This is a genomic window from Belliella calami, from assembly GCF_022549695.1.
Classification (GTDB): Bacteria; Bacteroidota; Bacteroidia; order Cytophagales; family Cyclobacteriaceae; genus Belliella; species Belliella calami.
In genome coordinates this window covers 1-57,671 of sequence record NZ_JAKZGS010000008.1, presented here as the reverse complement: position 1 = coordinate 57,671, position 57,671 = coordinate 1, and the positions used below count along the sequence as shown (strand labels likewise).

The following is a 57,671-nucleotide window of genomic DNA, read 5'->3' as shown; positions in this document are numbered from 1 at the left end:
TTTCGGTAGAAAAACACAATAAATCAACTTTTAAAATCACAGAAGCTACTTCCAGTAATGGTAAAGATTTTCAAATCACAGGTGATTTGGTCATCAAAGGAATCAGTAGCCCAGTTACATTTCCAGCGCAAGTAACAGAAGCAGGAAACAAAGTGACTGCTACAGGTAAGATAACTTTTGACAGAACAAAGTATGACATCAAATACAGATCCGGCAATTACTTTGAAAACCTTGCAGATAAAATGATCTATGACGAAGTGACTTTAGTTGTAAAGTTAGTAGGGATGAAGTAGGGGAATTGATATTGGAAAATAAAGCTCCTTTAATATTTAATGACCTTTTGACAGAGATTCAAATTATAAAAAAGCTGTCTGGAAAAGACGGCTTTTTTTGAATAAAAAACATTTTGTTTCAAAATCAAGTCCTAAAATTCTCAATCTTTTCAAACTAGTTTAAACCTTGAAAAAATCATTTAATATTTTTAAAAATCAAATATGTATTCAGATATAGGCAAAATAAATAATTGGATATCCCCATCTACTGATTTTACAAACTTTAAATTGCCCCGATTGTCAAAATCCACATAATCAATATCTTTAAATTGTTTCAGCGACAAAGAGTTGTCTGTTACTGTTAACAGATAATATGGATCTGCTAAACCCTCATACCTTTTTTTTAAATTCATATTAAGTATTAAAAATTTGGTTTCCTTTTCAAAGTAAAGAGATTTTATAAAACCGGAATCCCTAAGTCCATTTTGAAATCCCTTTGGAAATAATTCATTAAACAGTGTTTGATTAATACCTAAGGTATCTATTCTTTGAAAAAGATCTTTTTCTTCTAGTAAACCCGCCTCAATATCATATGTTGCTAAAAAATCTGCTTTAGAATCGCCTAGAAGCAATTTATTGTCAAATTGACTAAACACTAATTTATTGATAGGCACTGGAAAATTCACTTCAAATGAAGTTATAAAATCTCCGGAGGAGAATTCAAGCACATTAAAATTCCAATTCTGTTTACCATCACTTCTTTTGATTATCAGAATTTCATTTTTCGATATTTGGAAAAGGAAATAAAAATTCAAAAAATTACTTTCAAATAATTCGTTTAATTCATAATGTTTTTTTTCTTCGAAATTTTCATCAAACAATTTTAGCTGGTTCTTACCCAATAATAGAAATCCATATTGATCGTTTTGAACCCAGAAATCACTTAACATCCCTTGAGGATAATTAGCAGGTTTTTTTTGAATATCTAAATTAACCCTTGAAATTACCTCTCTAGTCATAATATTACCTAATGAATCAAACTGAAGAAATTCATTTTTATTAGTGATCAAATAGATATTTTTCCCATCAAATTCCCATTTCAAAATATTTGTGTTGGGTTGGTACAGAGTAGATTGTTTATCAATGGTCAACTTCAACCAAGTTTTCTTTTTTTCCAGGATAGGAATTAATATTTCACCGTCTTTATTTGAACAAGAAAAATTTGATATAATAAATATTACTAATACAACTTTTCTTATCATTTTAATCTTAAGGAATCGATTTTACCGGACTTATGAATATGATAAATTACAGGTAAACCTGCTTCAAGATTTAATTTTTTTGAAAAATGAAGCGAATCATGAAATGTGTTTTTCGTTTTTAAATTTAAAAATCCATTTGCCTTTTTCTTAAATTTCGAAACCACAATTACAGCTCCTCCACTTTCTTGGAAATTTTTCGCCTGTTCTTTATAATAAGAACTACAAGAACTACAATCATCCATACTTATTATCAAAAGGTTATCGTTTTGAATTTTAAATAAACTTTTGTATTCCATAAGTCTTCCTTTGAGACTATTGTCCTTTTTCGAACACTGAAAAAAGAGTAGAGAGATTACGATAAAATAATATATATATTTCATAAACTTAAGTCAAAAATATCAATTCTTAACGAGTCTTCATTGAGAGTTTGATCAAACTGATTATTTTTCATAAGTAAAAGTCCTTTCCTATTAACTGAAATATTAAAATGATTATAAACTTTTCCGGGAAAAAACACTTCTTTCAATAAATTAAAATCTTGGTCTAAAACTAATATAGAAAACTCTTGCTCATAACTGTTGGGAAAATATTGTTTCCCATCAACATCACTTAAGGGTAGGACTGCTATCCTATAATAAAGACTCTTCCAGGGATCATATATGATCGTTCTGTATCTTAGTCCTGATAAAGTGGTATTATCTGGTTGATCTGCTCTAGGAGTCCCCGGGTAAGGTTTTGAAATTTCTTTATCCAAAATACTCTTTGCGGATTTTTTAGACATTTTACCATTTTGTAAATCATATATGAGCAAATAATCTAATAATGGCCATGAGATTACAGTTTGCTTCTTTTCGTTAAAAGTTCTAGAATATGTAAGATCAAAGATAGACCAAATTTCATTTTGATAGAAAGTAGGATAAGTTATCAAAGAATCAAATTCAAGTTCCTTTTTTGTTAAATCATAGCTCAGAGATAGTGGATATTGGTCGTTTATATTTGAAGGATTATAAGTATCAAAAAGAGGATATCGCATAAAATAAAGTTTGTCATTTATTTTTATTGTCGGGTTACTTCCAGTTGAAGTATGATTAATTAGAGTTCTTGCCTCTGAATCAACATCCCTATGGCGTAATCTATCAATAAACTTCCCTTCATCATTGATTATAATTCCACCGTTAACTTTTCCTTTTATATACAAAAAAATTGAATCTGAATTGTGATAAGTAAATCCTTGTAAAATCCCATTAATTCCTTCAGGACCATCTATGGGCACACTTATTCTTTTCACTAATTCACATGACTCCAAAGAGTACTTATCTACAGAATTAGTTATTGGATTTAGGGATAAAAAGAAATTTTTACTAGAATCAGAGTACGTATAGATGAAAAAAAAATCTAAGGATGTAGAATCATCTAAACTTAAAGAAACTTGATTAGTTAAAAAATCATTAAAAATCAAATAATCATTTGGTTTATCAGTTTGACATGAAATTATAGAAAAAAGAAGAAAGAGTAATGGTAATAAATTTTTCATAAATATTTTTTAAAAAAGCTCTATCCAGATATTTATGGATAGAGCCGAAATTTATTTTAATTAATATGGAACTACACAGTCACCGCAACCTGAACAAGAAGTTTCATCAACACGTTTTGATAACGCATAAAGATTTCCATCTTCATCTTCATAAACTTCTTCTTCTTGTGTTATTGGATCTGTACATGCAGCATAAACAACAGGGGAAAACGATCCCAAAGTCATTAAGCAAACTGCAAAACAACTCATGAAAATTTTTAAAGATTTCATAATTTTTTGTTTTAATTAAAGTATAATTTTACATCACTCTAAAAATACGTGCACTATTAAAGCTGTTTACAAGAAAGAAAGAAAGAAAGAAACAAATTTTTAGTTCAAAAATTATTAAATTTTTTCTAGCTAGACTTATGCAATTAGGTCAATTATCATTTGGATAATATGGCCAAACACAATACAACTAAGCATCAACAGCAGCTCTAAATATAATACTTAAATTATTTTAAGTGCATCCTAATAAGAACATGGTCTTCAAAATAATCAGTTGTTGTTCTTGGCTAAAGCCTGAATTTGATCTTTATCCTCAAGCTAAAGCAGGAGGCAATCCACAAAAAAACCACAAACTTCTCAGCTTGTGGTTTTTTATATCTGTAAATCTAAAATCTTAGATCTTAATTCTAAAATTACTTCCCTCCCAGTGCATTTGCTCCAGCTACAATCTCAAGGATTTCGTTGGTAATAGCAGCTTGACGGGTTCTGTTATACATCAATCTCAATTCCTTCAACAACTCACCAGCATTTTCTGTTGCTTTGTCCATAGCTGTCATTCGAGCACCATGTTCAGATGCATTGCTTTCCAATACCGCTTTAAAGAATTGGATCTTCAATGAAGTAGGTACAAGCTCCTCTATAATATACTCTCTTGAAGGCTCAAGGATATAGTCTGTATCAGGACCCTTTGTGTCCAAACCTTCACTCTCGGAGATCATTGGCAAGAAATTTTCTGTAATTACTTCCTGTGTTGCCACATTCTTGAAGTGGTTGTATACCAGTACAACTTTGTCGTAATTTCCTTCTGCAAATTCAGCCATTGCAAATTCAGCCGCCAGCTTCACATTCTCAAAAGACACATCTGAAAACACCTGATAGTAGGTATCAATTACATTGTATCCTCTTTTCTTGAAAAATTCAAATGCTTTTTTTCCTAAAGGAAGGATTGTGATATTTTTATCAGCAAACTGATTATTGACTGCAAAGCTTGAAGCTTTTAAAACATTCGTATTGAAAGCGCCACAAAGTCCCTTGTCTGAAGTGATAGGAATTACAAGCACATTATTGATTTCGCGTTTTTCAGCAAAAACAATATCAGCTTGTCCGTCACTTGCAGCAGAAACATTATTCAGGATAACAGTCAGTTTTTGAGAATATGGACGCATCTGCGTGATTTTGTCCTGAGCTCTTCTCAATTTTGCCGCAGCCACCATTTTCATGGCTTTTGTAATCTGCTGCGTAGAGACTACCGAATTGATTCTTTCCTTTACTTCCTTTAAATTAGCCATATATTATTGTGATATGGAGAGGTATTTTTATAAAAACATACTTGAAAATCCCTTTCCAAGTATGTTTTGATCGATTAATTACTTAGCGTATTTTGGAGACAACTCTTTAGCAGCTGCTTCCAACAACTTACCTGCTGTATCGATGTCACCTTTTTTGATCGCAACCAAAGCTTCAGGATAACTAGCAGCCAATAGTAAATAGAATTCCTTTTCGAATTGTCTTGCTTTTTCTACAGGAACATTGTCCATCAAACCTTTTGTAGAAGCGTAGATAATCGCTACCTGATTCTCAACTGCTACTGGGGCATACTGAGCTTGCTTCAATATTTCTTGGTTTCTTCTACCTCTTTCGATAGTTCTTTTTGTAGATGCATCAAGGTCAGAACCGAATTTAGAGAAAGCTTCCAATTCACGGAATTGCGCTTGATCCAATTTCAAAGTACCTGCCACTTTCTTCATTGATTTGATCTGAGCAGATCCACCTACCCTAGATACAGAAATACCTACGTTGATCGCAGGTCTGATACCTGAGTTGAAAAGGTTCGTCTCCAAGAAAATCTGACCATCTGTAATAGAGATCACGTTTGTTGGAATATATGCAGAAACATCAGATGCTTGTGTCTCGATAATCGGAAGTGCAGTCAAAGATCCGCCACCTTTTACCAAATGCTTGATAGAATCAGGCAAATCGTTCATCTCCTTTGCGATTTTGTCAGAAGCGTTGATTTTCGCAGCTCTTTCCAACAATCTTGAATGAAGGTAGAATACATCACCAGGATATGCTTCACGTCCCGGAGGTCTTCTCAATAGTAAGGAAACTTCACGGTATGCTACTGCTTGCTTAGACAAATCATCATAAACAACCAATGCTGGTCTTCCTGTATCACGGAAGAATTCACCGATTGCAGCACCAGTAAATGGAGCAAAGAACTGCATAGGCGCTGGATCAGCAGCAGAAGCAGATACTACTACAGTGTATGGAAGTGCTCCACCTTTTTCCAAAGCAGCAACAACACCAGCAACAGTAGAAGCCTTCTGACCGATAGCTACATAAATACAGAAAACAGGTTCGCCTCTATCGTAAAATTCTTTTTGGTTCAATATCGTATCGATAACAACTGCCGTTTTACCTGTCTGACGGTCACCAATTACCAATTCACGCTGACCTCTTCCGATTGGAATCATCGCATCAATTGATTTGATACCTGTCTGAAGCGGCTCTGTAACTGGCTGTCTGTAGATTACACCTGGAGCTTTTCTTTCCAAAGGCATATCATAAAGTTCACCTGCCAAAGGTCCTTTACCATCGATTGGGTTACCCAAAGTATCCACAACACGGCCAAGCATACCCTCGCCAACATTGATAGAAGCAATTTTCTTGGTTCTCTTTACAGTATCACCTTCTTTTACCTCTTTCGAGTCACCGAATAATACGGCACCGACGTTATCTTCTTCCAGGTTAAGCACCATTGCTTTGAGTCCGTTTTCAAACTCTAACAATTCACCAGCCTGAGCTTTAGAAAGTCCATAGATACGGGCTACACCATCACCTACTTGAAGGACGGTACCCACTTCTTCCAATTCAGCCTCAGTTCTGACACCAGAGAGTTGTTCTCTCAATATTGCCGAAACTTCGTCAGGTCTTACTTCTGCCATTATCGAATATGATTAAATGTTATTGCTATGATTTATATTTTACTCTCGTAATGATTGTGAGAAAATTCCAAGCGAAGTGCTTTCAACTTGCTACTTAGCGACTCATCCAATTGTCTGTCATTTACTTTCAATACAAACCCTCCGATGATATTAGTATCAATTTTCTCTACCAATTCAATTTTGTCAAGTCCGGATATTTCTTTCACAATACCGACAAACTTACTTCTAAGGTCTTCGGTGATTGGGAAAGTAGTAGTCAAATCTGCTACTTGTATTCCTTTATGACTATTATATTGTTTTTGAAATTCTCTAGCGATGTCCACCAAAAGATCCGCTCTGTTTTTTCTAGCTACAATACCATAGAATGCCATTGTCATTTTATTTGCAGTACTTGCAAACAATGCATTCAATACTTTCAATTTCTTGTCAAAATTGACGATTGGGCTTTTTAGACTCAAAGCAAAATCACGGTTTGCAGCTGCTACCGCTGTCAATTGCTTCATGTCAGCTAGTACTTCTTCAAGCGCACCCTTTTCAATGGCTAGCTCTAGAAGTGATTTTGCGTATCTGGTGGAAACTCTAAATTCAGACATCTTAGTTCAAGTTAATATCTTTTACCATTCCTTCTACCAACTCCTGTTGAGCTGCTTGGGATGAAAGATTTTTTCTTAATAATTTACCTGTAACTTCCAATGTAAGCTGAGCAACATGATTTTTCACTTCAGTCAATGCCGCTTTTTTCTCATTTTCTATTACAGCCTTCGCATTCTCAATCATTTTAGCTCCTTCAGAGATGGCCGCCTGCTTTGCATCTTCAATCATTTTGACAGAAGCTTCGTTGGCAGTTTTCAAAATGTTATCTCTTTCGATTCTTGCTTCTTGGAGCAATTTTTCGTTTTCAGATTTCAAGTTAGCCATTTCAGCTTTCGCTTGTTCAGCTGCTTTCAATGCATTGTCAATGCTTGATTCTCTTTCTTCCAAAGTTTCAAGGATAGGCTTCCAAGCAAACTTCATCAAAATAAATAACAAGGCTAGGAAACCGATTAGTTGCCAAATGATAAGCCCCGAACTAGGTAGTATAAGATCCATGTAATATGAGAGTTATAATTTCAATTTTGTTCAAATCAAGAGAAGGGATTGGCCTAACGCCAATCCCTTTTTTCTGTTGTTCTTAGAAAGTAAGACCACCTGCGTTCAAAGCAATAAGTAGACAAACTACTACTGCAAACAGGGATACTACCTCAATAAGAGCTGCAATGATCAACATGGCAGTCTGAACTTTACCAGCAGCCTCAGGCTGACGAGCAATAGATTCCATAGCCTGACCACCAATTCTACCGATACCTAGACCTGCGCCTATCGCTACAATTCCAGCACCGATACCTGCACCCATAAGTGCTAATCCAGCAGACAATAATAATGAAGTTAACATACGTGTGTATTATTTATAAATTGAACAAAGAAATTCCAAATTAATGATGCTCATGCTCTGCTACTGCTCCACCGATATACATCGCTGTGAAGAGTGTAAATACATAAGCCTGAATCGTTGCTACCAACAATTCGATAACATTCAAGAAAGTCACCATCAAGGTACTTACTACCCCAATAGCATAAGACTCAAATATGAAAACCAAAGCAATAAAGGCCAAAATCACAATGTGACCTGCTGTGATCGCTACAAAGAGACGGACCATCAAGGCAAAAGGCTTGGTGAACAAACCAATAATCTCTACCGGCACAATAACCAACAACAATGGAATCGGAACTCCAGGAGTCATAAATACGTGCTTCCAATATTCTTTATTCCCGTTGACATTTACCAAAATAAAAGTCAAAACAGCTAGAGTTGCAGTCACAGCAATATTTCCCGTGAGGTTGGCTGCTCCTGGCATCAAACCCATCAAGTTGCCTATCCAAATAAAGAAGAATAGCGTAAGGAGATAAGGAACAAATTTTTTGTATTTAGGACCAATTGCTTTGTGGGCAATTTCATCTCTCACAAAAATCACAATCGGTTCGATAAATGAAGCGATTCCTTTGGGAGACTTTACGCCATGCTTTTTGTAATGACTTGCAGCAGATAAGACAAGGTATCCCATCACCAAGATCACCAAAAACAGCATTGCTACATTTTTTGTTATCGAAAGATCTGTGAAGCTTGCTCCATCAGCTCTCTGCAAATGATCATGCTCATCGATATAGAAACCTTCTGTACCGTAAGCCTCTCCAAACTTGTGCGTATCATGGTCCTGAAAGTCAGAAGACATGAAAACATCTAAGCCGCGGTCAGCAGAATAAATAATTACTGGCAATGGAAGCGTCACATGAGTATGCCCAAAGGTAGCAAAATGCCATTCATGGGAATCTTTAATGTGATGCATAATAAATCCAGTCTTATCTTCATCACCACCACTAGCAAAAGTGGGTGTTGAAAACGTCAGCAAAGCAGCTGTAAATAAAACACTTAGGCAAACAAACTTACGGAACATCAAATCGAATTTTTATGACCTATTTTGAATTCGGGCGCAAATTAGCTATTAACCCGTATATATCAAATATTAAATAGAACAAATAAATGACAAAGAAATTAGCGACGAACAGAATTATATTCTCAACGTCCAATAGTAGATAGATTACAATGAAGCCCAAACTCGCCAAAAATCTCAAAGCAGTAGCCCCAAGAAGTATATTTGAAGAATTTTCTTTGCTCAACCTTGTCAGGTAATGTACAAAGGTTCCTGTAAGCCAAGTCAGTAAAGCAAAAAAAGAAAGGATCTTCCAGATAGAATCATGAATCCAATTTGGTTGGAGGTGATTTTGAAAGACATAGATGATACCTGCCAAAATGAGGGTCAGTGCCAAAATCCTTAATGTAAATATTTTTATGCTTGACATGATATCTTTACGAGGGCGCAAAATTAAGAATTTTTATTCTTTTCTTCTATCTTCTCGTCATTTTTAAGTGATTGAAAAAGTTGGTAAAAAGCAAGAATGATTGAAAGAAAACAAAAAACCAAAAGCCAAACAGGAAATTTCATCTCACTTTTTTGCTGAATTACCCACCCCAACCACGTCCCAAGGCCAATTATGGCAAAAAGCTGGAAGGATAATCCAATATACTTTACATACACTGGAAAATTATCCTGTGACGAATTCTTTTTTTGATTCTTCAAGTTTTGTTTCCCCATTTAGTTCATTGGGAGTGAAATCTCCCATTTGACATTTGCCATTAAACTTAGCCCCAGATTCAACAACTAACTTCTGTGTATATATATTACCAGTGATAATTGCTGATTTTTTCAAAAACAATACTCCTGCACAACGTACTTCTCCTTCAACTTTCCCGGAAATCTCCGCTTCCTCTGCATTCAGCTGTCCAATCACCAAAGCAGACTCTCCTATCACTATTTTATTTTTTGAATCCAATGTCCCTTCTACTCTTCCTTCTACCCTGATATTTCCCTGAGCTTTGATGTCTCCTTTAATAGACGTCTCTTTGGAAATCACGTTGCTGGAGTTTACCATTTCAGCAACGGATTTTTTTTCGTTTTGCTTGTTGAACATACTAGTTGAATGTAATGAATTCTTGAGGATCAAGCGGGCTACCTCTGTACCATAGCTCGAAATGTAAATGCTGCCCTGTAGTGAGTTCCCCTGTATTTCCGATGATCGAGATGATCTCACCTCCTCTGATGATATCTCCTACAGATTTCAATAATACTGAATTATGTTTGTAAAATGAAATTAATTCATTCGAATGCTGAATACCAATGACATAACCTGTCTCCAATGTCCAGGCAGAAATAATCACAGTACCAGCGGCAATCGCTTTGACTGGTTCATTTTCACTTGCCACTATATCTACACCAAAATGATCTATTTGAGGATCAAAGCTCGCAACAACCACACCTTTTATGGGTGGGAAAAAGTAAGTTTCTGTAAATGTATTTGGCACGTATCTTTGTGGGGAAGAAAAATCAAGCGGTACACCTTTAAACTCCATTTCGATAGCTTTGGTAGATTCACTTTTGCTGAATAAATCAATATTATTCTCCGATGCTGCAAACTTATCCACATTTATAGAATCTTGTACGATAGCAGACCCATCGCCTCCTCCAGAGATTATGTTTTGGATATTTCTTACGTACAAGTCCTTTTGCTTCAAATCCACCATAAGTGAATCTACCATGTCAGAGAGTTCTACAATCTTGGCCATATTTTCATTTTCAAGGTATTCGGGATCAAACCAAGCTTTCAAAAATGTCCTTGAAGCAAAAAGCGACAATCCAAAAGTGATAAATAAAAATAAAAAAATAATTAATGCTATTTTTACCTTTGTAATACTTAAAGAAGAAATGACTGAAAAGTCTTCCTCCTTTCTAATTACAAATAGAAACTTAGTATCTATCCAACCTCTTATTTTATCTTTTAGTCTCAATCTATTTTTGATTTAAGTATTTACAAGTCTCAAAAATATAATATTAATAGATACCGTTAAATAAATTAAAGCAAAACCGTTATTTTGGTCAATTGTATATCTCATGTCAGTAATGAAAACGAAACACTCTTGTTTTATAATATTTTTGATCTTGCTTTTTTCGGCTTGTTCATCTGAGAAAAACACTTTTACAAATAGAATGTACCACAACACTACTTCAAGGTACAATGCCTATTACCTGTCCAATGAGAAAATCACTGAACTGGAAAACACCATCAAAAAGAACCATAAAGAAGATTTCAGCCAAGTGTTGCCTGTTTTTTACCCGATAGATAGTGCTACCATAGATCAAAGCGAAGAACTTTTGAAAGATGCCAGAGAGCTCTCCTCAAAAGCGATAGACTGGCATAGGATTTCAAAATGGGTAGACGATAATTATTTTTTGATCGGTTTGATAGACTTTTATCAAGCCAATACAGACGATGCTATCAATACTTTCAAATATATCAATGTTAACAGTAAAGATAAAGATCTTAGGCATAGAGCTTTGATTCAGTTAATGCGGATTTTTATAGATCAAAAAAATTATGATGATGTCATTTTTGTTATTGATTACCTTTCTAAAGAATCAAAGATCAATAAAGAAAATAGATTTCACCTTTTCAAAACTCTGGCTTATTATTATCATACAAAAGATGATATAGAAGGAAAAATAGGTGCTTTGGATAAGTCACTGCCCTACACAAAAGACAAAAAAGAAAAATCAAGAATCAACTTCATCCTAGCCCAACTATATCAAAGAGAAGGTCTTGATGCATTAGCATACAGTTATTACCAAGAAGCTCTCAAAGGAAATCCACCTTATGAAAGAAGTTTTTTTGCACAACTCTATGCACAAAAGGTGGCAGAACTTGACAAATCCAAGGATTTAAAAAAAATAAGAAATTATTATGATGACTTGTATTCAGATAGCAAGAATAAGGATTTGAGAGATGTGGTTTTGTATGAGAGAGCTTTGTTTGAACTAAAGCAAGATGAAAGGGAAGATGCTGTAAACCTACTTATTAGAGCTGCAAAAGAAGAAGGCAGCAATCCTATTCAAAAAGGATACATCTATCAAAAACTGGCCGAAATCAGTTTGGAAAATGACAAAGATTATCGATCTGCAAAATATTACTATGATAGTGCCTTGACCCATTTCAGGCCAATTGACCCCTCATATGCAGAAATTGAATCCAAGAAAGGGATTTTGGACGAGTACGTAATTCATTTTGAAACTATCACAAAAAATGATAGCTTGATCCAACTTTCAAAATTGAGTCCTGAGCAGCAAGAATTAATTGCTGAAAAATATATCAAAAATGAAGAAGACAGGCTTTTGAAAGAAGCTGCTGCAAAAGAAAAACCTAAAAATTCGGGGGTTTTCGACAACTTATTGGCATTTGGGGGAAGAAGCACAGGTGAAAGCTTCTATTTTGACAATTCTGTAGCAATGCAACAAGGCTCCATTGATTTTTTCAGAAACTGGGGCAATAGACCTCTTCAAGACAATTGGCGGAGAAGTTCCCAAGGTTTTTCATCATCAGGGTCTAGCGAGATAGAGGAAACTAATGTTCCTCAAGCTGAAGAAGCCGAAGAGAGTCTTTTCGAACAAATACCATCCAAAGAAAGTATGCTTTCCCAAATACCAAAATCAGAAGAAGACATTTCCAAACTGAATATGGAGTTGGAAATGTCATATTTTGAACTAGGGAAATTGTTGTTTTTTGACTTCAAAGAGCCAGAATTCAGTATCGAAAACTTGGAAAATCTGATCACTTCCTATCCAAATACCATAAAAAAGCCAGAAGCTTATTATATTTTGTATTTGGCTCAAAAAGAAAGAGATGGTAACTCTCAACTTTATAGTGAAAGACTAAGAAGAGAATTCCCGGAATCACCGTTTACATTTTCAGTAAACAATCCTGAAAGAGCCTCTGGCAATCTTGCTTATCTCCAAGCTTCCAATGGATACAAAGAGGCTTATGAGCTATATCAGAAAAGAGATTACAGCAAAGCAAGGAGAATTTTGAGAAGTACTTTGGAAGAAAACCCATTGACAAGAAATACAGACAAGCTTTTGCTTTTGGATGTAATGATCTCAGGTAAGCTTGATGACCGGGAGCGGTACAAAATCAGACTTGAAAATTATATACAAAGTACAGAAAATGAAGAGTTGCTAAAAATGGCAAGAAATATGCTAATAGCTCTCACGGGGGAAAACCCTGAAAAAGATAAGATTGCGGCAGCAAAAAATGAAGACGAGCAAGTATCATCAGAAGATGAAGTTGAAGAAGATATTATAGAAGAAGAGTCTCCTTATAAAGAGAATCCTAACCAAACCCATATATTTGTAATAGTTTTGGAGCCAGAAAAGGCAAAAGAAGCAAAAAATCTCTTGGCAGAAATTGAAGCTTTCCATAAGATAAATTTTGCTTCTTCACGCTTGAGAACAGGCAATATGAACCTCAACAAAGAAAATGCTATCTACATTGTCAGCCCATTTAACAATGCAGAGAAAGCCAAAGAGTACAGCGCAAAATTCCTGAAGGAATTTGAATCCAACTCCCTGACGGAGAAAGAAAAAGAGCAAAGTTTATTGATCTCCATTGGGAATTTCCAAGAGCTTAACAAAAGAAAAAACATAGAAGAGTACAGGCTCTTCTACAAAGAAAAATATAAGTAATCCTCCAATTTCATTCTTATAATGACCAAAAAAATAATTAAATACCTCTGGTTGATTTTCATAGCCGGTCTTTTCAGCTTTGTGATTTTTGTATGGGCAGTTAGTGCTAATTTCCTCGGTTTATTTGGGGAAATGCCTGATTTCAAAGCATTGGAAAATCCTCAAAGTGAATTGGCTTCAGAATTATACTCTGCGGATAATGTCCTTTTGGGTACTTATTTTAGAGAGAATAGAAGTCCTGTTACTTACAATGATTTATCACCGAATCTGGTAAAAGCTTTGATTGCTACAGAAGACATTCGATTCGAAGAACATTCTGGTATTGATTTTCAAAGTATGGGAAGAGTGTTTTTCAAATCAATCATTCTCAGGCAAGGTGCCGGAGGTGGTAGTACATTGTCCCAACAAACTGCCAAAAACCTCTTCAAAACCAGAACAAAGGAATCACAAGGTCTATTAAGCAGAATCCCTGGTCTGAGAATGCTAATCATCAAAACAAAAGAATGGATAGTAGCGACTAGGTTAGAAAAATCTTACACAAAAGAAGAAATTCTCACCCTCTACCTCAACACTTCTGAATTTGGGAGTAATGCTTATGGAATAAAAACTGCCGCAAAAACATTTTTTGACAAAACCCCAAATGATTTGAGTCTTCAAGAAGCGGCTGTTTTGGTAGGTCTTTTCAAAGCACCTACTTATTATAGTCCTGTCTTCAATCCAGAAAATTCTTTAAGAAGAAGAAATACAGTATTAAGTCAAATGGAGAGGTATGACTACCTAAGTAAAGCTGAATATGACTCACTGAAAATTTTGCCAATTGAGTTGAATTACAATGTCCAAAATCACAACCAGGGACAAGCACAGTACTTCAGAGAAGTATTGAAATCAGATTTGATAAAATGGACTAAAGAAAATCTAAAGTCTGACGGAACTAATTATGACCTTTATGGCGATGGCTTGAAAATCTATGTAACAATAGACAGCAGAATGCAAAGATATGCTGAAGAGGCTGTTTATGAGCACATGAAAGGCCTTCAGGAGTTATTTGAAAAAGAAATGGGAAATAGAGATCCATGGATTGATCAAAATGGAAGAGTCATTTCAAATTTTCTTGAAACGCAAGTAAAGAGAACTGAGGCTTATAGAAACCTGGTAAAAAGGTACAATACGAACACGGACTCCATTCAAATTAAACTAAATGAAAAGAAGAGAATGAAGGTTTTCTCTTGGGAAAAAGGCGAGGTCGATACCTTAATGAGCACAATGGATTCTCTAAGGCATTATAAGAAACACCTTCAAACTGGATTTATCTCAATGGATCCTGAAAATGGCCACATCAAAGCTTGGGTAGGTGGTATCAATCAAAAATATTTCAAATATGACCATGTTAAGCAAGGCAGAAGGCAACCTGGATCTACATTCAAGCCATTTGTCTACGCTGCAGCAATAGAAAATGGGTACAGCCCATGCTATTCGGTCATTGATCAACCTGTAGAGATCAACATTCCCGGACAACCCACTTGGATTCCAAAGAATGCAGATAATAAATTTTCTTATGAAAAATTAACCATAAGAAGGGCGATGGCACAATCCATAAATTCAATCACCGCCTATATGATGAAGAAACTCAGTCCAAAAGTAGTTGTAGAAACTGCAAAAAGATTGGGTATAACGAGTGATTTGGAAGCAGTACCTGCGCTTGCCTTGGGAACCAATGATGTTTCTATATTTGAAATGGTTGGTGCATTTGGCACTTTTGTAAATAAGGGTGAACATATCACTCCATTTTACATTGATAGGATAGAGGATAAGAATGGAAACCTCCTTCAGCAATTTACTCCAAGAAAAAGGTCGGCAATGAGCGAAGAACATGCATATTTAATGGTCTATATGCTTCGAGGAGGATTTGAAGAGACTAGAGGTACTTCACAGGGAGTTCCATATGCACTTAGAGAAGGAAATGAACTTGGAGGTAAGACAGGTACAACTCAGAATGCCTCTGACGGATGGTATATGGGAATGAGCAAAGATTTGGTATCAGGTGTCTGGGTAGGTGGTGATGACCGCGCTATCCACTTTAGAAGCTGGATCAATGGTCAAGGAGGAAGGACTGCAAGACCAATTTGGGTGAAATTTATGGAGAAAGTATATGCCGACGAAACCCTTGGTATTACCAAAGGCCCATTCCCAAGGCCAGAAAGACCATTAAGTATTGAAATCAATTGTGATGAATATGAAATGCAAAGTAATCGATTTAGTGATTTTGATTACGATCCTCGAAAAAATGACTTCTAAACTTAATTAAATATTAATAGTTCTAAAACAGCCTCCGACAAAGGCTGTTTTTTTATATTTGTAGATATATGGAAGCTTCTTTTTATACACCTGACGAATACAATACACTTCCCGATCAACCCGGAGTATACAAATACTATAACGAAAACCAAGAATTGATTTATGTAGGAAAAGCCAAAAGCCTCAAGAAAAGAGTATCAAGCTATTTCGTTAAAAACACGGGTGTCAACCACAAAACACGAAGGATGGTTAGGGAAATCAGGAAGATAGAAATCACCTTGGTCAATTCTGAGTTTGATGCACTATTGCTTGAAAACAACCTTATCAAAAAAACCCAACCGAAATACAATATCCTGCTCAGGGACGACAAAACTTATCCATATCTACTCGTCACAAAAGAAAACTTTCCCCAAATATACCCCACTAGAAAGATGATCTCTGGCAAAGGTACTTATTATGGCCCTTTTGCCAGTGTCAAGGCGATGAACAACGTACTTGAATTGATAAGAAGTCTGTTCACTATCAGAACCTGTAAACTTGATCTCAACCCCTACAAAATTGCTGAACAGAAATATAAAGTTTGTTTGGAATATCACATTGGCAATTGCCTAGGTCCTTGCGAGGGACTTCAGGGCGAGCCCGCATATATGAAGGATATCGAGCAAGCCAAAAATATCCTGAAAGGAAATCTTGGAGTAGCAAAAGCTTATTTCAAACAATATATGCAAGAAGCAGCAGAGAAATATGCTTTCGAAAGAGCCCAATATTATAAAGACAAACTAGATCTACTGGAAAAATATCAAGCAAAATCTATGGTAGTAAATCCTGCCATCAAAGATTTGGATGTATTCACAATCGTTACTGATGAAAAAATCGCATATGTCAATTTCCTGAAAATCAAAAATGGAAGTATTAATATCACCAAAACAGTAGAACTGAAGAAAAAACTTGATGAAACGGAGCCCGAATTACTTCTGACTGCAATAGTAAGGCTAAGAGATCAATTCAACAGTGAGTCTCCAGAGATCATCGTCAACATAGAATTTGATGAAGAGTACGAAGGACTCAACATTCATGTCCCAAAAATCGGAGACAAAAAGCATTTGCTAGAACTCTCGCTAAAAAATGCAAAGTATTATAAAAAGGAAAAAGCATTGAATGCCGGAGAAGTAGCTGATAAGAAATTCAGAGTTCTCAAACAACTACAGAGTGATCTATCCTTGCAGGAAATGCCTGATCATATAGAGTGTTTTGATAATTCCAATATTCAAGGTACAAATCCTGTAGCAAGTATGGTCTGTTTTCTAAATGGAAAGCCAGCTAATAAAGAATATAGACATTATCATATCAAAACTGTAGAAGGGCCAAATGACTTTGCCTCTATGACAGAGGTCGTAGGTCGTAGATACAAGCGATTGTTAGAAGAAAACAAGCCACTTCCAAAACTTATTGTAATCGATGGTGGTAAGGGGCAGCTTTCTTCGTCTGTAGTGGCTTTAAAGAATTTGGGCATCTATGGCAAAGTACCAATCATCGGTATTGCAAAAAGGCTTGAAGAAATCTATTTTCCAGAAGATTCATACCCTATTCACATTGATAAAAAATCAGAATCACTCAGGCTATTGCAGCGAATTCGGGATGAAGCGCATAGATTTGCCATCACATTCCATAGAGATATGAGAAGCAAAAAGGCATTTGGAACTATGCTTACAGAAATAGAAGGTATCGGTCCAGGTACATCTGAAAAGCTTTTGAAGCATTTCAAGTCAGTCAAAAAGATCCAAGATGCATCCCTGGAAGAAATCGAAGCTGTAATTGGCAAAAGCAAAGCGGAAAAATTACTAGAATCACTGGCACAAAAAAAGAGCGATTGATATATCAACCGCTCTTTTTTTCATATACTTGAAAATTGGATTACCATTCCCATAGGGCATTTTCATAATCTAAAAGCTTGTACTCAAACTCCAAAGCATCCAAGAAGGCCTGCAATTCTGGGTTAGGGTGAGAAGGATCTACCATATCTACGATCAAGGCATCATTTCTATTAGCATATTTTCTTACAACAGATCTAAATAATCTCAAATCAAATGCTTGATCATAAGTCAACTCCTTTGATGCATTTTGGAAATTTATCCATTTTGCTTCAGGATGGTCTTTGAAATGATTATAAAAATCTTTGAACCTAATGAAAGCAACTGACTTTTGGCCTGCATTGGAATTCGTTTCCGAAGGCATTACAAGTTCGAGATACTTCACATCAAATTTTGTCTGTGAATGATGTTTGTCAAAAAGAAAATCTTCCCTAAAATCCAAATAATAAAGGTTTTTCACAAAGATACTATCTCCATTGGCAGCCATCCAGAAATTATTCTGAAATTCCGCTATAGAAAGTGGCTGTGTAAACTCTTCATCAGCAAACACTTCCAAAGCATTGTCTTCTACTACTGCTTTGTAGATATTGTTTACAATTCCATTACTTTTGGAGTCTCCTGAACCATAGAGTGGCAAATTGTACTTCTCCCTCAGATCTATCCTTCTCCACACTGCTATTTGATACATTTTATCATCTTCCCTAATAGGTCTGATGGAATAAACTGTATCAACCTTAAACTGACGATCTCCTGTACCAGATGGATTCATGCTCGTTGGAACTTGCGCAAACCCTTCAAAGCTCAAGAAAACCCCAAGGAATAAGATTAGACTTAATTTTTTAGCATGCTTTATCATATGCTTATGTTTTTTGGTCCTCTCGGACAATTCAATTATTTACTTAATTGCAATAATTACAATCTGAGGATTTGGAAGCGGCATTTTGATTTTCCTGTTCTGGAAATTAGTCCTTGTGATCTCTGTCACTCTGATGACCAATCTATCCCCAGCTTTTGCAGTTTCAGCCAAATTTCTAATCCCAACAGTTTCTCCTGCTATATTTACAGAACCCCTTGGCACTTCACTTCTAATCAAAGTTATCTCTCCACCTGTCACTTCAAATTTTGCGTCTCTAGCCATTGTTCTTGCGAAAGTTGGTTCTGCTACAGCTTTTATCATAATTGACTGAAGAGGAGAAACACCCTGAGCCAAATCAATTGGACCTTGAGCTGTAGATGGAACTATCGTAGGCAAAGGAACCGGCTTGATGTCATATGATACATCATCAATTTTGTTTCCTCCACTACTAACACCAATGACTGTCTTTCCGGAAGCCCCAGGAATAATCGTCACTTGCCCGGGTCTTGATCCCGCAATCGCAGTACCATTTGATACTGAGAATGAAGGTGAATAACTATTGCCCAAAGCTGGTACATCTATAAACAAATCATTGGCACAATCTGCATACAGCTGATTAACAACTTCAGAAGTTACTTTAACGACTGGTTGAGCCACAAAGTATTCATACTCTATATCAAAGGTTTGGTCTTCGCCACCAACATTGGTTTTGATCTCTCCTTTAATTACCCTTCTTGACAATCCTCTGTCGTCATACTGTCCAGGAGTAGCTGTAAACTCAATCTTACCAAATCCATTTTCTACAGGAACAGTTTTTCCATCATAGGTCATTTGGGGAACATCAGAAGAAGAGCTGGATGCCAAGAACATATCTGCTTCAAATTTTGTCCCCGCTGCTACTACATTGGACTTCGCAGCGATTTTTGCATTTATGATATCTGCTTTATAAAAGAAAGAACCAATAGTGCTTGTGATGGCTGCCAAAGATTCACTTTCTACATTCAAAACTTCATTTTGAAATTGGGAAATCAATGTCAAAACTGCTCCAATAGGAGATTTTACAAATGTTAAATTGACGAAATCCTTGCTTCTTACATCTGGATCATTTTTGAAGAGATCTATCTGGTCTGCATCCTTCGCTATCGGTTGAAATGACATTTCAATACCAATCTCACGCAACAATGCCGAAACTTCTTCAGGATACTTATTCAAAATTTCCTGCATTTCATACCCCTTACGGTTGTTGTTGAAGATATTCCCTGGAACATCTACATTTTTTAGTGCAGAAGTCTTGAATTGACCCTGATCGTCTTTTGCATTCGAAACAGTGATCAATTCTTCTTTCATTGACTCAAGATAATTGAATACCTCAGCTGTCTTTTTTCTTAAATCTTGGGCAACTTTAACTTTCGGAATATCTTTTTCATTGTTACCTTGTTGCTCTACCGTTCCTGCTATGGATTGAACTGCAAATTCATTTTTCAGAATGTAATTCTTGGAAGTTCTTTCCAATCCATCATTGATCAATACAAACTTTTGAAGGATTTGATTACTTACCTGAAGTGCCAACAAAGCTGTCAGCACAAGGTACATCATTCCAATCATCCGCTGTCTTGGTGTTTCTTTTCCGCCAGCCATACTATTTCTCTAAAAGGTTAAACATACTTTATTATTCAATAAGGCTTAACCTTTCATGGCTGATAACATACCACCATATATTTTATTCAAAGAACTAACATTCGCATTCAATTTTGCCAATTCATTTTTGAAAGCTTCAGTTTCTTTTCCTGCTTCATTCAATCCTTCCAAGGCAGATGTCATGTTAGAATAGAATTTATTTAATGTCTTCACATGCGAATTGGCATCTTGAAGTTCCATTTCGTAAACATTATTCAATGCTGACAGATTTTTGGTAACTGTGACTACCTGATTATGATATTCTTTTGCATCAGCAGAAGCATTAGACATTTCTGTCAAAGCAGCAGCAGTTTTACCGTAAGACTGGTTTATATCTACCAAAGTCTTAGAAGCTGACTTTACATTTTCTGCATATTCATTTGTTGCTACAGCTGCATCTGACAATTTACCCATTTTCTCAGCAGAAGAAGCAAGATTTTGCATTCCCTTACCAAGACTTTCGATCAAGTCAGGTCCTATTTTGGCATTTGCAAGCATTTCATCTAATTGTTGTGTCGCACTAGGTCCAGAGGCAGCTACTTTAGCAGCAGCTCTTCTCTCGGCAGGCGTATCACCAGCCAACTCTGGATATACTTTAGTCCAATCTAATTCTTCATGTGTAGGCTCGAATGCTGATAAAAAGAAGATTACAGCTTCTGTGGATAGACCAACACCAATCATTAAACTAGCGAAAGGCCAATCCAAAATTTTAAACATAGCCCCAAGAATTACTACGGCTGCTCCGATACCGTAAATCTTTGGCATAATAGAGCCATAAAATTTGTACTTAAATGATTGCTTATTCTTTTCCATTGTAAATAAAGTGTCTTAAAGGGTGTTTGAGTTTTGATCTAGAGTTTGTTTATCGCTGTCTTCTTCTATTGTTTCCCACATCCATTGATCCAGATCTACCCATAAATGTCATGGTTGTTCTGAAGCCTATGTGAGCTGTTTTCACATCTTGAAATTCATATGTTCTTGTACTTGTCTCCAAATAATGTGCAATATCTTTCCAAGATCCACCACGAACTACTTTCCTCATTTCTCCTTCTTTGGTAAACTTCGGATCCAAATCCCAAGTCAAAGCTGTACCAACTTCACTGAAGTCATCTAAAACCCACTCCGAAACATTCCCTGCCATATTGTACAATCCAAATCCATTTGGGGCATATACATCTACTGGTGCAGTATAGGAGAATCCATCATCAATGTAATTACCTCTTCCTGGTTTGAAATTTGCCATTAGACAACCTCTCTTATTTTTCAAATAAGGGCCACCCCATGGGTATTTAGCTATATCCTTTCCTCCTTTGGCTGCATACTCCCATTCAGCTTCAGTAGGCAATCTAAATGGAGGCATATCAAATTCAGATTTGTCATTGGCATTCATATGGTATGTTCTCCAAGAGCAATACATATTAGCTTGCTCCCAACTTACACCTACTACTGGATAATTGTCAAATGCAGGATGATCAAAATAAAATTCCATCAAAGGATCTCCATAATGATAAGAAAAACTAGAAGACCATACAGTAGTATCCGGAAGAACTTCATCTAAATTGAACTGTGGGGGATCTTTTAAAGTGGTTGGAGTAGAGTAGGAATACTCTCCCAACCTTACAGCTTCAATAAATTGTCTGTATTTATTGTTCGAAACTTCATACTTGTCCATATAAAACTCCGAAATAGTCACCTGTCTATTGAATGCAGACTGGGTTGAGGCGATATCTTCATCAGCTTGCCCCATCCAAAATGTACCTGCTTTCACCGCGACCATATCTACGGGAAGGTTTTGTTGCCAGCCCACCCGTTTAGCTACTCCAGTGACTTCTCCTCTCCTGTTGTCTTTTTCACTTGCGGATCCCTTCTTTCCAAAAAGACCACAACCCTGCATGAACGAAGCTACTAAAACCATCGCTATCAGAGGGAAATACCTTGAAATCATTTTTTTATACATCAATGACACTAATTAAGTTATGTAAATAACTGTTAAATTTCTCTACCAACGAAAGCGAAATTTAAACGAAAATCTGAGAAAATTACTAATCAATCCCGAAATTTTATTCATTTATTTTAGAACCTATACCTAGGTGTTCGCTGGATAACTCTTTGGAACTCCCTTGATATTTGAGGAAGATTGTAAGTCAGCATAAATTCGTGGCTGGTAGGAGACTTGGCTTCAACACCACCAACTACTAGATCAAAAGCATAACCTATCCGTAATGAATTGTCTTTTAATAAACTATACCCTAATATAAGAGAAACCGATTCTTCTCCCCGATAAGCGATACCTCCGCTAATTTTCTGATTATGTGTGGCTATAACGCTCAAATCATACGAGAAATTATTGAAAGAAACTGTTTTTAATAGAAAACTTGGTTCTATTGTCAGAAAAGCAAATGTCCTAATCCTATAACCAGCATTCAGATAAGAATGATTTTTTAATTGATTTTCAATTGAACCATCCCCAAAATCAAATCCTGGCTCATTGAGATGCTTCGTACTTGCACCAACGTAAAAGTTTCCTCTATCGTATATTGCCCCCAATCCATAATTGACATTCATCTGGGTTTCATTTCCTGTAGCGGGTACATTCGGATCTGGATTGACAAGGCTTAATTCATCATAATTGATCGTGCTCGAATAAATCCCACCTGATAACCCTATACTTAAAACTCCCCTTCTCAACCTCTTGTGATATCCAACTGATAAATTCACTTCCTGATTGGTTGTTGGACCAATGTTGTCGTTAACAAATGTCAGGCCATAACCTAGATTGAGATTATCCAATGAACCTGAAGCTGTTAAAAGTTGAGTGATTGGAGCAGTCCCATTCGAGCCTGAATAGTTTGCCCACTGTGTTCTGTGCAATGCCGAAAAGTTATAGCCCTTCTCTTTGCCAGCAAAAGCTGGATTATAAAAGAGTCCGTTGTACATATATTGAGTGAACTGCGCATCTTGCTGCGAAAACGCACTGTTAGCGAATAGAATCGTTAACAACAAAATGGGTAAAAATCTAAGTGAGGGGGTTTTCAGCTTATCCATGTATCAAAAGATTTTATCTTTTCAGAACCTATTCTACACAATTAAACTGAAAAACCCCACAAAAGATTGAAAAGATGTCATAAATTATTTGCCTTTTTTATATAAAGCTCCAATGCTCCTGTCATACTAGGTGCATTAGGCATAGGTGCTTCTATGTCCAACAATAAATTTTCTTCCCTTACCGCTTCTGCTGTAGTCGGCCCAAATGCTGCTATTCTAGTATTATTTTGCTTGAAATCAGGAAAATTTGTCATCAAAGATTTGATTCCTGATGGACTGAAAAATGCCAGAACATCATATTTTATATCTCGTAAGTCTGATAAATCTGCCGCAACTGTATGATAAATTATAGCCTCTGTAAACTCAATGTTACTTTTGGCCATGTAAGTCGGGATTTCATCTTTTCTGATATCCGAGCAGGGGAAAAGATATTTTTCAGACTTATGCTTTTTGAAGTAATCAAATAAATCGGATGCGGTCTTTTGTCCTACAAACAACTTTCTCTTCCTTATTACAATGTATTTTTGAAGGTAGTGAGCTGTTTGATCTGAAATACAGAAATATTTCATATCTGCTGGCATCTCGATTTTCAATTCTTTACAGATAGTAAAGAAATGGTCTATCGCATTTCTGCTTGTAAAGATGACCGCTGTATGTTTGAGAATATCAATTTTTTGCTTCCTAAAATCCTTTATAGAAACAGGCTCAACTTGGATGAATGGCCTGAAATCAATTTTTAGATTATACTTTTCAGCCAACTGAAAATAAGGTGACTTATCATCGCTGGGTTTAGGTTGTGAAACTAATATGCTTTTAACTGGGTGGAATCTGTCTTTAGTAGATTTACTCATAGTGTATCGCTTATTCTTATTTTTAACCTTTTTTTGAAACTTGCTAACCTATGATAAGTTTTGAAATTATCAAAAAGGGCACTAGTTCCGCGGTGCAAATGTAAGCAAATAAATGGTAATTATTAAAAGCAACTCGATTCATCATTATAAACATTAAAAGACCTACCCCTAATAAATAGATCCAAAAAACTGCCAAGGATGCAATTTTTACAACATTTCCCAATACCTCGGGGCTATTCAACGCAAAATAAGATATCACAATGGCAAAAAGAACGGCCAAAACCGATACTACTCTCAACAAATAGAAAAAATGAGAAAATTCATTCTTCCCAAGTTCGTAGATAATTGACATGAATTTGATAAAAAGAAACTTTGCCATGGTCAGTCCAAAAAGTATCAATGTAGCAAATAACCAATAAAGAAATAGCTCATTGACGCCTCCTTGCACAAACCTATTCAAATTATCAAAGCCCACTTCCCGAACTCCAACCATTGCCACCAATGCCAACAATAAATTCACAATAATAATGTAGAATATTATATCAAGCGAAAAGAATTTCTGAATGGAGTTGGATTCTGAAAAATCTTCTGCCGAAAAAATCCCCTGCGGATTGATAATGTAATTCAAAACCAGAGGATAGATAACTTTATAAATAGCTATCAAAAAAAAGATGCCAAACAGCGATAGAAAGAAAAAATCATAAAAGTTATCTGTCTTTCTTACTTCAAAATTTTGTTCTGAATTACCCTCGACCGTTTGCAATTTCTCTCCCTGATCAAAGTACCCTTTTTTCACAGATACTTCAGAGGTCATAATTCCTTTTTTCAAAACCGAAAAATCTATAGAAGACAAATCATTGGTGTTAATCTTTGACTTGAGTTCTTTAGTGGAAATCTGAAAAACCGTATCACTTTGGCTATAAAACCAAAGTACCTGACCCAAGAATGTTGTAGCTCCGGCAGGAACCTCAATTAAAAAATCAGACTCGGCGAAATTTTCCAAATCAAGCTCAACCTTTACTATCTCTGAAGTCTGAAACCATCCCGATTGCTTAACATATTCCAGCTCCCTATCATAATTATCAATTACCTGTGCGGTCAATGGTGCCTGGATCATCAAACAACAAATCAAAATAAACACAAGCGTTTTTATTTTATTCATACTATTAAAATCTTCCCGTGTAGCCAAAATGAATCTTGGATTGGTTAAGTGCAAATTCTTGGCCATTGGACCTACCCAGTGCATAGATAAAATTGAAAATCCCACTATTGGTCTCTAAACTAAATCCCAGCCCTGTTGAAAATATGTAGTCGGTATTCAAACCTTGAACACTATTCTCCAGCCTGCCAGCATCTGCAAAAATCATAAAATAAGAATAGGTATCAAAATAGAATCTTGGCTCTAAAGTAAAATATGCGTAATTATTCGCAAAAAAGAAATTTTCATTAAAACCTCTTATCGTTTTCAACCCTCCTAGCCTGTACAAATCATTGCCTAACAAGTTGTCATTTACAAGTATTCCTCCTGCCAATTTGGTCATCAAACCCCAATTTGAATTAAAATAAAAATGCTTTGTGCTTTCTCCTTTCACATAAAATTGGATTGATTTCATATCAAGTCCTTCATATACTGCTTCAGGAAGACCTGTATTTCTTAATATTTCTTTATTTCCAATGGCAAATTCAATTTGTCCATAAAATCCCCTCCTAGGTAAAAATAAGTCATCCAGTATGTTCAACTCATATTCTACTCCATAATTGTTATATCTAAAATCAGCAAATTCTGGCAAAGTTTGTGCCTCTTGCAAGCCAGCTGTAGCTAACAAATCACCTGCTTGCCTACTTCCAAAAAACTTGATGTAATTATCTGTCTTGAATCTATATCCAAATTCCAATCTGAAATCCCTGTTGAGAAATGTAGTGTCTTCTTTCAAAAGTGAAAAAGTAGCTCCTATATCTATCATAGACCCCAAAACCAGCGGCTCTACTGCTTCTATCCTCAAATTTTGGGAATATTGACTGAGACGTTGCCAATTCAGCTTGTAGTTTCTGCCTTTTCCCCACACATTATATAAACTAAGATCGAACTGTCCGGTAATCAATAGTTTATTTTCCTCAAATTCATTGGGTAAAAAACCAATAATCCCGTCCAAGGTGTTTATTTTCCTGTCATTTATTGGCAAATAGAAAGTGGCTTCTTCATTTTGAAAACTGATTTGGGGTTCCCCTGACCACCTTAAATATGGCAAATTTTTGATTTGCCGAACAGCCTGCTCTACTTTTTTTTGAGAAAATGGCTCTCCTGGCATGATCTGAAGATATTTTGCCAGATACATCCTTTTGGTTTTTGAGTTGCCAGAGATCTCCAAGGTGTCAAAAGAAATAAAAGGGCCAAGATTTAGATTTAAAGCACCAGAAAAACCATCTTCAGTTCTTTCCATACTATCTAATTTAATAGCTGCAAAAGGAAACCCCTCATTCTCAGATTGATTCAAAACCTTTTCAAATAGGTCAGCTACTTGCTGATATTGGAATGACTTTTTCCGAAATCTGTTTTGATCAAATCCAGAATTCAACAACAAAACAGGGTCAACATTACCTGGCCTCAACTCAACCCAATTAAATTTGATGCCGGTGGCAATAGCCATAAAAAGTGTATCCCCCCTAATTTCCCTCTTAAACTCGGTGGCAGCCAAAAAACCTGATGCATACAGTTCATTGAAAACACTTCTGATCCTGTTTGACCTCTCTATTGAATCTGAAAAAATCAGCGTCTCGGCCTTTACCAAGCCTCCATTGATTTCATACCGCAGATGTTTACTCGCTTGCCCCACAGCAAAGCGGGAGGCAAGACAAAAGAATAGAGCGATTATGAATATTGATTTTTTCAAAACTATAAATAAAGAAGCATCACGCAAATAGCTAATAATCTCCTTGGAAAAAGAGGGATAACCATCGTTTCCAAATGAGAAATCTGGGCTAAAAATAAGTTAGATTTTGATACTTCTTTGCATCCGATCTATCTTTGTGCCCTAAACTATCAGAATTGGCCGGTATATATATCCACATTCCATTTTGCAAGCAAGCATGTCACTATTGCGACTTCCATTTCTCGACCAATCTTGATTTGGCTGAAGCTATGGTCAGCATGATTTGCAAAGAATTAGTCCAAAGAAAAGAATATCTTCCTAAAGACTCGATAATCAATACTGTCTATTTTGGAGGTGGAACTCCTTCTTTGCTGAGCATCTCTCAGCTTGAGCGAATTTTAGAATCTGTTTACCAAAATTATTCCGTCGACCTTGAAGAGCTCACGATAGAAACTAATCCGGACGATTTGAAAAAGGAGAAATTGGGAAACCTTAAAAGTCTAGGGTTTGACAGGCTGAGTATTGGCATTCAAAGCTTCAATCCTGAAATTCTCAAATTTTACAATCGAGCACACAGTGCCGAAGAATCATACTTTGCTATAGATTTGGCAAAAAACTCAGGATTCGAAAAACTATCCATAGATCTCATTTATGGTTTTCCATATGAGGATCACTCGATTTGGAAAAAGGATCTAGATATCGCTATCAGCCAAGATCCTGGGCATATCAGTAGTTATTGTCTTACTGTAGAACCCAAGACCGCATTGGGTAATTGGGCGAAAAAAGGAAACTTCATTCCCGCATCCGAAGATTTTTCAGCCGAACAGTTCGAAATGCTTCAAGATTCTATGGAAAAGGCAAACTACATACAATATGAAATTTCGAATTTTGGGAAAATCAATCAATTTGCTGTCCATAATACCAATTACTGGAAAGGAATTCCCTATTTGGGAATTGGCCCAAGTGCCCACTCTTTCGACGGAAAAGAACGTGGATCAAACTTGGCAAACAATGCAAAGTACATCAGAAACATATCTAATGGAATCAATCCATTTGACGTCGAGCCGATGTCTGATGAAGACTTGATAAATGAATACATTTTGACATCACTCCGTACAATTTGGGGTACGGATATTAGCTTTGTAAACACAAGACTCAAAATGGATTTCGTTTTGCAAAAAAAGAGAATGTTGAAACAATTAGAGGATGAGAATTTGATAGAAATTCAGAACAACCACATTCTGTTAAGCAAGAAAGGAAAGCTTTTGGCAGATAGTATTGCAGCTTCTCTTTTTATCTAATAAATTACCTTACTTTTGAAATTGACATGGAGAAGTACAGAGATCACTCAAATAGGAAAAAAGAAGTTGCACCACTTCAAGAAGCTTTCGATGAATTGCTCAAAGCCTACAGGCTAAAGGATAAATTTGACGAAAGACTTCTGGTACAATCATGGCCAGAAATGATGGGAAATACTGTAGCGAGCAGGACTACTTCAGTTTATATCAAGGATAAAAAACTTTTTGTGAAAGTCACCTCTGGTGCAATCAAAAAAGAAATGTCTATGAATCGTACCAAAGTGTTGGAGATTGTAGAACAAAAATTTGGGAAAGGGATTATTACTGAGATTGTGTTTTTGTAAGTTCTTTTTAAAGCTATTCTTTGAACTTCTCAATCCAATCTTTTGAAAATTTAATAAAATCTCCTATTGGCATTTATTCGATTTCTTGTAAACTGTAGGTAAGAGAAAGATTGGTCTGCAAATCATCCAAATCAGATTGAAAGCATTCCAAATAAGATTTTTGACTTATGATTGAAGTATAGCTGAAAGCATCTTAAAATAAAATGCTTTCAGCTATAAAAAAACAATTCAAAATCAATCCTGTGCCCCAAAAACTCTTCTCATCAATGCGGAGGTTCTTGCCAATGGATCTTTCCGGATATTTTGTTCCTCTTCTGCGATCAATTTGAAAAGTCCGTCAATGGCCCGATTGGTAACATAAGCATTTAGGTCTGGGTCTATTTTTCTATTTGTAAGCGGTATAGCGTTATAGGTAGTGGCTATATCACTATAATACTTGGTGGCTTCGACCTCATTGAGTGATTCTTGTATCCTTGGCTGAAATAACTCAACCAGCTGTGTCTCAGTAGTCCTTCTCAAAAACTGAGTCGCTGCATCAGGTTCTCCTTTGAGTATATTGAATGCATCTTGAATTGTCAGTTGTCTGATGGCACTGATAAATATTGGTTTGGCTTCGATTGCTGCTTTTTCTGCACCTCTATTGATTGCCAGCAAAGCCCTGTCCACTTCCGATCCAAGACCAATCTGCCTCAAGGTAGATTCTACTCTACGTGCATCTTCAGGAAGAAGAATTTTTATCATTTCATTCTTGAAAAATCCGTCAGTGACCGATGCTTTGTCGGCGCCTTTGCTGATTCCTTGGACCAAAGCTTCTTTCAAACCACTCGAAACTTCACTTTGTGTCAATGGTCCCTGAGCACCTGCCGATTCAAGAAATTTATTGATGTCCGCTGCAGTACACGAGGCCAATACTAAAATCAAGAAAATTGAAAAACTAAATAATCTACTCATAATTAATTTTTAAAATTTTAACATTTATTTATACTTATTCAGGTAAGCTGTTTCATGAAAATTAAGTTAGTTTGTGTATAATTGTAGTCTTCTACACAAAATGTTCAAGTTACCAAACCTAAATATCGGCAAGATAAGTCTTTTGGTTGCCATAATGACTTGGTTATCCTTACTTTTTGTAGATATTACTAGGCTATTTGGCAAACTTAATCAAATGGATTCGGACACCGCTCCGGAAATCTCCTATATTCTGGAGATCATATTTTTCATTGTAGTTTATGTTTATTTCAACCATTCCATCAATAATAGTAAAAAAAACAATTTTATTGATCTTATTTGGAGAGCTGCAATTACAGGAATTGTAGCTACCGTAATTTCAATTTTCATCTCCATTTTCTACTACTCGCTCGGTGAAAGCAGGTTAGCCTCAGACCCCTTGCTTAGAAATGTCTTTTATCATATCGATTTTGGTTTCGCTACTGTTTTTCTGGTTTCATGTACGTTGCTTTGGAAGCATTTGATTCTATATCAAAAAACAAAAAAAGTGGTCCAGCAATGGCAAGCATTTGAAGTTGGACTACTTATTAGTATGTTTTTTGTGTTTTTCAATAATAACACACTTGATTATAGCTTCCTATTTGGACTATCAGTCCTTGTATTGTTTGGTGCTTCTTTAGCCGTCAATTTAAAATGGATCCCATATTTGACATTCAAAGAAAAATGGAAGTCAATTCTTTTTATGCTCTTAATTCAATTTTCAGCTGCATATTTATTCATCCAAATCCTGACATATAGTCAAGGCAACACACTCTACCTTAATCTGACTGATAATCTTTTTCTACTTTCATTGTTTGCTTTTGTATTTATTTATGCCGTATTCAGTTTTTTGGTTACACTGTTTAACCTACCGACATCTTCAGTTTTTGAACAAAAGCTTGTCGAGGCAATAAATTTTCAAAGATTGAGCCAATCAATCAAGCCTGGGGAAAATGAAAATCAAGTTTTGGACATTCTTATGGACTCTTGTATGAGTGCAGCTTACGTCGATGCTGCTTGGCTAGAATTAAAAATAAATGAAGATGATTGTAAAGTGATCCATCAGCGATATGTTACTAATAGTGAGCGAAAGGATTTGCAAAACCTGATTAACTCCACCAGACCGTTTTCGGAATTTTCTTGGCAAGAAAAAAACAATGATTCAAAAATTTTGTCCGGAAAAATCCAAGATCTCAAATACAAATCTGTCACGATCACTCCTTTGGTGATCAATAAACAGACCGTGGGAAGAGTTATTCTACTGAAAGAGGTGAAAGATGGATTCAATAAAGAGATGATGAATATCATTTCCACCTTTGTGGGACAAGCCTGTATTTCTGTAGAAAATTATAGACTATTGAATGAAGCGCTGAAAAACGAACGCTACAAAGAAGAACTTCTTATCGCGCAGCGCGTACAGAGGAGTCTGCTTCCATCTACCTTGCATCATGATGAGACATTCGAAATCCATGGGTTTTCGGAAGCCGCAGATGAAGTTGGAGGAGATTATTATGAAACACAAATACTCGGTGATAATGAGTTTGCTGTGATAATCGGGGACGTCTCCGGCAAGGGAACCTCAGCGGCTTTCAACATGTCTCAGATGAAAGGCATATTCCACAGCCTAGTACAACTTAACCCTACTCCAAAGGAGTTTTTGATCAAGGCAAACAAAGCGCTCAGTCACTGTTTGGAAAAGAACCATTTTATTACCACAGCTTACTACATCATCAATACCAAAGAGAGAAAGATCCACTATTCAAGAGCAGGGCATTGTCCTACCTTACACTATGATTCGACCTCGGAAAGCTGTGAATATCTAAGTATTGACGGTATGGGATTGGGGATTTTGAGAAATCAACTTTATGAAAAGTATGTATACGAAAAAGAACTTTTTCTGAATAAAAACGATATTTTGGTTCTATTCACAGATGGGATTGTGGAAGCGAAAAATGAGAATTCTGAGGAATTCGGATATGAAAGGTTAAAAAAAGTACTCTGCAAATTCCATCATTTAAGTGCTGAGGAAATTCAACAAAAGATCATAGATCAAGTTTATGAATTTATAGGATTGTCAACCCTTCCGGATGACGACTACTCAATTCTTGTAATCAAATTTATTAAATAACCCCTAGACATTAAAAGCGTATATATAAACATGCTAAAGATCGAAACTTCAAAAAAATCTAATTATACCGAAATCAAATTGATCGGAGAAGTAGATGCAAGTAACTCTGTGGAGCTTGATGAAGCAATAGTTGCTTTGGTAGAAAACGATACTAAAAACATCTTGGTTGATGGTACCCAGCTGGAGTATATCTCTTCTGCAGGATTGGGTGTGTTTATGTCGTACATTGAGGATTTTAATGACAAAAAAATAAGTTTGGTAATTTTTGGACTCAATGAAAAAGTATTTCATGTATTTCAAATCTTGGGGTTGGATCAGTTGATCAATATCAAGTCAAATAAAGAAGATGCAGTGATGGAGCTATGATGAAGCATGAGCTAAAACTATATTGTGAAACAAGCAGACTTTCGGATCTTAGAATTTTTTTGAATAAAATCTTACAGGAGACATCCCTTTCCGAAATAGAGCAACACCAAGTAACTTTGGCGGTAGATGAAGTATGCGCAAACCTTATTATCCATTCACATGGTTGCAACTCTAAGGAATTTATCCAAATAAGTGTAGAAAAGGAAGTTGGTCTTTTGAAAATCGAAATTACTGACCAAGGAGACGCATTTAATATAATAGAATATAATGTACCGGAAATCAACCAAGTCAAAAAGACAAAAAGAAAAGGTGGATTAGGCATTATACTTGTAAAAAGAATAATGGATAAAATTGAGTTTGAGTCTTCAGGATTACAAAATACGTGTAGGCTTTTCAAAAATCTCAAATCCAAATAATTGTTAATTATAAATTCTTTATCCACCTCACCCAAATAAATCTACATTTTAATTTGTAACATTGCAGTATAATTTTCGGCATGCCATCAATATGAATATCAAATATTTCTATAGTGCTTTATTGATCCTTGCTTTTTCTTGTAGTCCAAAAACTACAATCAAACAAGAGGATAACCAGGATAAAGGTCCAGTATCTCTTTTAACAATAGGAAACGAGGACATTTATGCAGATGAATTTTTGCACATACTCTCCAAAAATAGGACTTTTCAAAATAAGGAGGACTTAATTTCGAAAGAAGAGTTCGAAAAGAATTTTGATCTTTTCGTCAATTTTAAGCTCAAAGTAAAGGAGGCTGAGAATGAAGGCTTAGCGGAGGTTGATGAATTCCAAAAAGAATTCGCCATGTTCAAAGAAGATCTTATAAGGCCATTCTTAATAAAAAATTCACTCCAAGAAGGTGAGTTGATGAAAGCTTATAACCGCATGCAGGAGGTAGTCAAAGCTAGTCATATTCTTTTACAATTCCCCAACAATGCAGGCAGGGAAGATAGTGTTGCAGTTTTCAGAATGGCCGAAAAACTAAAAGCCGATGCAGAAAATGGTGCGGATTTCAACGATTTGGCAGAGAAACATTCCGATGACCCATCTGCAAAAGACAATAAAGGGAATTTGGGTTATTTCACTGCACTTCAGATGGTTTACCCATTTGAAGATGCCGCGTTTAGACTGAAGCCTGGACAAATATCAGAGCCAGTGATTACAGAGTTTGGATATCATATTATTAAATTAGAAGACAAAAAACCAAACCCTGGAGAAATTAGGGTTTCCCATATCTTAGTAAGGACACCATCGAATGACCCTGTTACTGAAGAAAGAGTCTTGAGGAAGGTTGGGGATATTTATACTGAATTACAGAAACCTGAAAGCGTATGGGAAGAAGTATGCAATCTATATTCTGAAGATTTGGGGACAAAAAACTCAGGCGGAACACTTCCGTGGATTGCTATAGGATCTGTGATTCCTGAATTTGAAAGAGTGGCGTTCAACCTATCTGAAATAGGAGAGATTTCTGCACCAGTCAAGACAGCATATGGTTATCATATCATTCGATTGGAAGATAAAAAGCCAATAGCACCATATGAGGAGATGGAGGAAATGATCAAATCCAAAATCTTAAGAGATAGTAGATCCACCCTTATTCAATCTCAAGTAAGTGCCATTCAAAAATCACGTTTTTCATTTGTAGAGAACGAACAACTTGTAGATTCTCTTTCCAACATTTTCAAAAACAAACAGAAACAACAAGCATTCCAACTTGTAGATTCAATGCCTTGGATCGAAAACATGCTGATATCCGTTCGGGGAGAAGAAAAATCAGTAAAAAACCTAATCGATTTCATGAATGCTGATAACCAAATCGTCCGCCTAGGCAAAAAAGATTACTTCTCTGCATGGTACGAAAAATTTGTCGAAGTAAACTTGAATGAAGCGGAAGAAAAAGATTTGGAAGCAAACAGTAAAGAATATCAATTAATCCTCAAAGAATACAGAGATGGTATATTGTTGTTTTCTTTGATGAATCAAAAGGTTTGGCAAAAAGCGCTTGAAGATAGCCTTGGCCAAGTGGCATACTTTGAGGAAAATAAGGACAAATATCAATGGAATGATCGATATCAAGCATTGATAGTAAAAATGGGTAAAGAATCCAGAAAAGATGCAGTCAAAAAGTTCTTGATGGACAAAAACTATCAGGACAACCTTGAAACACGTCTGGAAAACACTTTCCTAAACGATGATCCACTTGCATTCACTATTCAAAACAACTTATTCGAGATTGAATCACATCCTGTTTTGAGTAGAATAATGACAAACAAAACCTTTCAGGAAGTCAATATTGAGGGAAGGACTCACTTTGTTGTCCTGGGAAAAAAAGTACCTGCAGGGCCAAAAAAATTCGAAGAAACTAGAGGGAAAGTAATTCAGGATTATCAAGAATATTTGGATAAATCTATGATAGCTTCTCTAAAAGAAAATTATATAATCCGCGTTAACGAGGAAGAAAAAAGTCGCATTTACGAAATTGTCACAAAAAACTAAACTTATTTTCCCAATATTAATAAGCTTACTGCTTAGCTCTTGCGATTTGTTCAAGTATAAATCTGAAGAAGAGAGTGAGGAAGAAAACCCCGTGGTAGCAAGTGTAGGAAATCAAAACCTCAGGAAATCTGAAATTGCTTTTATCACAAGTGAAATTAGCGCCAAAGAAGATAGTGTAAATATTACAAACAGATATATACAATCTTGGATCCGAAAGCAACTAATGATCAAAGAGGCCGCTAAAACCATTACATTTGATGAAGCTGAACTAAACAGGAAACTTTTAGATTACAGATATGCTCTGATGGTCTATGAATTTGAAAAAGCTCATGTCAAAGATAATTCAGACACATTGATCAATGATATTGAAATAGAACGTTATTACAATGAAAATAAAGAGAATTTCAGTCTGAAAGAGATCATCGTAAGAACCAACTTCTTCAAATTGGAAAAAACTAATCCGCAGAACAAGGCTTTGGAGAAATTGCTATCTGCAAGAAAATCGGAAAATCCGGAAAAGCTTAGGCAAATAGCACTTGACCATTCGACCAACCACTATACAGAGGATTCGACTTGGATTAGATTCGAAGATATCATTATCAATACACCATTGGCGAGCAACAACAACAAAGTGGAGCTTTTGAGAAATAATAAGTTGATCAAAGTAGATGATGAAGTCTACACGTATTATTTCAAAATCTTGGAATACAAATTGCAAGACCAGATTCCGCCATTGGATTTTGTCAAAGATGAAATCTCAAAAATATTAATGAATAAGAAAAGGGTAGCTTTGGTAGAGCAACTTCAAAAAGATATTTATAAAAGAGCACAAGAAAATAATGAGTTCAAAATATATGATTAATGCAAAATACTTCTTTGCAATCTTCTGTTTGTTTTTGATGACAAATGTTGCAATTGCCCAAGAGGAAGAGAAAAAAGAGGAAGAAAAAAAGGAAACTCCAAAAACAGGTCAGGTATTGGATAGGATTGTAGCCAAAGTGAACAATTCTATCATACTCGAATCAGAGGTTCAGAAGACTTACATGGAGGCGATAGCTAATTCCCAACAGGGATTTGAAGCGCCAACCAGGTGTGATATTTTCGAATCACTACTTATCAATAAACTGATGGTAGCCAAAGCTGAAATAGATTCGGTCATTGTAAGTGATGCAGAAGTAATGATTCAAGCCGACCAAAGATTTTCGATGGTTATGCAGCAATTAGGGGGAGACGAAAGTACACTAGTAGAAGTGTATGGCAAAACATCTGAGCAACTGAAAGCTGAGATTACAGATGCATTGCGAGAGCAGATGATAGTACAAAGAATGCAAGGGAAAATCACAGAAGGCTTAGGAGTATCACCTGCTGAGGTAAAGAGATTTTTCAACTCTATACACAAAGATTCCCTGCCATTCTTCTCAGCTGAAGTTACTGTAGGCCAAATAGTGAGAAAGCCTGAAGTCAATGAAGCAAACAAAAATGAAGTAGCTGCATTCTTGAAAGGTCTCAAAGATCAGATTGGGAAAGGAACTTCAGATTTTGCTACACTAGCTAAGCAATATTCCCAAGATCCTGCATCAGCTGTGCAAGGTGGTGAACTTGGCTTTTTCAGAAGAGGGGAACTTGCTCCAGAATATGAAGCTACTGCCCTAGGATTAAAACAAGGTGAAATTTCCGATCCTGTAGAGACAATGTTTGGATTTCACATGATCCAATTATTGGAAAGACGTGGAAATACTTTCAATACAAGGCATATTTTGATCAAGCCAGAGCCTTCCGAAGAAGATATATTGAAAGCGGAAAGATATCTTGACAGTCTTAGGACTGTAATCATGGATGGTAAAATCGACTTTGCAAAGGCTGCAAAAGAATATTCAGAAGACAGAAATACTTCTGATAACGGCGGGTTCTTCTCCGATCCAGGATCTGGATCAAACAAGCTTACTTTAAGAACATTGGAAGATCCTGTATTGTACTTTACTATAGACAGCATGAAAATTGGATCTATCACAAAACCAATGCGTTTTGAAGACCCTAGAGAAGGCACTAAGATCAGGATTTTATATTACCAAAACAGGTATCCTGCCCATAGAGCAAATATGAATGATGATTATGAAAAGCTAAAAGCAGCAACTATGAGGAAAAAGGAAGATGATATCCTCAGCACTTGGTTTATGACTGCTAAAGAAGATGTATATATAGACATTGACCCTGCTTATGATAAATGTGAAGTCCTTAAGGATTAATTCATTCAACAAAAAGCAAAAAAAGAGTCCCGAATTAATTTTCGAGACTCTTTTTTTTGAAATACATTTAATAATTGAAATTTACTTTTTTCGCTAATCTTTCACTTCTTCATAATCCACATAATCTCCACCTTTTATTTCTTTGGAGCGCTTGGATTTGAAATTCTCAGGAATATGATCAACGTTTACGTTTCCACTTTTCGGAGCAGTATTTCTTTGTTGAGCTTGTTGATGCTCTCTGGCAGCTTCATTGACTTGCTGAGCAAATTTTGCCAACTTGCTTCTTAGAAAATACCTTATCAACTGGCCTAACAACCAGCCTACTCCCAATATAATTACTAATGCCTTTACCAAACTTTTATAAATTTTGTTGAGTTGGGAAAAAGATATGACACTTTTCCCAACATGAAATTATCTACTCAAATAAAGGTTTCTCTCCCCATAGATTTTCAAGAAGAAATCATCCATCAAATCATCAATAAAGTAAATCGCTTCTCCAGTTGATTTCATTTCTGGACCCAATTCTTTATTGACATTTGGGAATTTGTGGAAAGAGAATACCGGTTCTTTAATAGCATAACCTTTTTTCACTGGTTTGAATTCAAAGTCTGTGACTTTGTTCTCTCCAAGCATCACCTTAGTGGCATAATTGACATAAGGCTCCTGATATGCTTTACAGATAAATGGAACGGTTCTAGATGCCCTTGGGTTGGCTTCAATGATAAAAACTTTATCATTTTTGATCGCAAATTGGATATTGATCAATCCCTTTGTTTTCAAGGCCAAAGCGATCTTCTTTGTAAAGGTTTCGATCTGTCTGATTACCAAATCCCCCAAGTTGTATGGAGGCAGGACTGCATAAGAATCCCCAGAATGAATTCCTGCTGGCTCTATATGCTGCATAATCCCGATAATATAGACATTTTCACCATCACAGATCGCATCTGCTTCTGCTTCTATTGCTCCTTCAAGGAAATGATCCAATAAAATCTCATTGTTTGGTATATCCCTTAGGACATTCACTACATGTTCTTCCAGCTCTTTTTCATTGATCACAATCTTCATTCCCTGACCACCCAATACATATGAAGGTCTTACCAAAAGAGGGAATCCGATAGTTTTGCAAAGCTCCAGAGCTTCGTCTGTATTGTGAATAGTACCAAATTCTGGGTATGGGACATCATTTTCTTTCAACAATTGTGAAAATCTACCTCTGTCTTCAGCCAAATCCAAGGCTTCATAACTGGTTCCTATGATTTTGACACCATACTTATCCAATTTCTCAGCCAACTTCAATGCAGTCTGACCACCCAACTGTACGATGACTCCAACTGGATTTTCCTGAAGGATTATTTCATAAATATGCTCCCAGAAAACTGGCTCAAAATACAATTTATCCGAAATATCAAAATCTGTAGAAACAGTCTCAGGATTACAGTTGATCATGATAGTCTCGTAGCCACATTCTCTAGCAGCCAAGACACCATGTACACACGAATAATCGAATTCAATTCCCTGACCTACCCTGTTTGGACCAGAACCCAATACGACTACTTTCTTTTTGTTGCTTGAGATCGATTCGTTTTCATCACCAAAGGTAGAGTAGTAATAAGGAGTCTGTGCTTCAAACTCAGCAGCACATGTATCCACGAGCTTATAAACACGCTTGATACCCATTTCTTTGTAACGCTTGTCAAAGACTTCACTTTCCAAGCAATCCAACAGATGCGCTAATTGTCTATCAGCATAGCCTTTTTTCTTGGCTTTGTCCATCAAATCACGTGAAATAGAATTGATATCGTACTTTTCAATTTCCCTTTCAAGATGAATCAACTCTTCGATTTGCTTCAAGAACCATTTGTCGATTTTGGTCAAATCTTGGATTGTTCTGAAAGAAATCCCCAACTTAAACGCATCATAAATATGGAACAATCTGTCCCAGCTAGGATTCGCCAAGCTATACAAGATCTTATCTTGATCTTTCAGTTCCTTCCCATCTGCACCAAGTCCATTTCTCTTGATTTCCAAAGACTGACAAGCCTTCTGAAGTGCCTCTTGGAAGTTCCTTCCAATTCCCATTACTTCTCCCACAGCTTTCATCGAAAGTCCTAGTTTTCTATCCGAACCTTTGAACTTGTCAAAATTCCATCTAGGAATTTTTACGATTACATAATCTATGGAAGGCTCAAAAAACGCAGAAGTTGTACCCGTGATGGAATTTTGGATTTCATCCAAATTATAACCTATGGCCAATTTCGCTGCTACTTTAGCGATTGGATATCCAGTCGCTTTGGATGCAAGTGCAGAAGATCTAGATACCCTTGGGTTGATTTCAATACCAATGATCGTTTTATTGTCTGGACTTACCGAAAACTGTACATTACATCCTCCTGCAAAATTCCCAATGCCGTTCATCATTTTGATGGCTTGGTTTCTTAACTCTTGATAGACCGTATCCGGCAAAGTCATGGCAGGTGCCACAGTGATCGAATCACCAGTATGCACACCCATCGGATCAAAGTTCTCAATCGAACAGATCACAACCATGTTTCCGATAGAATCTCTCAATACTTCTAACTCATATTCTTTCCATCCCATGATACTTTGTTCGATCAATACTTCATGGGTGGGAGAAGCCTGAAGTCCAGCTGTCAAAGCCTTTTCAAAGTCTTCGGCTTTTTCTACAAATCCACCTCCTGTACCACCGAGTGTGTAAGAAGGTCTAATTACTAATGGAAAACCAATTTCTTGTGCAATTTCATTACCCTGAAGGAATGATGTCGCAGTCTTACCAATACAAACCCCAACGTCCAATTTCTCCATTAGGGCTTTGAATTTTTCTCTGTTTTCGGCAGTTTCTATCGCATCGATATCAACTCCAATCATCCTAATTCCAAATTTCTTCCAAATCCCCGCAACATCACAATCAATGGCTAGATTTAAAGCTGTCTGTCCACCCATAGTTGGCAATACACAATCTATGGTCGGCTGTTCTTTGAGGATTTGAATAATGGATTTCTTTTCCAATGGGAGCAAATACACGTTGTCAGCGGTAACTGGATCTGTCATGATGGTCGCCGGATTGGAATTGATCAGCGTGACTGTGATTCCTTCTTCCCTGAGTGATCTGGCTGCTTGCGAGCCTGCATAGTCAAATTCACATGCTTGACCGATGACGATGGGACCTGAACCGATGATGAGGACGTGTTTGATACTGCTATCCTTAGGCATTATTAGTGAGGGTTTAAGAGGTGTAAATACTTATGGCTAAATTGGTGCAAATTTAGACAAAAATTTTTAAGTAGCCCGATGGAATTGAAAAAAAGGACAATCTTTCTTTAGCATTTATTCAAAGTCGGAAATATCATCTATTGTCTTACTTTTTTTGAAGGGCTATTTGAGATTTATCTTTCATATAATCTAACTATCTAAAATCCATTATTTCCACATCTACTTTTATACTGGGCCTACCCATGACGGAATTCCATTCTCCCAAACTACTTTCCCTCGACAAATATTTACCTAAAGGAAACTTGACTGGTAAGGTTACTATCCCTTGAACATTTTCACCATGAAAATCTACAAACTCTATTGTAACCCAAGATTTTTCGCTCAAAATTAAGTTCTCACTTTTAAGTGATACAGAATGAATACCTTTGCCCTTTTCTGTCACTTCATAAATTTTTTCCAAAACCTTTTCGCCCGGTTTATCTTCAAGAATGGCATCTTCTTTATAAATATTAACCCTGCAAGTTATATGTCCAATTTGATTACTTTGTATTGCAAAACTAACTTCATTCACTCTCATTTCTTTACCATCGGGATCAATCTCAATTCCCAACTCTCTTCCTAAATTTGACCTTGCATCTGATTTCATAGGATTAAAAGCAAATCCAAATCGAGATTTTAAAGGCAAAATACCGAATGACTTCTGACCTTCAATATAATCCGCATTTACAGTGAATTCATTCAAGTCTATCATGTTTTGTTTGATGGAGATTATAATAGGTTCTGAATCCGAAAATCCGAAATCGCCAATCGGTGCTTTGATTTTTTCATAACCAATCCTTGAAATCTCGATTGTATCCGAATTCGCAGATTCTTTTAATTCAATTGAAAAATAACCTTGATAATCTGAGACCGTCCCTGTAAACTTATTTTTGATTCCAATATTCGCATAAGGAATTGGCATTTCTGTGTCTCTATCGATGATCAATCCCGAAAGCTTCAGACTTTGTTGAGAGCTGGCATTGTTTGAAATTGAAACAATGAGAAATATTAAAAGTGTCAGCGATTTTGATACTAAGTTCATATTTCTCCAATATCGTGATTTTTAGAGACTCACAAAGAATGGCAGTTTTTAAAATTGATAAATATGAAAAATAATAGCTTTTTTTAACTTTCATTCCAACCTTTTTTAGGTAAGAAGACTCTTTAAATTGAATATTGAATGATTCTGGTCCAGTCTTCCAAGGTGAAACGATTAAACTTGCCTATAGGTATCACATCAAAGGAGACTTCCAATTGAATGCAGGATTCATTATTACTGACAATATCAAAACAATTATTCCAACAGTGGGAATTAGGTTTTTCTAATTAAAAAGTCTAAAGATCAGGATATACTCAGATTTTCTGATTCTAGAAGTATATCCTGATTTTTTTAAGTCAATTCTGCTTTTTATCGGTTTATTTTTCTGTGACTTAGTTTCGTGGCTCTGGATTCTTGTTTCTTGACTCTTCTGTCTTTGTCTCGCATTTAAAATCTAACTTAGCGCATCTCTGCCCTTTTGAGTTCTTTGCGAGAAACCCATTACTCCTACACCTTCCCCTTCTCCACCAATAAGCCTGTGATTTCATTCATTGCTTTCACCTTATACTCAAAATCCCCTTTGAGGGTATCGCGATAAGCATTGAGATTTTCCAATAAGTCATCTACTTCTTCAGGAAGCACTTCTTCTAGCAGTTGTCGAAGTCTTTTGGCCGTAGTTGGGGATTTGCCATTGGTACTGATCGCAATCTTCAGATTCCCTTTTGTCACAATTCCACCCAAATAAAAATCACAAAGTTCTGGGGTGTCAGCTACATTGACCAGAATATACCTTTCTTTGGCTTCATCATGAATCTGTCTGTTGATCTCGGGGAAATTGGTAGCCGCAATGACTATGTGCTTCCCCCCAAGATACTTTTCGTGATACACATCTTGAATCAAAGTAACATTGGCAGCAGACTCAGCCAGCTCCAAAAACTCAGAATTGAATTCTTTTGAAACTGCAGTTACTTGGGCTTCCGGACTGCTTTTGAGCAGAAAACTCAACTTTTCCGTACCTACAAATCCTCCACCAATTAGCAGAAAATTCAATTCATGGGCTTTAAGGAAGATGGGATACAGGGTGTTTTTGGACATGAGATATGAAACGCTAGATATGAGATAAAAGCAAACTTGAATTTAAACGCAGGAGATACTAGGGTATTGGCTTTGCAATATTTTTCGATACTGAATAAGTTGAAGAGACTTCTGATCATCCGAATATCAAAATATCCACAAATATCAATTGAATATCAATTCTCAGATAGATATCTTTTCTACTTCCTGATATATCTCCTTCAACCTATAACTTTCCTTCACTACCTCACCGATGATGATAATCGCAGGAGCTCCTACGCCTTCGCTTTCGGCTTTTCCCTGGATGTCACTTATGGTTCCAGCCACAAGCTTCTGATCTTTGGTAGTACCACTTTGGATGATTGCTATCGGAAGATCATGCTTAGAATAGTCTTTATAGGTTTTGATGATTTCGGGCAATTTTTTGGTTCCCATCAAGATCACAACCGTAGCTGTTGACTGTGCTGCCAATGCTATGTCCCTGGATATTTCACCCTTGGAAGTCGTTCCAGTGATCACCCAGAAACTTTCGGAAACTCCTCTTTTTGTAACAGGAATCCCTACTGCCGCAGGTACTGCAACAGAAGAGCTGATGCCAGAAACGACAGTAGTTGGTATTCCGAAAGCTTCGATATAATCAATTTCCTCGGAGCCTCTACCAAATACAAACGGATCTCCTCCTTTCAGTCGAACCACATGACCATGCTTTAACGCATATTCTACACACAATCTATTGGTATCTTCTTGCGGACAAGAATGCTTACCCACTCTTTTTCCTACAAATATTTTGATCGCATTATCTGGCGCATGCTTTAGCAAAGTAGGGTCTACCAATGCATCATACAGCACGACATCTGCTTTGTTGATTGCCAAAATCCCTTTGAGAGTGATCAATTCTGGATCACCTGGGCCAGCTCCAACTAGTGTTACTTTAGGTTTGATTTCGCTTCTCATGCTTGTACTTCTTTAGCTCTGTAGTCACTGATAGTTTCAAAAACACTTTGCGCATTCGCAAAATAGGCCCTTGCAAACTCCTCAGAAGGCTCATTGTTTTTTATTTGATAGGTGATCTCTTCTATAGAGTTTCCTAAATCGATCTTTCCTGTCTCTGTAAATTGCTCGTCGTATTGCTTCAAAATGCTCGCATGTGAATTTGTATTTACTCCTTCTGCAAGCAAAATTGCCTTGGCAGTATTTACCAATCCTGCATAAGTGTGGTAAATTGCATCAGACCAAGCTCCTGTTTCTAGACTTTCTTCAGCATTGGCTATTTTTTCCCTTGCCTCCAATAGTAAAGTAGAAACCAAGTCAATAATCACCCCTGCACACTCTCCTACTCCAATTTCCTTTATGTAAGGATCATTGTTGCCCCAATCGATAAAATCACTTTCTACTACATCATCGATATTGGCTGTTTCCTTCAATATTTCATAGAAATACATTTGCCCTTGGCGGTCATAATAACCGAGGAAGTTCTCTTCCTGTAGCGCATTTGATTCAAAATCATCCAACAAAATCCTCAAAGCCTGAGGGCCTCTTTTACTTGGTATCTTGATTACTTTGTCTGCAAATCTTCCTTCCCCATTTCCTAAAGTCCCTCCACCAAGAAGTACTTGCAATGCAGGGAGCACATTCTTGCCGGCTTTGATCGACATTCCTTGGAAACCGATGGACGCCATGTTATGCTGGCCACAAGCGTTCATACAGCCAGAAATCTTGATCGTCAGATCTTTATTGTTGAGGTATTGTGGATATTCATTGAAAATCACATCTTCCAAGACATCAGCCGCCCCTGTGCTAGAAGCAATCCCCAGATTACAAGTATCTGTACCCGGACAAGCCGTGATGTCTCCAAGAGTATTGTATCCCCTATCTACAAAGCCAAGCTTTTTGAGTTCTTGGTAGAAAAAAGGAATCAATTCTTGCTTGACATCTCTGATTAGAATATTCTGTCTCAAGGTGAACCTGATTTCATTGTTTGCATGCCTCTTTACCAAATCTGCCAAAAGTCTTGCCTTATCGGTATAGAAATCCCCCAATTTTACCTTTATCCCTATGGCAACATATCCTTCTTGTTTTTGGGGGATGATGTTGGTTAGCTTCCATTGCTCGTAAGCCAGATCCGCAGGCTCTTGCACATTTACAATTTCAGGAGAAGGAAGTGATTGTGCTTTTTCATAGCTTTTATAATCTATTGGATAAGTTTTGAATGGAAGTGATTTCTCCTCTACTTTGACCAAATCCAAGAACACATCAAGACCTAAATCTTTGACCAAAAACTTCATTCTGGCTTTCATTCTTTTGGCCCTTTCACCATATCTATCAAATATCCTGATCACACTTTCAATGAAAGGAATCAATTTTTCGGTAGGCAAAAATTCATAGACAGCATCTGCATGTCTGGGCTGTGAACCTAGCCCGCCACCAAGCAAGACTTTAAATCCTCTTATAGTTTCTCCGTTTTCAACGCTCACCTTTGGAATCACTCCAATATCATGAAGGTAGGCCAAGGCTGTATCTTCATCACTTGAGGAAAAAGCTATTTTGAATTTCCTTCCCATTTCTTGTGAGATTGGATTTCTAAGAAAATATTGGAAAGTGGCTTCTGCATAAGGTGTTACATCAAACGGTTCGTTCGGATCAATACCAGCCATTTCAGATGCTGTTACATTTCTTACTGTATTCCCACATGCTTCCCTGATCGTTACATCATCTTTCTCCAGTTCTGCCCAAAGCTCAGGAGTCTGATCAATTTTGACATAGTGGATTTGAATATCCTGTCGGGTGGTGATATGAAGTCTTCCTGTAGAGTATTTATCCGAAACCTCAGAGATCCTATGCAACTGCTCTGAACTGACCCTTCCGTAGGGGAGTTTGATCCTGATCATTTGAACACCTTGCTGTCTTTGTCCATAAATCCCACGGGCAAGCCTCAAACTTCTGAATTTTTCATCATCAATTTTCCCTTCCTTGAAAAGTGCTATTTTCTTTTCAAGCTCGATAATATCTTTTTCAACTATCGGATTTTCTATTTCTGTTCTAAAGCTTTGCATAATATTTTTTCTCTATAGGTTTGATAGGTTTTTTTGTAGTACAAAATACCACGTACTAAGTTTTGTAAACCTGCTTTATTTCTGACTTGGAAATTGGCACTTTATGACTTTGGATCAGAATTTAAAGGAAATTCTATTTCTAGAATTATTAATCTATCCCCCAAATTCAACCCCTTTAGGATTGATCAATACGATATGTTTCTGCTTAATTCCCTGCATTTCATACGAGGTTATTCAAGGTTCAATCACTTCGTGGTTATCAAATCATTTTCATCCTCCTTATTTCCAATTTTTAATCTTAAATCTACCTTCTACAATCTTCAATCAATAAACCCAACACTGACTGTATCAAATGAACCTTCGTCAATTAGAATAAAGCTTCCAGTTGATTTATTTTGCTTATAGGAATCAAAATGGATTGCTTTGCTCAATTTGAAAGACACTTTACCGATGTCATTCAGTTTCAACTGCTCTGTAGTCTCTTCCCCTGAAAAATCTGTTTTAATTTTTCCTTGGATGCTTTCTACTTTTGCCAAAACCCTATTGACTCCATGTTGTAGGGTATATTTATCTCCTACACGAAGTGGTTTTACATTTACTTGACAGATGGTGGCTGAAATAGATTTTTCAGAACTAGGTAAATCAGATGATTTTACGATGGTATCTCCTCTGCTTACGTTGACTTCATCTTCTAAAGTCAAGGTAACCGAAGCGCCTGGTGTCGCTTCTTCGAGTTCATTTTCGAAGAAATGAATAGCCTTGATTTTGGATTCTGTGAATGAAGGCAAAACGGTGATGCTATCTCCTTTTTTCAAACTTCCACCATACACTTTTCCTGCAAAACCTCTGAAATCATGGTAAGCTTCTGTCTTTGGTCTTATCACAAACTGAACTGGGAATCTTGCAGCACTGCTTTCTTGCAAATCTGATGGCTCAAGTACCTCTAGGTGATCCAAAAGTGTATTCCCAATGTACCAATTCATCAACTCTGACTTTTCGGAGACATTCTCACCTTTCAAAGCTGATATTGGAATAAAAGTGATTTGATCAGAAGTGAAATCACTTTTCGCTACAAGTTTTTCAAAATCCGATTTGATTTTCAAATATACCTCTTCATCAAAATTCACCAGATCCATTTTGTTGACAGCGACTACTACGTGGCTTAAACGCAAAAGATTGCTGATAAAAAAATGCCTATAAGTCTGCTCAATGACACCTTTACGGGCATCGATCAATATAATCGCAACTTGTGAAGTAGATGCACCTGTCACCATATTCCTTGTGTATTCTACATGGCCTGGTGTGTCAGCTACGATAAAGTTGGTTTTGTCTGTATTGAAATAAATATGTGCTACATCTATGGTAATACCCTGCTCTCTCTCTGCCACCAACCCATCAGTAGCCAAGGAAAAATCCAGATAATCATATCCTTTTTGTTTGCTATTTCGCTCTATTGCTTCAAGCTTGTCGGTAGTCAAAGACCCCGTATCATAAAGCAATCTACCGATAAGGGTACTTTTCCCATCATCCACTGAGCCAGCTGTAGCTATTTTTATAAGTTTTCTATTTTCCATTGTCGTTTCTTATTTCTCGCAAAGGTAGCAGAGGAGCAAAGTCTGCTGAGCCTTGTTTTTTGTTTCTAGTTACTTTTCTCTCTGAAAGTTCGTATTTCACATCCTGAAATTACTTGACACTTTTTTCTATTGACTTGAGAAGTTTAACCCTGTCTGACGCCAGGCAGGCCCTTCGGGGTTGTCGTCCCTCTTCATCATTTTCATTCCCCGCATTTCATACGGGGCTATTCAAAGTTTAACCCTGCCTGCAGCAGGCAGGCACTTCGTGGTTGATTGCATCGCTTCTTGTCTCTTGCTTCTCGCTTCTAGAAGTACCCTACTTTCTTCCTTTTCTCCATTGCGGCTTCAGATCGTTTGTCATCGATTCTCGCTCCTCTTTCAGAAATGGTCGATAGTCTGATTTCATCTACTACTGCTTCCAGGGTGTCTGCTTCTGACAATACCGCGGCAGTACAAGTCATATCTCCTACTGTTCTGAATCGCACCATTCTCTCTACTACTTCTTCCGAATTATCTCTATAAACATGCTGGTTTGCAGTCCAAACCATGCCATCTCTAAAGAATACTTCTCTTTTGTGAGCGAAATAGATAGAAGGGATTTCCATATTTTCATTTTTGATATATTCCCAAACATCCAATTCAGTCCAGTTGGATATAGGGAAAACCCTAACGTTTTGTCCTTGGTGGATTTTTCCATTGAGCATATCGAAAAGCTCTGGTCTTTGGTTTTTTTCATCCCATTGACCAAAATCGTCTCTTACAGAAAACACCCTTTCTTTTGCTCTTGCTTTTTCTTCATCTCTCCTAGCTCCACCGATACAAGCATCGAATTTGAATTCCTCAATGGCATCAAGAAGCGTAGTTGTCTGAAGGGTATTTCTACTTGCGTATCGACCTCTTTCCTCTGTGACTTTTCCTTGGTCAATAGAATCCTGTACATTTCGAACAATCAATTCTAATCCCAATTCTGCCACCAATTGATCCCTGAACTCGATAGTTTCTGGAAAATTATGCCCTGTATCAATGTGCAGTAAAGGAAAAGGAATCCTTGCTGGATAAAAAGCTTTTTGCGCTAACCTCACCAAAGTGATGGAATCCTTACCACCAGAAAAAAGCAATACGGGCTTCTCGAACTGAGCTGCTACTTCTCTCAAGATATGGATAGATTCCGCTTCTTTTGGATTTGGTATAAATAGGTTTGACATAATTATCTTAGATTTTAGATTTTAGATTTTTGCCGTAAAAATCGGCAGCAATCATTTTCAATATTTTTATACTTAACCTCTCGTTTTATAGGCAAGTCATTTCGACTAAAGGGGCCTGGCCCCGTAGAATTACGGGGAGAAATCTCGTACTGAATTTCACACCCCAACTTCAATTTTAACTTTCCAGTTTCAAATAGGGACGAGACCTCCCCGCAAGGTCTGCGGGACAAGCTTCTCCCGAATGTTTTCGGGAGAGAGGTGACTTACAACTCTTGCCTCTTGCTTCCCGTCTCTCGCTTTTCATTTCAAATGCAAGCCACACTCTTTTTTCGAATCTTCCCACCACCATCTTCCTGCTCTTGCCTCTTCACCTGATGAGATTGCCCTTGTGCATGGTGCGCATCCAATACTGATAAACCCTTTGTCATGTAAGGGATTGTATGGGATATTATTATCATTTATGTAAGCAATCATTTGATCATATGTCCAATCCAGCAAAGGGTTGTATTTTATGATTTGATTGGCTTCGTCCCATTCCAATTTTTGCATATCGCTTCTGTTTGGGCTTTGCTCTGCCCTTAGGCCAGTCACCCAGATACTTTTGCCAGCGAGTGCTCTTTTTAGTGGCTCTACTTTCCTGACATAGCAGCAAGATTTTCTGTTTTCTACAGAATCATAAAATCCATTGATACCTTGTTCTTGAACCAAGGCTTCAATGGATGGTCTTTCCGGATATAAAAGTTCTATTCTTTTTTTATACTTACTTTCTGTTCGGGCCAAAAGATCCAATGTTTCGGGAAACAATCTTCCCGTATCCAATGAAAAAATATGTATTGGAATATAGTTTTCAACTATCAATTGGGTGATCACTTGATCCTCTTGTCCCAAAGATGTCGAAAACACAACTTTGTCTCGAAATAGATCTGCAAGAAAATGCAGTCCTTTTACTGGTCCAAGATTGTCGACTTTCAGTCTTAACTCATGCAAATTCTTTTGAAGGCTCATCTTTTTTCTCTTTAGTGAATTTTTCCCAAACTCTTTCATGAAAATAGTAGAGAATAACCTTGCTTACCACTTCTATTGACCCAATGGATAATGCCATTTTCAATTGACCTGTGATAAAAAAGGATATGATAATGGTGTCGAAAGTCCCGACTATTCTCCAAGAAATAGATTTCAGAAAACTCTTGATATTGCTATCTTTTCCAGTTTTGTCCACAAACCATTTTTTGATTGGTTGATCCAGAATCATATATGTTTTATTGTAAGTTGAATTACAAAAGTATGTAAAGTCTATAAAAAAAGTAGGGTTTATGGGGAAAAATTTTTATTCTTTATCCAAAATATCTGCTAATGATTTGTTTTCCAATACATTAAGCATCTCATCTCTTACTTGAATCATGACTTTATTTAGCCCACATTTCACTTCACTTTGACATTCAACGCATGGCTCGTAATAGTTTAAGCTTACGCAAGGTAGCAATGCGATAGGGCCATCTAAGAGTCTTATTACTTTGGAAAGCGCAACATCTTTTGGCTCTTTGATTAAATAATATCCTCCACCCTTGCCTTTTTTTGAGCCTAATATCCCAGCTTTTTTCAATTCAAGAAGAATATTTTCGAGGAATTTATGTGAAATCCCATACTCTGCTGCAATGTCCTGAATCAAGACAGTCTTTTGATCCCTATTTTTGCCCAAAAAAGTGAGGGCATGAAAAGCATATTTGGTTTTTTTGGATAGCATAGTTACAAAAATAGCCTTTTTATCTGATTTGAAAAGTCAATGGAACACTAGTTGAATTTCATTGCAAGCTTTATTTATAAAAATGACAAAGCGCAATGACACGAATAGGCAAGCTGAACAATTGCAATTAGCTTATGGGTTGGAGATAAGGGGATGATATTCTTCTGGCAAATACTCTCTACCATAAGACTTAATTGACTTTACTTTTGCATGAAGACCAATCTGATGAGCAATTTTTTCTTCCAGATCCAAAGTGGCTTTTTCAACACCCAAAAATGATGGATAAATTTTGAAAAGCTTCATTTGCTGGTCTTCCAAAATCAATGTCAGCTCTTGCTCTTCACAAAAATTAATCAAATCTGCCAAAACTGCGTTTTCACATTGTTCCAATTCAATTACTTGATAAACTTCTGGATAAAGGACCATCATGTTTAGTGAAACAGGCTTTGTCTCTTGGGCGAATGAATGAAAACTTAACATTGCCAAAAATAATATAAGGATTGGTCTCATAATCAAAAGGTTTTAAGTCAGGACGTAAAATATAGGTACGATGTTGCAGAAGGGAAAATAAAAAAGATGGAAGTACGGAACTTTGCCACTAACTAAAGATAAACCTGATTTTGATTAGATCTGATAATAATTGATATTAGATACTGATAGATATTGAACATTAGGGGACATTCAATCTTGGAATTAAAGCTACAGGCAAAGAAGTACATAATAAAAATTTGATACTCGAAAAAATCAAGTCCCTAAATCCGCAAGCGGATAATAAAAAAAGCCAAAAAAGTGGCTGAATTAATTGTATTCAGGCTTTTTTGGCTCGTTTTTTTTCACTTATTTAGGTGTTACCACACATCCTTAATAAGTGATATGAAAATTACGAATTCATCTGAAAAAATCACACCTTTTGGAGGTTTTAATTTTGTTATTGAGTCATTTAAAAACTCAGGTCTTTCGATGCTTATCGATAATCATCTGGGAAGCAGGGTGAAAACTGTTGGTTTTTCCTATAGCGACATTTTCATCAACCATCTGGCGGTATATCTTAATGGAGGGGATTGTACCGAGGACATCAATGACCATCTCAGGGGACATCTTCAAAACGTCAGGGGTATGCGGGTATGTAGTGCAGACACCATTCTCAGGGGGATCAAGGAACTGGCTACAGACACGCTGTTTATGGAAAATCCTGATAGCGGTGTAAAGCACGGCTTCAACCTGAACCCGAAACTCAATAACTTGTTGGTTAAGGGGTTGATACAAACAGAGCAGCTCAAAACAGGCATTTTTTATGACCTTGACTATGACAACCAAGTACAGCCGACAGAAAAGTATGATGCCGAAAAAACCTACAAAAAGACCAACGGGTACCAGCCCGGCATTGCTTCGATCAGCAATCCGGATACAGGACAGGCGATGCCAGTTTACATAGAAGGCAGGAACGGCAACAGCCAAGCGAAATACCTCCAAGAGGAAACCCTGGAAAGGGTATTTTCAAACCTGGGGGACAATGGGATAAAAGTGGGAAGGTTCAGGGCTGATTCGGCATCCTATCAGAAAAAAGTTGTCGAATTGGTGGAACGGCAGGGCAGCTTGCTTTATATCCGGGCAAAGCGCTGTGCCAAGATGGATGGCATGATAGGTTCTATTGCCAAGGGAGACTGGAAGAAAATACGTCTGGGTATCCAAGAAATGGAAGTGGCCGACATCCAAGAGTATTTTCCCTTTGGCGGGGAAAAGCCCTATAGGCTGGTGATCAGCCGGATTAAGAGAAAGGACTCCCAGACTGACATATTCAGTGGTGAAGCCTATACCTACAGGGGGATCCTGACCAATGACAGAGAAAGTTCCAACAGCGAAGTTGTGGCCTTCTACAATGCTAGAGGCCAAAGCGAATGCCTCTTCGATGTGATGAACAATGACTTCGGTTGGGCCAAAATGCCCTGTTCTTTTTTGTCGGAGAATACTGCCTTTATGATCATGACGGCCATCTATGCCAACTTTTACAGTTATCTGATCGCAGAATATTCCAAGAAGCTGTCTTGGCTAAAGCCCTGCTACAGACTCAAAAAGTTCATTTTCAGATTCATAACGGTATCAGCCAAATGGATCAGGACGGGAAGGAAACATGTCCTCAAGCTATTCACACAGAAAGACTACTCACCAATATTAACTTAGATTCAATTACCCGAATCATACAAAACATTGAAAATTAGAATGGTACAATGGGATAGGTGCGTCCATACTGATAAAAAATGGTGTAAAAAATCTAAATGACACAGATAATGCATACCACAACCCAAATTAAAATTATCACAAAAACACAGAAAACCCTAGATTGACAACAAAATGATTCTTTTTGGAATTATATTTATCCCAATCAAAACCAAATTAAAATCCTGCGGATTTTAGGCAAGTTATAAAAATTTCTTCTTTGGAAGATTATATTCAAACTATTTTTTTTAGAGGTAATCTAATATGACTTTTTTCTTTTTTAAATATTGAAAACAATCAAAGTGATGTTTGCTTTGGACTTCGCCGCAGGGAGTAAGTGTTGACCATAAGCAACTTCTCCCTAGTCAAACCCTAGAACGTATACACCTCAATTAAATTTTATTGTTTTAATCCAAAAACTTCCAGGAGGTTTTGAAATTCTCAGGTAGCTCTTCATTCATCCTTGCTCTTAGGAGTTCTATCGGCATGTAGTTTTGGGTGATAAAATAACCATGAAATTCCTTTTCGGTCATTTTTCCACCTTCAACCATCTCTTGCCTCAATTGGTAAACTTGAATACCTCCAATCATATAGGCTAATTGATACAATGGTCCATAACTACCTTCAAAAGACCTGCGAACTTCTGCTTCAGCATTGGCCCTCTCGTGTCCTACATTATCCACCAAGAAATCGATGCACTGTTGGGGTGTCCACTCACCAAGATGATATTTCAGTGAAAAAACGATCCTTGCTGCACGATGCATCCTCCAAAAAAGCATCCCTACTTTATCCTCCACATTTCTAGGGAAATCTTTGTCCCAAAGATTGAATTCCCAGTACAAAGTCCATCCTTCTACCCAAAACGGAGTGTTGAACATCCTTCTGTGGGGAAAATGGCGTTGATTCATAAATTGCTGCAAATGATGCCCCGGGATCAATTCATGATGCACTACTGCTCTTGAAAAATGCGGATTATTGCCACGCATACTCATCATTTTGTCTTCATGGGACATTTCAGAAGTAGGATAAGAAATCAAAATTGTCTCTCCTCCCAAAAAGAATGGACTGACTTTTTGCCTTTCGGCGGACATCATGGTTGTTCTCCATGTTTCTTTTGCCATATCTGGAATAGTGAGTAAGTCTTGAGTTTCTACAAACGCTATTGCTTCATCTGCCATTTCTACAACCATACCTGGCCATACTCCAGCAGGAACATATTGGTTTTTGACATGCTCTAGCGCCTTTCTCCATTCTTTCCTAAAACCCATTTCCTCTGAAGCTTTGATCATCTCTGCTTCACACCAAGCATATTGCTTTTCACCTTCTTTGATCAATTCTTCTGCCGTGTAAGGAATCATGTTGTACAAAAGCTCTTTTTCAATATTAGTTTTGCCTATTGGTTTTCCAATGATTCCAGAACCATCATCCTTGACTACCGTATTTTCGAAATGGTTTTTGAGAAAATCAGAATAGCCTTTCAAAGTCTCGTTGAGACTTTCCATTGGCTTTTTCATCCACCAAGTAAACTCCGGATCGTAGTCAAAGTAAAATCTATAAGCTTCCTCTGTGCTTCTTCTAAGCGATTCCACCACGGAAGAAGCGAGTTCTGCCTGTTGCCAAGAGTCGTATGGCTTAGCATGCTTCATTTGCTCCCATTTCGATTTGGCGAGCAATTCTACTTGGTCAAAAGTCGCTGCCAATTCCTGTGCATTTGGCTTGATCGCTGCTCTTCTTTTTTGATAAAAATCTTCCAAAGGAGATCCAAAATCAACCACATTACTTACTTCTCTGAATTCTCCATATGCTACCTGGTGAAAGTACTGCTGCTTCTCTAAATAATTCCTGAAAATCTGAAAATCCAACTTTCCATCCATGGAATAGCTTTCATAAGGCATAGCTTCCAATGCCTTCAACCAATCAGCATAGAGCTTATCAAATCTTTGGAAATATTCCTCCGAATAGGGATTGCTATATTTTCTACTTAATGCACTTACATCGGCCTGATAGCTACTTATTGCATGATACAATTCAGTAGCAAAAGAAGCTTGGAAAATCAAAAAGCTAACTAGAATTAGGATCAGTTTTTTCATGTGTTTATAATTTGTTTTTCAGAGGTCATCCCGATTGGTCGGGACAGGCTATGGAATTTCGCATGGTTGATAATCATCCCAGCGTGTGACGTTCTTCGTCATGCTTGATTTCATATTTTGTAGGGAGTGGAAATACCTGATTGAAATATAGCAGAAATACGATCGAGATAAAATTGAAATATGATAGGTGGGGACTTCTTGGGAGTCATTTGTTATTCACCAGGTGAAATCTGTACTGAATATCGATGACGAAATTTACTATTACAGAACACAAGATGGAGCAGAAATTGATCTTTTGATCCGAAGGGAAAATAAATGGCTTGCAGCTGCAGAAATCAAACTTAGCCTTTCTCCCAAATTGACAAAAGGAAGCTATTTGGCAATGGGAGATCTTGGAATAGAAAAACTCTATATTATCACTCCAGGCCAAGAAAGATATCTCTATGAATCAGGCATTGAAGTCATTGGTTTGGTCGACTTTCTCAGTGTAATAAAGGGTTGATTTGAATTGGAAAAATGAAATGGTATTAATCTGAAACAGATTAAACCCTGCAAATCTAAAATTTAACTTTAGATTTGCAGGGATAAAATTAGTTTGAATAAATATCTGACCCAAGCTTATCCACCCTTCCCCTAAAATCTTTTGGTGATTCACCTTGTATTTTTTTGAAGGCCCGATTGAAGTACGAAAGGTTTTGAAATCCGCATTGATAGGCTATTTGGGAGATTGGCAACTCTGTATCCTGCAGCAGTTGACAAGCTTGATGAATTCTCACTTGAGACAAAAATTCAGTGAAGGTTTTCCCTGTTCTTTCCTTAAAAAATCTGCAAAATGCTTCTTTACTCAAATGGGCGACCTCAGATACTTCTGTCAGACTAATTGAATTTTGGCTATGTGACAAGATGAAGGACATCACTTGGCCCATTCTCTTTCCTTCTGTTTCAGAATAGTCTTTTTGGGGAATAAGATGGTTCAGCAGATGAAGGGCATTGGCTAACTGTAAATTTTTCAAAATACCCAAAGCAGTAAATATTTTATCCAATCCCTGATTTTTGGAAAAAACCATCAACTCTTTTCGAATCTTCTTTTGCGCTTTGTCAATTACCGAATAGCAACCTTTGGTTTGGGATAGCCATTGATGAAGCCCAGCAAACTCCTCCACTTCCACCAAACTCTTTCCAAAAACTTCAAAATCAAAAAATAAGGTGTGACCCAAAGACTCTTTTTCAGATCCCTGATCAAAATATTCAGAATCAGAGCGAAACACATGGGGGATGTTGGAAGAAAACAAAAACATATCTCCAGGTTCAAACCTCCCAAGATAATCCCCGACCATCAATTGCCCTTTTCCTTTGACAATCAAGGTAAGTTGCCACTGAGGATGTTGATGCAACTTATCATAAAAGTGTTTTCCAGAATCTATTTGGAATCTGACAAATTCCTTATTGGATTTTGGGATTTGAAATGATATGACTTTTTTCATGGACAACTTAGAAATGAAAGGCTTTTCATAATTGAATTCATATACAAACAACCTTTACTATGTGAGTGATAATCTTGTAAAGCCAAAACTGAAAGTATAAAACCAATAATTCAAAGTTTGTAAATTGTCACTCAATTATCGATATAATTTTGATTTTTTTACAAATTCCCCTACTCAAATATGGAAAAAAAAGAATTTTTGATTTATTTGCACACTTCCTTTTATATAACATAACAGATTACTTATCAAAAAAACCTTTGATTTTATAAATAAACCGTAATTAAATTCTTTTAGGATTTCAAATCCTAACTACAAAAACTATTCAATTCCCTAAATCCGCAAGCGGATAATAAAAAAAGCCAAAAAAGTGGCTGAATTAATTGTATTCAGGCTTTTTTGGCTCGTTTTTTTTCACTTATTTAGGTGTTACCACACATCCTTAATAAGTGATATGAAAATTACGAATTCATCTGAAAAAATCACACCTTTTGGAGGTTTTAATTTTGTTATTGAGTCATTTAAAAACTCAGGTCTTTCGATGCTTATCGATAATCATCTGGGAAGCAGGGTGAAAACTGTTGGTTTTTCCTATAGCGACATTTTCATCAACCATCTGGCGGTATATCTTAATGGAGGGGATTGTACCGAGGACATCAATGACCATCTCAGGGGACATCTTCAAAACGTCAGGGGTATGCGGGTATGTAGTGCAGACACCATTCTCAGGGGGATCAAGGAACTGGCTACAGACACGCTGTTTATGGAAAATCCTGATAGCGGTGTAAAGCACGGCTTCAACCTGAACCCGAAACTCAATAACTTGTTGGTTAAGGGGTTGATACAAACAGAGCAGCTCAAAACAGGCATTTTTTATGACCTTGACTATGACAACCAAGTACAGCCGACAGAAAAGTATGATGCCGAAAAAACCTACAAAAAGACCAACGGGTACCAGCCCGGCATTGCTTCGATCAGCAATCCGGATACAGGACAGGCGATGCCAGTTTACATAGAAGGCAGGAACGGCAACAGCCAAGCGAAATACCTCCAAGAGGAAACCCTGGAAAGGGTATTTTCAAACCTGGGGGACAATGGGATAAAAGTGGGAAGGTTCAGGGCTGATTCGGCATCCTATCAGAAAAAAGTTGTCGAATTGGTGGAACGGCAGGGCAGCTTGCTTTATATCCGGGCAAAGCGCTGTGCCAAGATGGATGGCATGATAGGTTCTATTGCCAAGGGAGACTGGAAGAAAATACGTCTGGGTATCCAAGAAATGGAAGTGGCCGACATCCAAGAGTATTTTCCCTTTGGCGGGGAAAAGCCCTATAGGCTGGTGATCAGCAGGATTAAGAGAAAGGACTCCCAGACTGACATATTCAGTGGTGAAGCCTATACCTACAGGGGGATCCTGACCAATGACAGAGAAAGTTCCAACAGCGAAGTTGTGGCCTTCTACAATGCTAGAGGCCAAAGCGAATGCCTCTTCGATGTGATGAACAATGACTTCGGTTGGGCCAAAATGCCCTGTTCTTTTTTGTCGGAGAATACTGCCTTTATGATCATGACGGCCATCTATGCCAACTTTTACAGTTATCTGATCGCAGAATATTCCAAGAAGCTGTCTTGGCTAAAGCCCTGCTACAGACTCAAAAAGTTCATTTTCAGATTCATAACGGTATCAGCCAAATGGATCAGGACGGGAAGGAAACATGTCCTCAAGCTATTCACACAGAAAGACTACTCACCAATATTAACTTAGATTCAATTACCCGAATCATACAAAACATTGAAAATTAGAATGGTACAATGGGATAGGTGCGTCCATACTGATAAAAAATGGTGTAAAAAATCTAAATGACACAGATAATGCATACCACAACCCAAATTAAAATTATCACAAAAACACAGAAAACCCTAGATTGACAACAAAATGATTCTTTTTGGAATTATATTTATCCCAATCAAAACCAAATTAAAATCCTGCGGATTTTAGGCAATTATATAGGGCACAAAACAAACAGTACCAAAACGGCAAAACGGAAAATTGATTGAAAAACGGCTTTACGGCCGTTAAAGCGATATTTTTAAACGTTTTTAAACGGAACGGCTCACAAATCAAAACGTCCT

51 protein-coding genes (1 of these 51 running past the window's edge) are annotated in these 57,671 nt (G+C 36.9%); 15 read left to right on the top strand and 36 right to left on the bottom strand.

Annotated features, from left to right (window positions below):
- A protein-coding gene (locus MM236_RS11025; RefSeq protein WP_241275039.1) for a YceI family protein crosses the window boundary here: on the top strand, positions 1-293 show its 3' end. The gene continues 301 nt to the left of window position 1, outside the view; 293 of the gene's 594 nt are visible here — the last part of the coding sequence; its start codon lies beyond the left edge, outside the window; the stop codon is at positions 291-293.
- A 188-nt stretch (positions 294-481) separates the two neighbouring features.
- Here the strand turns inward: MM236_RS11025 and MM236_RS11020 are convergent, their stop codons facing one another.
- The 13 genes from MM236_RS11020 to MM236_RS10960 form a co-directional block, all read right to left on the bottom strand.
- Positions 482-1,534 (bottom strand): hypothetical protein, encoded by a 1,053-nt coding sequence (locus tag MM236_RS11020; protein ID WP_241275038.1) that lies wholly within the window; start codon positions 1,532-1,534, stop codon positions 482-484.
- Entirely contained in the window at positions 1,531-1,830 is a 300-nt protein-coding gene (locus MM236_RS11015; RefSeq protein WP_241275037.1) for a hypothetical protein, read from the bottom strand. The genes MM236_RS11020 and MM236_RS11015 overlap by 4 nt, the downstream gene beginning before the upstream one ends.
- Before the next feature lie 80 nt (positions 1,831-1,910).
- Entirely contained in the window at positions 1,911-3,068 is a 1,158-nt protein-coding gene (locus MM236_RS11010) for a DUF4221 family protein (protein ID WP_241275036.1), read from the bottom strand.
- Positions 3,069-3,128: 60 nt separating this feature from the next.
- Positions 3,129-3,338: a hypothetical protein gene (locus MM236_RS11005; protein WP_241275035.1), complete on the bottom strand. Its 210-nt coding sequence runs from the start codon at positions 3,336-3,338 to the stop codon at positions 3,129-3,131.
- A gap of 410 nt (positions 3,339-3,748) precedes the next feature.
- The gene (atpG, locus tag MM236_RS11000) at positions 3,749-4,624 is read right to left on the bottom strand and encodes an ATP synthase F1 subunit gamma (RefSeq protein ID WP_241275034.1); all 876 of its coding nucleotides are present in this window, start codon (positions 4,622-4,624) and stop codon (positions 3,749-3,751) included.
- 78 nt (positions 4,625-4,702) lie between these two features.
- Positions 4,703-6,280 carry a F0F1 ATP synthase subunit alpha gene (gene atpA, locus MM236_RS10995; RefSeq protein ID WP_241275033.1) on the bottom strand — a complete coding sequence of 526 codons (1,578 nt, stop codon included), beginning with the start codon at positions 6,278-6,280 and terminating at the stop codon, positions 4,703-4,705.
- Positions 6,281-6,312: 32 nt separating this feature from the next.
- Positions 6,313-6,873, bottom strand: coding sequence for an ATP synthase F1 subunit delta (gene atpH / locus MM236_RS10990; protein ID WP_241275032.1), 561 nt, complete (start codon positions 6,871-6,873; stop codon positions 6,313-6,315).
- Position 6,874: 1 nt separating this feature from the next.
- Positions 6,875-7,369: a F0F1 ATP synthase subunit B gene (locus tag MM236_RS10985; protein ID WP_241275031.1), complete on the bottom strand. Its 495-nt coding sequence runs from the start codon at positions 7,367-7,369 to the stop codon at positions 6,875-6,877.
- Between the two features lie 82 nt (positions 7,370-7,451).
- Positions 7,452-7,712 (bottom strand): ATP synthase F0 subunit C, encoded by a 261-nt coding sequence (atpE, locus tag MM236_RS10980; protein ID WP_014771320.1) that lies wholly within the window; start codon positions 7,710-7,712, stop codon positions 7,452-7,454.
- A gap of 40 nt (positions 7,713-7,752) precedes the next feature.
- A complete protein-coding gene (gene atpB, locus MM236_RS10975) occupies positions 7,753-8,772 on the bottom strand; it encodes a F0F1 ATP synthase subunit A (protein WP_241275030.1) in 1,020 nt (339 codons plus the stop codon).
- A gap of 429 nt (positions 8,773-9,201) precedes the next feature.
- Positions 9,202-9,471 carry an AtpZ/AtpI family protein gene (locus tag MM236_RS10970; protein WP_241275029.1) on the bottom strand — a complete coding sequence of 90 codons (270 nt, stop codon included), beginning with the start codon at positions 9,469-9,471 and terminating at the stop codon, positions 9,202-9,204.
- On the bottom strand, positions 9,422-9,847 hold the full coding sequence (locus tag MM236_RS10965) for a bactofilin family protein (RefSeq protein ID WP_241275028.1): 426 nt from the start codon (positions 9,845-9,847) through the stop codon (positions 9,422-9,424). Before MM236_RS10965 ends, MM236_RS10970 begins: the two co-directional genes overlap by 50 nt.
- Before the next feature lies 1 nt (position 9,848).
- The gene (locus MM236_RS10960; RefSeq protein ID WP_241275027.1) at positions 9,849-10,721 is read right to left on the bottom strand and encodes a M23 family metallopeptidase; all 873 of its coding nucleotides are present in this window, start codon (positions 10,719-10,721) and stop codon (positions 9,849-9,851) included.
- A gap of 112 nt (positions 10,722-10,833) precedes the next feature.
- Here MM236_RS10960 and porW point away from each other — a divergent pair, with 112 nt between their 5' ends.
- The 3 genes from porW (at position 10,834) to uvrC (ending at position 17,615) form a co-directional block, all read left to right on the top strand.
- Entirely contained in the window at positions 10,834-13,446 is a 2,613-nt protein-coding gene (gene porW, locus MM236_RS10955) for a type IX secretion system periplasmic lipoprotein PorW/SprE (protein WP_241275026.1), read from the top strand.
- Positions 13,447-13,467: 21 nt separating this feature from the next.
- Positions 13,468-15,741 carry a penicillin-binding protein 1A gene (locus MM236_RS10950; RefSeq protein WP_241275025.1) on the top strand — a complete coding sequence of 758 codons (2,274 nt, stop codon included), beginning with the start codon at positions 13,468-13,470 and terminating at the stop codon, positions 15,739-15,741.
- Positions 15,742-15,809: 68 nt separating this feature from the next.
- Complete coding sequence (gene uvrC / locus MM236_RS10945; protein WP_241275024.1) at positions 15,810-17,615, top strand: excinuclease ABC subunit UvrC; 1,806 nt, start codon at positions 15,810-15,812, stop codon at positions 17,613-17,615.
- Between the two features lie 40 nt (positions 17,616-17,655).
- Here uvrC and porN read toward each other — a convergent pair whose 3' ends face one another.
- The 8 genes from porN to MM236_RS10905 all read right to left on the bottom strand — a co-directional run bounded on the left by porN (position 17,656) and on the right by MM236_RS10905 (position 26,932).
- Complete coding sequence (gene porN / locus MM236_RS10940; RefSeq protein WP_241275023.1) at positions 17,656-18,468, bottom strand: type IX secretion system ring subunit PorN/GldN; 813 nt, start codon at positions 18,466-18,468, stop codon at positions 17,656-17,658.
- Between the two features lie 39 nt (positions 18,469-18,507).
- The gene (porM, locus tag MM236_RS10935; RefSeq protein WP_241275022.1) at positions 18,508-20,106 is read right to left on the bottom strand and encodes a type IX secretion system motor protein PorM/GldM; all 1,599 of its coding nucleotides are present in this window, start codon (positions 20,104-20,106) and stop codon (positions 18,508-18,510) included.
- Positions 20,107-20,151: 45 nt separating this feature from the next.
- Entirely contained in the window at positions 20,152-20,958 is an 807-nt protein-coding gene (gene porL / locus MM236_RS10930) for a type IX secretion system motor protein PorL/GldL (protein WP_241275021.1), read from the bottom strand.
- Between the two features lie 49 nt (positions 20,959-21,007).
- Positions 21,008-22,102, bottom strand: coding sequence for a T9SS ring complex lipoprotein PorK/GldK (gene porK / locus MM236_RS10925; RefSeq protein WP_241275020.1), 1,095 nt, complete (start codon positions 22,100-22,102; stop codon positions 21,008-21,010).
- Between the two features lie 116 nt (positions 22,103-22,218).
- Positions 22,219-23,190, bottom strand: a complete 972-nt coding sequence (locus MM236_RS10920; protein ID WP_241275019.1) for a PorP/SprF family type IX secretion system membrane protein — start codon at positions 23,188-23,190, stop codon at positions 22,219-22,221.
- A 77-nt stretch (positions 23,191-23,267) separates the two neighbouring features.
- On the bottom strand, positions 23,268-24,041 hold the full coding sequence (locus MM236_RS10915) for a uroporphyrinogen-III synthase (protein WP_241275018.1): 774 nt from the start codon (positions 24,039-24,041) through the stop codon (positions 23,268-23,270).
- A gap of 43 nt (positions 24,042-24,084) precedes the next feature.
- The gene (locus MM236_RS10910) at positions 24,085-25,203 is read right to left on the bottom strand and encodes a DUF4271 domain-containing protein (RefSeq protein ID WP_241275017.1); all 1,119 of its coding nucleotides are present in this window, start codon (positions 25,201-25,203) and stop codon (positions 24,085-24,087) included.
- Between the two features lie 4 nt (positions 25,204-25,207).
- Positions 25,208-26,932, bottom strand: a complete 1,725-nt coding sequence (locus tag MM236_RS10905; RefSeq protein WP_241275016.1) for a POTRA domain-containing protein — start codon at positions 26,930-26,932, stop codon at positions 25,208-25,210.
- 155 nt (positions 26,933-27,087) lie between these two features.
- On the opposite strand from MM236_RS10905, the gene hemW reads away from it, so the two are divergent.
- Together hemW and MM236_RS10895 are read left to right on the top strand one after the other, a co-directional pair.
- Entirely contained in the window at positions 27,088-28,212 is a 1,125-nt protein-coding gene (gene hemW, locus MM236_RS10900; RefSeq protein WP_241275015.1) for a radical SAM family heme chaperone HemW, read from the top strand.
- A 26-nt stretch (positions 28,213-28,238) separates the two neighbouring features.
- Positions 28,239-28,553, top strand: coding sequence for a DciA family protein (locus MM236_RS10895; protein ID WP_241275014.1), 315 nt, complete (start codon positions 28,239-28,241; stop codon positions 28,551-28,553).
- Positions 28,554-28,787: 234 nt separating this feature from the next.
- On the opposite strand, the gene MM236_RS10890 is transcribed toward MM236_RS10895, so the two are convergent.
- The gene (locus MM236_RS10890) at positions 28,788-29,504 is read right to left on the bottom strand and encodes a DUF4197 domain-containing protein (RefSeq protein ID WP_241275013.1); all 717 of its coding nucleotides are present in this window, start codon (positions 29,502-29,504) and stop codon (positions 28,788-28,790) included.
- Positions 29,505-29,604: 100 nt separating this feature from the next.
- Between MM236_RS10890 and MM236_RS10885 the strand changes: the two genes are divergently transcribed.
- The 6 genes from MM236_RS10885 (at position 29,605) to MM236_RS10860 (ending at position 36,794) form a co-directional block, all read left to right on the top strand.
- Positions 29,605-31,668 (top strand): GAF domain-containing SpoIIE family protein phosphatase, encoded by a 2,064-nt coding sequence (locus MM236_RS10885; RefSeq protein ID WP_241275012.1) that lies wholly within the window; start codon positions 29,605-29,607, stop codon positions 31,666-31,668.
- A gap of 30 nt (positions 31,669-31,698) precedes the next feature.
- Positions 31,699-32,034 carry an STAS domain-containing protein gene (locus MM236_RS10880; RefSeq protein ID WP_241275011.1) on the top strand — a complete coding sequence of 112 codons (336 nt, stop codon included), beginning with the start codon at positions 31,699-31,701 and terminating at the stop codon, positions 32,032-32,034.
- The gene (locus MM236_RS10875; RefSeq protein ID WP_241275150.1) at positions 32,034-32,450 is read left to right on the top strand and encodes an ATP-binding protein; all 417 of its coding nucleotides are present in this window, start codon (positions 32,034-32,036) and stop codon (positions 32,448-32,450) included. The genes MM236_RS10880 and MM236_RS10875 overlap by 1 nt, the downstream gene beginning before the upstream one ends.
- A gap of 91 nt (positions 32,451-32,541) precedes the next feature.
- Positions 32,542-34,548, top strand: a complete 2,007-nt coding sequence (locus MM236_RS10870) for a peptidylprolyl isomerase (RefSeq protein WP_241275010.1) — start codon at positions 32,542-32,544, stop codon at positions 34,546-34,548.
- Between the two features lie 46 nt (positions 34,549-34,594).
- Positions 34,595-35,410 (top strand): peptidyl-prolyl cis-trans isomerase, encoded by an 816-nt coding sequence (locus MM236_RS10865; protein WP_241275009.1) that lies wholly within the window; start codon positions 34,595-34,597, stop codon positions 35,408-35,410.
- Positions 35,403-36,794: a peptidylprolyl isomerase gene (locus MM236_RS10860; protein WP_241275008.1), complete on the top strand. Its 1,392-nt coding sequence runs from the start codon at positions 35,403-35,405 to the stop codon at positions 36,792-36,794. The genes MM236_RS10865 and MM236_RS10860 overlap by 8 nt, the downstream gene beginning before the upstream one ends.
- Before the next feature lie 93 nt (positions 36,795-36,887).
- Here the strand turns inward: MM236_RS10860 and MM236_RS10855 are convergent, their stop codons facing one another.
- From MM236_RS10855 to MM236_RS10800, 12 genes are all read right to left on the bottom strand, one after another.
- Positions 36,888-37,148, bottom strand: a complete 261-nt coding sequence (locus tag MM236_RS10855) for a DUF4834 family protein (RefSeq protein ID WP_241275007.1) — start codon at positions 37,146-37,148, stop codon at positions 36,888-36,890.
- Positions 37,149-37,205: 57 nt separating this feature from the next.
- Complete coding sequence (gene carB, locus MM236_RS10850; protein WP_241275006.1) at positions 37,206-40,025, bottom strand: carbamoyl-phosphate synthase large subunit; 2,820 nt, start codon at positions 40,023-40,025, stop codon at positions 37,206-37,208.
- Between the two features lie 193 nt (positions 40,026-40,218).
- Positions 40,219-41,106 carry a carboxypeptidase-like regulatory domain-containing protein gene (locus tag MM236_RS10845; RefSeq protein ID WP_241275005.1) on the bottom strand — a complete coding sequence of 296 codons (888 nt, stop codon included), beginning with the start codon at positions 41,104-41,106 and terminating at the stop codon, positions 40,219-40,221.
- A gap of 504 nt (positions 41,107-41,610) precedes the next feature.
- Positions 41,611-42,198: a precorrin-2 dehydrogenase/sirohydrochlorin ferrochelatase family protein gene (locus MM236_RS10840; protein ID WP_241275004.1), complete on the bottom strand. Its 588-nt coding sequence runs from the start codon at positions 42,196-42,198 to the stop codon at positions 41,611-41,613.
- Positions 42,199-42,360: 162 nt separating this feature from the next.
- Positions 42,361-43,131: a uroporphyrinogen-III C-methyltransferase gene (cobA, locus tag MM236_RS10835; protein ID WP_241275003.1), complete on the bottom strand. Its 771-nt coding sequence runs from the start codon at positions 43,129-43,131 to the stop codon at positions 42,361-42,363.
- Positions 43,128-45,230 carry a ferredoxin-like domain-containing protein gene (locus MM236_RS10830; protein WP_241275002.1) on the bottom strand — a complete coding sequence of 701 codons (2,103 nt, stop codon included), beginning with the start codon at positions 45,228-45,230 and terminating at the stop codon, positions 43,128-43,130. Before MM236_RS10830 ends, cobA begins: the two co-directional genes overlap by 4 nt.
- A gap of 320 nt (positions 45,231-45,550) precedes the next feature.
- Positions 45,551-46,804 (bottom strand): sulfate adenylyltransferase subunit 1, encoded by a 1,254-nt coding sequence (locus tag MM236_RS10825; RefSeq protein WP_241275001.1) that lies wholly within the window; start codon positions 46,802-46,804, stop codon positions 45,551-45,553.
- 305 nt (positions 46,805-47,109) lie between these two features.
- Entirely contained in the window at positions 47,110-48,009 is a 900-nt protein-coding gene (cysD, locus tag MM236_RS10820) for a sulfate adenylyltransferase subunit CysD (RefSeq protein WP_241275000.1), read from the bottom strand.
- A gap of 300 nt (positions 48,010-48,309) precedes the next feature.
- Positions 48,310-49,014, bottom strand: a complete 705-nt coding sequence (locus MM236_RS10815) for a phosphoadenylyl-sulfate reductase (protein ID WP_241274999.1) — start codon at positions 49,012-49,014, stop codon at positions 48,310-48,312.
- The gene (locus MM236_RS10810) at positions 48,989-49,261 is read right to left on the bottom strand and encodes a DUF2061 domain-containing protein (RefSeq protein ID WP_241274998.1); all 273 of its coding nucleotides are present in this window, start codon (positions 49,259-49,261) and stop codon (positions 48,989-48,991) included. Before MM236_RS10810 ends, MM236_RS10815 begins: the two co-directional genes overlap by 26 nt.
- A gap of 75 nt (positions 49,262-49,336) precedes the next feature.
- Positions 49,337-49,753, bottom strand: coding sequence for an RrF2 family transcriptional regulator (locus MM236_RS10805; RefSeq protein ID WP_241274997.1), 417 nt, complete (start codon positions 49,751-49,753; stop codon positions 49,337-49,339).
- Between the two features lie 132 nt (positions 49,754-49,885).
- The gene (locus tag MM236_RS10800; RefSeq protein ID WP_241274996.1) at positions 49,886-50,263 is read right to left on the bottom strand and encodes a hypothetical protein; all 378 of its coding nucleotides are present in this window, start codon (positions 50,261-50,263) and stop codon (positions 49,886-49,888) included.
- 363 nt (positions 50,264-50,626) lie between these two features.
- Here MM236_RS10800 and MM236_RS10795 point away from each other — a divergent pair, with 363 nt between their 5' ends.
- The gene (locus MM236_RS10795) at positions 50,627-51,934 is read left to right on the top strand and encodes an IS1380 family transposase (protein WP_241274992.1); all 1,308 of its coding nucleotides are present in this window, start codon (positions 50,627-50,629) and stop codon (positions 51,932-51,934) included.
- 443 nt (positions 51,935-52,377) lie between these two features.
- Here MM236_RS10795 and MM236_RS10790 read toward each other — a convergent pair whose 3' ends face one another.
- Positions 52,378-54,060: a DUF885 family protein gene (locus MM236_RS10790; protein WP_241274995.1), complete on the bottom strand. Its 1,683-nt coding sequence runs from the start codon at positions 54,058-54,060 to the stop codon at positions 52,378-52,380.
- 187 nt (positions 54,061-54,247) lie between these two features.
- Here MM236_RS10790 and MM236_RS10785 point away from each other — a divergent pair, with 187 nt between their 5' ends.
- Entirely contained in the window at positions 54,248-54,562 is a 315-nt protein-coding gene (locus MM236_RS10785; RefSeq protein WP_369415206.1) for a DUF4143 domain-containing protein, read from the top strand.
- A gap of 88 nt (positions 54,563-54,650) precedes the next feature.
- On the opposite strand, the gene MM236_RS10780 is transcribed toward MM236_RS10785, so the two are convergent.
- A complete protein-coding gene (locus MM236_RS10780) occupies positions 54,651-55,544 on the bottom strand; it encodes an AraC family transcriptional regulator (RefSeq protein WP_241274993.1) in 894 nt (297 codons plus the stop codon).
- Positions 55,545-55,995: 451 nt separating this feature from the next.
- Here MM236_RS10780 and MM236_RS10775 point away from each other — a divergent pair, with 451 nt between their 5' ends.
- On the top strand, positions 55,996-57,303 hold the full coding sequence (locus MM236_RS10775) for an IS1380 family transposase (protein WP_241274992.1): 1,308 nt from the start codon (positions 55,996-55,998) through the stop codon (positions 57,301-57,303).
- The last annotated feature ends 368 nt before the right edge of the window (positions 57,304-57,671 follow it).

Bases quoted from the DNA above. Each gene is read 5' to 3' on its own strand.
- MM236_RS11020 (WP_241275038.1), bottom strand. From the start codon at position 1,534: ATGATAAGAAAAGTTGTATTAGTAATATTTATTATATCAAATTTTTCT.
- MM236_RS11015 (WP_241275037.1), bottom strand. From the start codon at position 1,830: ATGGAATACAAAAGTTTATTTAAAATTCAAAACGATAACCTTTTGATA.
- MM236_RS11010 (WP_241275036.1), bottom strand. From the start codon at position 3,068: ATGAAAAATTTATTACCATTACTCTTTCTTCTTTTTTCTATAATTTCA.
- MM236_RS11005 (WP_241275035.1), bottom strand. From the start codon at position 3,338: ATGAAATCTTTAAAAATTTTCATGAGTTGTTTTGCAGTTTGCTTAATG.
- atpG (WP_241275034.1), bottom strand. From the start codon at position 4,624: ATGGCTAATTTAAAGGAAGTAAAGGAAAGAATCAATTCGGTAGTCTCT.
- atpA (WP_241275033.1), bottom strand. From the start codon at position 6,280: ATGGCAGAAGTAAGACCTGACGAAGTTTCGGCAATATTGAGAGAACAA.
- atpH (WP_241275032.1), bottom strand. From the start codon at position 6,873: ATGTCTGAATTTAGAGTTTCCACCAGATACGCAAAATCACTTCTAGAG.
- MM236_RS10985 (WP_241275031.1), bottom strand. From the start codon at position 7,369: ATGGATCTTATACTACCTAGTTCGGGGCTTATCATTTGGCAACTAATC.
- atpE (WP_014771320.1), bottom strand. From the start codon at position 7,712: ATGTTAACTTCATTATTATTGTCTGCTGGATTAGCACTTATGGGTGCA.
- atpB (WP_241275030.1), bottom strand. From the start codon at position 8,772: ATGTTCCGTAAGTTTGTTTGCCTAAGTGTTTTATTTACAGCTGCTTTG.
- MM236_RS10970 (WP_241275029.1), bottom strand. From the start codon at position 9,471: ATGGGGAAACAAAACTTGAAGAATCAAAAAAAGAATTCGTCACAGGAT.
- MM236_RS10965 (WP_241275028.1), bottom strand. From the start codon at position 9,847: ATGTTCAACAAGCAAAACGAAAAAAAATCCGTTGCTGAAATGGTAAAC.
- porW (WP_241275026.1), top strand. From the start codon at position 10,834: ATGAAAACGAAACACTCTTGTTTTATAATATTTTTGATCTTGCTTTTT.
- MM236_RS10950 (WP_241275025.1), top strand. From the start codon at position 13,468: ATGACCAAAAAAATAATTAAATACCTCTGGTTGATTTTCATAGCCGGT.
- uvrC (WP_241275024.1), top strand. From the start codon at position 15,810: ATGGAAGCTTCTTTTTATACACCTGACGAATACAATACACTTCCCGAT.
- porN (WP_241275023.1), bottom strand. From the start codon at position 18,468: ATGATAAAGCATGCTAAAAAATTAAGTCTAATCTTATTCCTTGGGGTT.
- porM (WP_241275022.1), bottom strand. From the start codon at position 20,106: ATGGCTGGCGGAAAAGAAACACCAAGACAGCGGATGATTGGAATGATG.
- porL (WP_241275021.1), bottom strand. From the start codon at position 20,958: ATGGAAAAGAATAAGCAATCATTTAAGTACAAATTTTATGGCTCTATT.
- porK (WP_241275020.1), bottom strand. From the start codon at position 22,102: ATGTATAAAAAAATGATTTCAAGGTATTTCCCTCTGATAGCGATGGTT.
- MM236_RS10920 (WP_241275019.1), bottom strand. From the start codon at position 23,190: ATGGATAAGCTGAAAACCCCCTCACTTAGATTTTTACCCATTTTGTTG.
- MM236_RS10915 (WP_241275018.1), bottom strand. From the start codon at position 24,041: ATGAGTAAATCTACTAAAGACAGATTCCACCCAGTTAAAAGCATATTA.
- MM236_RS10910 (WP_241275017.1), bottom strand. From the start codon at position 25,203: ATGAATAAAATAAAAACGCTTGTGTTTATTTTGATTTGTTGTTTGATG.
- MM236_RS10895 (WP_241275014.1), top strand. From the start codon at position 28,239: ATGGAGAAGTACAGAGATCACTCAAATAGGAAAAAAGAAGTTGCACCA.
- MM236_RS10890 (WP_241275013.1), bottom strand. From the start codon at position 29,504: ATGAGTAGATTATTTAGTTTTTCAATTTTCTTGATTTTAGTATTGGCC.
- MM236_RS10885 (WP_241275012.1), top strand. From the start codon at position 29,605: ATGTTCAAGTTACCAAACCTAAATATCGGCAAGATAAGTCTTTTGGTT.
- MM236_RS10880 (WP_241275011.1), top strand. From the start codon at position 31,699: ATGCTAAAGATCGAAACTTCAAAAAAATCTAATTATACCGAAATCAAA.
- MM236_RS10875 (WP_241275150.1), top strand. From the start codon at position 32,034: ATGAAGCATGAGCTAAAACTATATTGTGAAACAAGCAGACTTTCGGAT.
- MM236_RS10870 (WP_241275010.1), top strand. From the start codon at position 32,542: ATGAATATCAAATATTTCTATAGTGCTTTATTGATCCTTGCTTTTTCT.
- MM236_RS10860 (WP_241275008.1), top strand. From the start codon at position 35,403: ATGATTAATGCAAAATACTTCTTTGCAATCTTCTGTTTGTTTTTGATG.
- carB (WP_241275006.1), bottom strand. From the start codon at position 40,025: ATGCCTAAGGATAGCAGTATCAAACACGTCCTCATCATCGGTTCAGGT.
- MM236_RS10845 (WP_241275005.1), bottom strand. From the start codon at position 41,106: ATGAACTTAGTATCAAAATCGCTGACACTTTTAATATTTCTCATTGTT.
- MM236_RS10840 (WP_241275004.1), bottom strand. From the start codon at position 42,198: ATGTCCAAAAACACCCTGTATCCCATCTTCCTTAAAGCCCATGAATTG.
- cobA (WP_241275003.1), bottom strand. From the start codon at position 43,131: ATGAGAAGCGAAATCAAACCTAAAGTAACACTAGTTGGAGCTGGCCCA.
- MM236_RS10830 (WP_241275002.1), bottom strand. From the start codon at position 45,230: ATGCAAAGCTTTAGAACAGAAATAGAAAATCCGATAGTTGAAAAAGAT.
- MM236_RS10825 (WP_241275001.1), bottom strand. From the start codon at position 46,804: ATGGAAAATAGAAAACTTATAAAAATAGCTACAGCTGGCTCAGTGGAT.
- cysD (WP_241275000.1), bottom strand. From the start codon at position 48,009: ATGTCAAACCTATTTATACCAAATCCAAAAGAAGCGGAATCTATCCAT.
- MM236_RS10815 (WP_241274999.1), bottom strand. From the start codon at position 49,014: ATGAGCCTTCAAAAGAATTTGCATGAGTTAAGACTGAAAGTCGACAAT.
- MM236_RS10810 (WP_241274998.1), bottom strand. From the start codon at position 49,261: ATGATTCTGGATCAACCAATCAAAAAATGGTTTGTGGACAAAACTGGA.
- MM236_RS10805 (WP_241274997.1), bottom strand. From the start codon at position 49,753: ATGCTATCCAAAAAAACCAAATATGCTTTTCATGCCCTCACTTTTTTG.
- MM236_RS10800 (WP_241274996.1), bottom strand. From the start codon at position 50,263: ATGAGACCAATCCTTATATTATTTTTGGCAATGTTAAGTTTTCATTCA.
- MM236_RS10795 (WP_241274992.1), top strand. From the start codon at position 50,627: ATGAAAATTACGAATTCATCTGAAAAAATCACACCTTTTGGAGGTTTT.
- MM236_RS10790 (WP_241274995.1), bottom strand. From the start codon at position 54,060: ATGAAAAAACTGATCCTAATTCTAGTTAGCTTTTTGATTTTCCAAGCT.
- MM236_RS10780 (WP_241274993.1), bottom strand. From the start codon at position 55,544: ATGAAAAAAGTCATATCATTTCAAATCCCAAAATCCAATAAGGAATTT.
- MM236_RS10775 (WP_241274992.1), top strand. From the start codon at position 55,996: ATGAAAATTACGAATTCATCTGAAAAAATCACACCTTTTGGAGGTTTT.